This window comes from Thioclava sp. F34-6 (assembly GCF_002213235.1).
Lineage (GTDB): Bacteria > Pseudomonadota > Alphaproteobacteria > Rhodobacterales > Rhodobacteraceae > Thioclava > Thioclava nitratireducens.
The window spans coordinates 278,443-332,002 of sequence record NZ_NBOA01000006.1 but is presented as its reverse complement, the minus strand read 5'-3'; the positions used below and the strand labels follow the sequence as shown (position 1 = coordinate 332,002).

Below are 53,560 nucleotides of genomic sequence, written 5' to 3'. Positions count from 1 at the left end.
CGCCGCGCGTGTGGCAGATCTGAGGAAATACGATGAACCTGACACCGAGGGAAAAGGACAAGCTGCTGATCAGCGTTGCCGCGATGGTCGCGCGCAACCGGCTGGAACGCGGCGTGAAGCTCAATCACCCGGAAGCTATTGCAATCATTTCGGATTTCGTCGTCGAGGGAGCCCGCGAGGGCCGCTCCGTCGCCGATCTGATGGAGGCGGGGGCAGGGGTGATCTCGGCCGATCAATGCATGGAGGGCATCCCCGAGATGATCCATTCCATTCAGGTCGAAGCGACCTTCCCGGACGGGACGAAGCTCGTCACCGTCCATCATCCGATCCGCTGAGATAAGTTCAGCTTATACAGACCGATCCAAAATAAGTTCTGCTAATGAAAGGCCGTCCGATGAAATTTGTAGCTGCACTCGCCGTCCTCGCCCCCACAGCCGCACTGGCCCATCCCGGCCACGGCGCGGGAAGCACATGGTTTTTCCACGACGGTCCGCTGATCGGGCTGCTTGCGCTCGCAGTGGTCGCCTATGTCGGACCGGAATTGGCGCGCGCGCTGCGCCGCAACAAGGAGTGAGCCGATGATCCCCGGAGAAACCCTGCCCGCTGTGGGCGAGATCACGCTGAATGAGGGCTGCGAGGCGATCACGCTGATGGTCGCCAATACCGGCGACCGCCCGGTGCAGGTTGGCTCGCATTACCATTTCGCGGAGACCAATCCGGGGTTGGAGTTCGACCGGGACGCCGCACGCGGTTACCGGCTGGACATCGCGGCCGGAACGGCGGTGCGGTTCGAGCCGGGCCAGAGCCGCGAAGTGCGGCTGGTGCCCTATCGCGGGTCGCGCGAAGTCTATGGATTCAATCAGAAAGTTATGGGGGCGCTCTGATGCCGGCTTCGATCTCGCGTAGCACCTATGCCGATATGTTCGGCCCCACCACCGGCGACCGGGTGCGGCTCGCCGACACCGATCTGATCATCGAGGTCGAGCGCGACCTGACCACCTATGGCGAGGAGGTCAAGTTCGGCGGCGGCAAGGTGATCCGCGACGGCATGGGGCAGAGCCAGGTCTCCCGCGCGGGCGGCGCGGTCGATACGGTGATCACCAATGCGCTGATCGTGGATCATTCGGGGATCTTCAAAGCGGATGTCGGCCTGAAGGATGGGGAGATCGCGGCGATCGGCAAGGCTGGCAATCCGGATACCCAGCCGAATGTCGACATCATCATCGGGCCGGGCACGGAAGTCATTGCCGGGGAAGGAAAAATCCTGACTGCGGGCGGGTTCGACGCTCATATTCACTTCATTTGCCCGCAGCAGATCGAGGATGCGCTGGCCGCCGGAATCACGACGATGCTGGGCGGTGGCACGGGGCCTGCGCATGGCACACTGGCCACGACCTGCACGCCGGGGCCGTGGCATATCGCGCGGATGTTGCAGGCCTTTGATGCGCTGCCGGTCAACCTCGCGCTGTCAGGCAAAGGTAATGCCTCGCGCCCCGAGGCGCTGGTCGAGATGGTCGAGGGCGGTGCTGCGGCGCTGAAGCTGCACGAGGATTGGGGCACGACGCCGGGCGCGATTGACTGCTGCCTGTCGGTGGCCGACGACATGGACGTGCAGGTGATGATCCACACCGACACGCTCAACGAGAGCGGCTTCGTCGAGAATACGCTGGCCGCGATCAAGGGCCGGACGATCCACGCCTTCCACACCGAAGGGGCAGGGGGCGGTCATGCGCCGGACATCCTGAAGGTGGTGAGCGCGCCGAACGTGATCCCGTCGTCGACGAACCCGACGCGGCCCTATACGGGCAACACGATCGAAGAGCACCTCGATATGCTGATGGTGTGCCACCACCTCGACAACAAGGTGCCGGAGGATGTGGCCTTCGCGGAAAGCCGTATCCGGAAAGAGACGATCGCGGCCGAAGACATCCTTCATGACATGGGCGCGATGTCGATCATCAGCTCGGACAGTCAGGCGATGGGCCGCGTGGGCGAGGTGATCATCCGCTGCTGGCAGACCGCCGACAAGATGCGCAAGCAGCGCGGGCGTCTGCCGGAAGAGCAGGGCGACAATGACAACGTGCGGGTGAAGCGGTTCATCGCGAAATACACGATCAACCCGGCGATTACCCACGGGATGAGCCAGCATATCGGCTCGGTCGAGGTCGGCAAGCGCGCCGATCTGGTGCTGTGGAACCCGGCCTTCTTCGGCGCGAAGCCCGACATGGTGCTGATTGGCGGCTCGATCGTCTCGGCGCAGATGGGCGACCCGAACGGCTCGATCCCGGCGCAACCTTTCTACACGCGCAACATGTTCGGGGCGCTTGGCGGGGCGCGGCACGCAAGCTCGGTCACTTTCATCAGTCAGGCGGCGCAAGCCAACGGGCTGGCTGCGAGACTTGGGCTCCAGAAACAGACGCTGGCCGTCGAGGGCACGCGCGGCATCGGCAAGGCGCAGATGATCCACAACGCTGCGACGCCCGAGATCGACGTCCATCCCGAGACTTACGAAGTGCGTGCGGATGGCGAATTGCTGACCTGCGAACCGGCGGAGGTTCTGCCGCTGGCGCAGCGGTATTTCCTGTTCTGAGGATGGGGTCAGCGGCTGGATACGAGGCGCAGCCCGGCGTCGGCAGGCGTTTCCGCGACGAGTTCCGGGAGCAGGCAACTCGCCGGTTCGTGCGGCGACGTTTGCAATCTGCGGGTGACCTTCTCGCGCTGAAAGGCCGTATCGTTGCGGATTTCGGGGGGCAGGAGGCGCGGTTCGAACACTTTGCGGCGGCTGGTGACGATCTCGACCTTCGTCCAGCGGCCGAGGCAGGGCATGTCGGGCCGGGTGAGGTAAGCCTCCCGCAGTTCGGCCTCGCGGCGTCGCAATCGCGCGATCTGGGCGCGGATCTGGGCCAGCTCGTCCGCGGGGGCGCGTGGGTCGAAGCAATGATGGAACATCGAAATCTCCTTCGCTGCGAGCATGCTGGGGCGGGAGGTTTGAGAAATCGTTAAAGGGTGCAAGACAATGAGCGATTATCCCAAGGCTGAAAAAGTGGCGCCCAAGGGTGCGTGGCAGGCGGCGGTGGACCATGTGGCGCTGGATTACGAGGGGCGTTTCCTGCGCCGCAAGCGGCTGGTCGCAGGCTCGGGCGCGGGGTTCCTGGTGGACCTGCCGGAGGTGACGAACCTCACGGGCGGCGAGGCCTTCGTGCTCGAAGACGGGCGGTTCATCGAGGTGCGCCCGGCGCTGGAGCCGGTGCTGGTGGTGACGGGCGATCTGACGCGGCTGGCCTGGCATATCGGCAACCGTCACACGCCGTGCCAGATCGAGGCGGACCGGCTGGTGATCCGCGCCGATCACGTGCTGGAGGCGATGCTGAAGCAGTTGGGGGCCGAGGTCGCGTCCGCGGTCGAGACCTTCCAGCCAGAGGGGGGCGCCTACGGGATGGGGCGCACGATGGGGCATGAACACGGGCATTCGCATGGCCATGGACATTCCCATTCGCATGACCACGACCATTCGCACGGCCACGACCATCATCACGACCATGCCTGATCCGACCGCGCCCCTGTCGCTGATGCAATGGCTCTCCCCGGCCTTTCCGACCGGGGCGTTCGCCTATTCTCATGGGCTTGAGCAGGCAGTGGCCGCGGGCGAGATCGGGGATGCGGCGGCGTTCGCGATTTGGCTGGGCGATGTGCTGGAGCATGGCGCGGGCTGGTCGGATGCGGTGCTGCTGGCCTGCGGGCTGCGCGGCGGCGATCTTGACGAGCTGGATGCGCTGGGACGTGCGATGGCGGGCTCGGCCGAGCGGCTGCGCGAGACGGCGGAGCAGGGCGCCGCCTTCACGCTGGCGCAGGCGGGGTTGCGGGGCCTCAAACTGCCGCCGCGAGTGCTGCCGGTCGCCGTGGCCGAGGCGGCGCGCGATCTGGACCTTCCCGCGGAGCAGGTGATTTCACTTTTCCAACATTCTTTCGCGTCGAACCTGGTCTCCGCAGCAGTCAGACTTGTCCCTTTGGGACAAATCGCCGGGCAGACGGTCTTGAGCGACCTGCACGGAAAAATTGCCGAGATCGCGGCACGCGCGGCGCAGGCGGAACTGACGGACCTGAGCTTCAGCGCCTTTCGCGCCGAGGTTTCGGCCATGAAACACGAGACGCTCGATGTGCGTCTCTTCAAGACTTGAGGTGAAGATATGGGCAACGGACCTTTGCGCGTGGGAATTGGCGGACCGGTGGGCGTGGGCAAGACCACGCTGACCGAGCAACTGGCGCGGGCCTTGGCCGCGCGCGTGTCGATGGCGGTGGTGACGAACGATATTTATACGCGCGAGGATGCGGAGGCACTGATGCGCGCGCAGGTGCTGCCGGGCGAGCGTATTCGCGGCGTCGAGACGGGCGGCTGCCCGCATACGGCGATCCGCGAGGATGCGTCGATCAACCTCGCGGCCATCGCCGATCTGACCGCGAAGCTCCCCGATCTGGAACTGGTGCTGATTGAAAGCGGCGGCGACAATCTGGCCGCGACCTTCTCGCCGGAACTGGCCGATCTGACGATCTACGTGATCGACACGGCGGCGGGGCAGGATATCCCGCGCAAACGCGGACCGGGGCTGACCAAGTCCGATCTTCTGGTGGTGAACAAGGTGGACCTCGCGCCGCATGTGGGCGTCGATCTGGCGCAGCTCGAGGCGGATACGCAGGCCGCGCGGGGAAGCAAACCCTATGTGATGGCGCGGCTGCGCCAAGGCGCGGGCATCGACGAGGTCGTCGCGTTTCTCGAGCGTGAGGGCGGATTGGCGTTGAAGCCGATTCCAGCCTGACCGCGAAACATTCGCCCATCTATTGGGCGAAAAGTCAGAATTTGAGCGAAAACTTCGGCAGACCCGCCCAACCGGCGGGTTTTTTGCTGCGCGGTGCCGGAATTTTTTGCCGCGCTGCAGCGTGAGGGTTTGGATGTCGGAGGCGCCTTGATGTGTGGCGCGGGGTCGATGGGATGTCCCGAGACCGGTGGCAATAGTGGAGGTTCGGCACCCGCAGAATGAGCCCTTGAAGGGCCGCGCGGGGCTGACGTGAACGAGGGAAATGAAATGATCAATCGGCGTAAACTGATGATGTCCGCGGCGCTGGCCGGGGCCATCTCGATGAGCGGGGGCCTCGCCTTCGCGCAGGAAGACGACAAGATCAAGGTGGGCGTCCTGCACTCGCTATCGGGCACGATGGCGATCTCGGAAACCACGCTCAAGGACACGGTCCTGATGCTGGTCGAGGAGCAGAACAAGAAAGGCGGCATCAACGGCAAGATGCTCGAGGCGGTCGTGGTCGACCCGGCCTCGGACTGGCCGCTGTTCGCGGAAAAAGCGCGCGAGCTGATCACCGTGGACAAGGTCGACGTGATCTTCGGCTGCTGGACGTCCGTGTCGCGGAAATCGGTGCTGCCGGTCCTTGAGGAACTCAACGGCCTGCTGTTCTACCCGGTGCAATACGAGGGCGAGGAAAGCTCGCGCAACGTGTTCTATACCGGCGCTGCCCCGAACCAGCAGGCGATCCCGGCGGTGGATTACTTCCTCGAAGAGCTTGGCGTCGAGAAATTCGCGCTGCTGGGCACGGACTATGTCTATCCGCGCACCACGAACAACATTCTCGAAGCCTACCTGCAGGACAAGGGCATCGCGAAGGAAGATATCTTCGTGAACTACACCCCCTTCGGTCAGTCGGACTGGTCGAAGATCGTCTCCGACGTGAAGGCGCTCGGCGCGGACGGCAAGAAGGTCGGCGTGATCTCGACGATCAACGGCGACGCGAATATCGGCTTCTACAAGGAACTCGCAGCCTCCGGCATCACCGCCGAGGATATCCCCGTCGTGGCCTTCTCGGTCGGCGAAGAGGAGCTGTCCGGTCTCGGCGACGCCGATCTCAAGAACCTTGTCGGTCAGCTGGCCGCCTGGAACTACTTCGAGAGCGCCGATACGCCCGAGAATGCGGCCTTCATCAAGCAGTGGCACGAATTCACCGGCGACGACAGCCGCGTGACCAACGACCCGATGGAAGCCACCTATATCGGCTTCAACATGTGGGTGCAGGCAGTCGAGCAGGTCGGCTCCACCGATGTCGACAAGGTCATCGCTGCGATGCCGGGACAGGAGTTCCCCAACCTCACCGGCTCCACCGCGAAGATGCTGCCGAACCACCACCTGACCAAGCCGGTACTGATCGGCGAAATTCAGGAAGACGGTCAGTTCGACATCATCAGCCAGACCGATCCGGTGCCGGGCGACGCGTGGACCGACTTCCTGCCGGAATCGGCGGTACTCAAGTCTGATTGGCCGGGGCTCGATTGCGGCATGTACAACACCGAGACCGAAACCTGCGTTCAGAAGAAATCGAACTACTGATCGTATCTTGGCCGGGAGGGCTGCGCCTCTCCCGGCCGTTTCATCCTAAGGGGACGGGATGCGCAAGTTTTTGATCGCGCTCGGGATTGTTCTGGCACTGGCCGTGCCCGGGCTGGCGCAGGACGCGGGCAGCGCGCCGCAGGCGGAGGCCACGCAAAGCGAGACGTTCGGGCTGCGCGCCGTTCTTCAGGACTATGCCAAGCAGGTCGCCAAGCCGTCGCGCCGCACCATCGGCCCGGTGATCGAGGCAATCGCTGCTTCGGGCGAGGGGGCCTCGCGCTTCCTGCAGGCCTGGGCCGACAAGCGCGTCGGGCTGCGCGAAAGCGACGGCGCCTTCTTCATCGTGAAGAAATCCGGCAGCGAATACCAACTGAGCGATCCGGTCACCGGAGAGCCTGCGGGCACCGCGCCGAAATCCGATATCGACGAGGTGAAGCCCAATTCCGGCGTGCGCGCCGAGATCGGCGTGGCGCTGGTGCGGTTCCTGCTCAGCGATCCCGATCCGAAGAAACGCCGCGAGGCGCTGACCGCGATCGACCGCAACGGCGAGGCGTCGCATCTGGAGCCCCTGCGCGCCTCGATCCCCGACGAGCCCGACCCTTCGATCAAGGCGGAGAAGCAGCGTCTGGAGCGTTTGCTGACGATCCGCTTCGGCAAGGATGCCGAGGAGCGCGTCGCCGCGATCGACAGTTTCGGGGCCGATCTGGGGCTGGATTTCCGTGCCACGCTGAACCCTCTGGTGGCGACGACCCGCAAGGTCTTTGAAGGCGCGCCCGAGGGCAATGTCGCCAAGACGCTCAAGCCGGGCCGCGATATTTCCGAAGACGAGGCCTATGCGATGCTGGTCTCGGCCGATATGGCGCCGGCGCGGATTTCGGCCTCCGAGATGCAGCAGGCTCTGGCCGCGCATGTGAAGGATGGTCAGGTGGGCGGGCTGCCGCTTGCCGCGATGGCCGATCCGGCCAAGCGTGAAGAAGCCTATGCGACGCTGGCCGCCGCCGGAGAGGTGCCGCAGCGCCTGACCGATGCCGAGGCCGAGGCACTGGTCGCCGATCACCAATTCGCCGATATCTATGCCGAGCCTGACCCGGAAGTGACCGCCGCCGCCGAGGCCGCGCTGACCCGCGTGAGCCGCACGGTGGCTGGGATGCAGACGGTCGATCTCGGTCTCGATGCGCTATCGCTCGCCTCGATCTATTTCCTCGCCGCCATCGGGTTGGCGATCACCTTCGGGGTGATGGGCGTGATCAACATGGCGCATGGCGAGTTCATCACGATGGGGGCTTATACCGGCTATGTCGTGCAGCTCTTCGTGCCCGACTGTACGCTATCGATCCTGATCGCGCTGCCGCTGGCCTTCGCCATCACCTTCGGCGCGGGCGTCGCGATGGAGCGGCTGGTGATCCGTTATCTTTACAAACGCCCGCTGGAGACGCTGCTGGCCACCTTCGGCATCTCCATCGCGCTGCAGCAGCTGTTCAAGAATATCTTCGGGACGCAGGCCCGTCCTCTGACTTCGCCGCCGTGGCTGGAGGGGGCGTGGACACTCAACGATGTCGTCTCGATCAGCTATATCCGGATCGCGATCTTCGTGCTCGCGCTGGTGTTCCTCGCCCTCTATCTCTGGGTGATGCGCAAGACGCGCCTCGGGCTGGAGGTTCGCGCGGTCACGCAGAACCCCTCGATGGCGGCTTCGATGGGGATAAACCCGGACCGGATCAACATGCTGGCTTTCGGGTTTGGGTCAGGTATTGCCGGGATTGCGGGCGTGGCCATCGGGCTTTTCGCGAAAGTCACCTCCGAGATGGGGCAGGACTATATCGTTCAGAGCTTCATGACGGTCGTGGTCGGCGGCGTCGGCTCGATCTTCGGCACGCTCGCGGGCGCGACCCTGATCGGCGTGCTGCAGAAGGGCATCGAATGGCTGAACCCGTCGAATACGCTCGCGGCCCAGACCTACATGATCCTCTTCATCATCATCTTCATCCAGTTCCGCCCGCGCGGCATCATCGCGCTCAAGGGCCGGGCCGCGGGGGATTGAGCATGAGACAGACCGCTTTCCCTTCCTCTTGGTCCAAATATCCCGCGGGAGCGCGGGGGTGCGAAACCCCCGCCGCAACATCGGAGGTTCGAGCATGAAATCCGGATTTCTCGCCAAGAACCCCTCCGTCTTGTGGTTCCTGCTGATCCTCGCGGTCTTCACGCTGGGCGTCACCTTCCTCTCACATGCCTACGGGCCGGGCGCGATCTCGACCTCGATGGTCAAGACGCTGGGCAAGACGCTCTGCCTGTGCCTGATCGCCATCGCGATGGATCTGGTCTGGGGTTATACAGGCATTCTGTCGCTGGGCCATTTCGCCTTCTTCGGACTGGGCGGCTACATGATCGGCATGTGGCTGATGTACGAGCGCACCCGCGACATCGTCCTGAAATCGGCGGGCGAGTTCCCGATGACACCGCAGGAGGTGAATGACGCGATCGGCACGCAGATCTTCGGCGTGGTGGGCGGGTCCGATCTACCCGCGATCTGGACCTTCGCGGGCAACCTGCCGATGCAGCTTTTGTTCGTGGTGCTGGTGCCGGGGCTCTTGGCGCTGATCTTCGGCTGGCTCGCGTTTCGCTCACGTGTGACGGGCGTGTATCTGTCGATCCTGACGCAGGCGATGACGCTTGCGCTGTCGCTTTACCTCTTCCAGAACGAGAGCGGGCTGCGCGGCAATAACGGGCTTTCGGGGTTGCAGAACATTCCCGGCGTGAGCGCGGGGCAGGATCATCTGTCGATCTGGTTCCTCTGGGCGTCGGCGATTGCGCTCGCGCTTGGCTATATCGCGGCGTCGCTGATCGTCTCGGGCAAGTTCGGCTCGGTCATTCGGGGCATTCGCGACGACGAGGCGCGGGTGCGCTTTCTTGGTTATTCGGTCGAAGGCTACAAGCTGTTCGTCTTCACCCTGACGGCGGTGATCGCGGCCATTGCGGGCGCGCTCTATTACCCGCAGGCGGGGATCATCAACCCGGGCGAGATGGCACCCATCGCGTCGATCTACCTCGCGGTCTGGGTCGCGATTGGCGGGCGCGGGCGGCTTTATGGTGCGGTAATGGGGGCGGCCTTCGTCTCCATCGTCTCGAGCTGGTTCACCGGCGGCCGCGTCCCCGATCTGCCGCTGGGCTTCTACACTATCGACTGGGTCGATTGGTGGCAGGTGCTGTTGGGGCTCGCCTTCGTGCTGGTGACCTTGTTCGCACCGAAAGGGCTGTCGGGACTGATCGATCTCTTCGAAGGCATCCGCCGCCCGAACCGCCATGGCGCGCCGCTTGGCCCCGACAAGGGCTCGTTCCGGGAAGAGGAGGCGCAGGAATGAATGTCGCGGTCAAACCGGGGGCGGGAGCGCAGACCCTGCTGGAGGTCTCGGGCATCTCCGTCAGCTTCGACGGGTTCAAGGCGATCAACAACCTGAGCTTCAATATAGGCCCGTCCGAGTTGCGCGCGGTGATCGGGCCGAACGGGGCAGGCAAGACGACATTCATGGATATCGTGACCGGCAAGACGCGGCCCGACGAGGGCTCGGTGCTGTGGGGCGAAAGTTCGACCAATCTGCTGCGGCTCAATGAGGCGAAGATCGCGCGGATCGGGATCGGGCGGAAGTTTCAGAAGCCCACCGTCTTCGAGGATCAGACCGTTACCGAGAACCTGATGATGGCGCTCAAGGCCAATCGCAGCCCTTTCGCGGTGCTGGGCTGGAAGGCGGGGGCTGCCGATCGGGCGCGCGTCGAAGAGATCGCAGCGCAGGTGGGCCTCGCCGATCAGCTGCCGCGCAAGTCGGGCGAGCTGAGCCACGGGCAGAAGCAATGGTTGGAGATCGGGATGCTCCTGGCGCAGGAGCCGAAGCTGCTGCTGGTCGACGAGCCCGCCGCCGGGATGACCTTGGCCGAGCGCGAGCAGACGACCGCGCTTCTGGTCGATCTGGCGCGCGATCATGCGGTGGTCGTGGTCGAGCATGACATGGAATTCGTGCGCCGTCTGAACTGCAAGGTGACGGTGCTGCATGAGGGGTCGGTTCTGGCGGAAGGCTCGCTCGACCATGTGACCGCCGACAAACGCGTGATCGAGGTGTATCTTGGCCGCTGATCTGACAAAACCCGCGATGCTGAAGACCGAGGGGCTGACGCTTCATTACGGCGGCAGCCAGATCCTGCACGGGATCGACATGGTGGCGCGTGCGGGTGAGGTGACCTGCATCATGGGTACCAACGGGGTGGGCAAGACCTCGCTGCTGAAGGCGATCTCCGGGACGCATCTGCGCTCGGGCGGGTCTGTTACGCTGGATGGCGCGGAGATGGGGCGCGTGCCGCCACAGGCGATGGCGAAGGCGGGTCTGGGTTACGTGCCGCAGGGCCGGATGATCTTCCCGCTGTTGACGGTGCGCGAGAATATGGAGACGGCTTTCGCCTGTCTGCCGAAATCCGAGCATGTCATTCCCGACGAGATTTACGAGCTGTTCCCGATCCTGAAGGACTTCCTCAATCGCCGGGGCGGGGATCTCTCGGGCGGGCAGCAGCAGCAGCTCGCCATAGCCCGCGCGATGCTGATGAAGCCGAAGCTACTGCTGCTGGACGAGCCGACCGAGGGCATCCAGCCCAACATCATCCAGCAGATCGGGCGGGTGATTTCCTACCTGCGCGAAAAGGGGGATATGGCGATCGTGCTGGTCGAGCAGTATTTCGACTTCGCGCATGATCTGGGCGATAGTTTCTACGTGCTCAAACGCGGCGCGGTCGCAATGGAGGGCACGAAGGAGACGCTCACCCGCGAGGCGCTGCGCGAGGTAGTGAGCGTCTGAGGCGGCGGGCGGCGTCCGAGCGTCGGATAGGCGTTTTGACAGCTTCGCAGCTTGCTGCTTTCGCTTTGATGCCTGCATTTTGGTCATGCTCGCGCGGCATCTAAATCGCGCGCTCCCGTGGGGAGGATGGGCGCGACCCCGGGGCAGTCGATGCCAGGTCGCCATGGCGGCGCTGAAGGGGGGTGTCATTTCATCGCTTGCCCGACTCGCCCCTCCGGGCGCATCCTTTCCCTTAGGTCAGGTGGCTTTCGCAAAAAGCCCCGACCACAGGGGGAAACGATCCGGGAGAGGGTCGTCTGTCAAAAGGGAGAGGGGGAATACCCATGAAACGCGTCATTACTCTGGCCGCGCTCGCCGCGCTGGCCGGGTCTTCGGCAGGGCTCGCGCAGGAGGTCTCGGTCGAACGAGGCAGGCTGGTCTCGATCACTTCGGGATGTCACGACTGCCACACGGCCGGTTACAACGAATCCGGCGGCAAGATCGATCCGGAGGCGGCGCTCAAGGGCGTACCGCTCGGCTGGCAGGGTCCGTGGGGCACGACCTATGCGGTCAATTTGCGCGACGAGATCAAGGATATGGACGAGGACGGTTTCGTGGAATTCGCGAAGACCTTCGACGCGAAGCCGCCGATGCCGTTCTACAACGTGCATGCCATGCCCGAGAGCGATCTGCGCTCGCTCTACCAGTATATCAAGTCGCTCGGCGAGCCGGGGGATCCGATGCCAGAGGCCTTGCCGCCGGGGGAGGCGCCCAAGACACCCTATATCGTGATGGCACCGCCGATGATGCCGAACTAGGGGCCGGCTCGAACGATCCGGCCCAATGACCGGCGTCATTTCCGAGGGCATCCGGCGCCTGCTATCCTGTGCTCAGAGGAGGCGGGATGATCCGAGCCATCGTCATAGGGCTTGCTCTGGTATGTCCGGCAGCGGTCGGGGCCTGTCCCGCGCCGCTGCCGATCGCTGTGCCAAAGGCGGTGATGGCGCCGCTCACCGCGTGGATCGCAGAGCATAGCGGCTACGCCGCGCCGGAGGGCGCGCCTGCGATTTTCCTTTGCCAGAGCGGAGAGGTCATCACCTATGAAGGGCGAGATCTCCTCGTCGATGCCGATCTGCGCGCGGCCTACGATTTTGTCGAGGACCGGATCTTCCTTGTCGCGCCTTGGTCGGAGGACGATCCGATGCTGCTTTCCTCGCTTTTGCATGAGCTCATTCATCGCGCTCAGTTTCGAGCCAAGGACTGGCCCTGTCCTGCGGCGGCCGAGCCGGAAGCCTATCGCCTGCAGGAGGCATGGCTCGCCGAACGGGGGATCGATCCGGGCTTCGCGTGGGCCGAGATTTACCTGCGGGCGCGTTGTTCCTCGGACCATCGGCGCTGAAGTCGCGCCGCGCGAGGCTCGAAAAAGTTCCCTACATTACATTTCTGTAAGCGGATATTCGCCAACCCGCTGATCTGCGCCGAATTTCTTCTTCGGTCAAAGCCTGATTCAGGGCTATGCAACGAGGTAACGAAGACGCAACAATTCGACATCGACAGTGATCGCCCATGCTCTCCATCTCTGACCTTGCGGGCCGTGCAGCCCCTCTCTCGCTTGTTCTGATCGCAGCGCTGACCGTCTCGGCCTGTACCCCGACCACCGGCGACAGGATGGGCTTCGCAAGCGCACGGGATGAGGCGGGCGCCGTCAATCTCGAACGCCGTGCATACGCGGTCGAGGTGGCCAAGCAGATGCGCGCCAAGCGCCAGCGGGTCTGGTGCGTGCCGTTCGCGCGCAATGCCTCCGGTATCGACATTCGCGGCAATGCCAAGACGTGGTGGTCGCAGGCGAAGGGGCTCTATGCGCGCGGTCACCAGCCGAAGGTCGGCGCGGTGATGGCCTTCTCTGCGACCCGTCGCAATCCGCTGGGCCATATCGCGGTCGTCTCGGGCGTCGACTCGCCGCGTCAGATCCGGGTCGATCACGCGAACTGGGAGCGTAACAAAGTGTCGCTCGACATGGTCGTGGTGGATGTCTCCGAGAAGAATGACTGGAGCGCCGTGCGCGTCATGAGCAACCCCGGCGCGCTGGGCCGCGTCTATCCGATCACCGGGTTCATCTCGAAAGGCTGAGGTCGATGGGCCCGAGCCGCAGGGCTCAGCCCTCGCTCGTCAGCCGCTCGGCCTTCTTTCTCACCAGAACGCTGCGCAGGTCGTGCATCGTCAGCAACAGCGTATCCGTGATCTCTTCGAGCTGAGCATCGGTCGCCTTCGACTGCGCCCATTGCGCGACGAGATTGAGGTGATCGACCGCGCGCAGGATGTCGTCGACATCGCGCTGGGCGAGCACCTCGCGGCGATGCGTCATCCATGCCTCGATCTCGGCACGGTCTTCCTCGGTCAGAACCCGGTCGCCCTGCGGTTTGATCTCGCCGTTGCGGATATTGATATTGGCGATCGGGTCCATCTCGATCCGGCGCTGACGGTTCTCGGTATCGACGCGAAACACCGTCGCGCCATTCTCCTTCACCCGGAAAAAATACTCGGGCAAGTCAGTCATTCGCCAATCTCCCTTGGATAGTCCGCCTTATGTCAGCCCTTCGCAGAAGGCCTTGATGCGGGCGCAGGCCTCGGTCAGGGCCGCGTCCGATGTAGCGTAGCTGATGCGGAAATTCGGTGAAAGCCCGAAGGCCGCGCCGAAGACCACGGCGACGTCGTTTTCCTCCAGCAACGCGTTGGCGAAATCCTCGTCGCTCTCGATCTTGCACCCGCCTGCGGAGGTCTTGCCGATGCAATCCTTGATCGAGGGGTAGACGTAGAACGCGCCCTCGGGCGTCGGGCAGGAGATGCCGGGGCAGGCGTTGAGCCCGGCCACCACCAGATCGCGCCGCCGCTTGAAGGCGGCGCGGAACGTGTCGATGAAATCCTGTGGTCCGTTGAGCGCCTCGACTGCCGCCCATTGCGAGATCGTGCAGGGGTTCGAGGTCGATTGGCTCTGCACCTTGCGCATCGCCGCGATCAGCTCTTTCGGGCCGGCCGCATAGCCGATCCGCCAGCCGGTCATCGCATAAGCTTTCGAGACGCCGTTGACCGTCAGAGTACGGTCATAGAGCGCGGGTTCGACCTGCGCGGGCGTGGTGAACTCGAACCCGTCGAAGGTGAGATGCTCATACATGTCGTCGGTCATCACCCAGACATGGGGGTGGCGCAGCAGCACGTCGGTCAGCGCCTTCAGCTCGTCGCGCGAATAGGCAGCCCCCGAGGGGTTCGACGGCGAGTTGAACAGGAACCACTTGGTGTTCGGCGTGATCGCGGCGTCCAGCGCCTCGGGGCTGATCTTGTAGCCCATCGCGGGATCACCTTGCACGAAGACGGGGGTGCCGCCGCCGATCAGCACCATATCCGGGTAGCTGACCCAGTAGGGCGTCGGGATCACCACCTCGTCGCCGGGGTTGAGCGTCGCCATCAGCGCGTTGAACAGCACCTGTTTGCCGCCCGAGGAGACCGAGACCTGCTCGGGCGTGTAGCGAAGCCCGTTCTCGCGGGCGAACTTGGCGCAGATCGCCTGTTTCAGCTCGGCGATGCCATCCACTGCCGTGTATTTCGTCTTGCCCGCCGCGATCGCGGCTTTCGCGGCATCCTTGATCGACTCGGGCGTGTCGAAGTCGGGTTCGCCGGCGGACAAACCGATCACGTCGCGGCCCGCAGCGCGCAGTTCAGCCACCTTCCCGGTCATCGCGACTGTCGGAGAGGGTTTCACCCGCGCAAGCGTGTCGGAAAGGAATGCCATCGGGTCGCCCTTGATTTGTAACTCGTTCGGCAAACTTCTAGGCTTGGGGCCAAGAGCGTTCAAGTGAAAGCGGGAGAGAGATCATGGTCGACGATTGGTATGGCGAGGCGAGCGCAACATTCGGCGACCGGCTCGCGGGGGCGCGCGAAGCGGCCGGGTTGAGCCAGGAGGACCTGGCGACGCAGCTCGGCGTCCGGCTCGAGACGTTGCAGGCTTGGGAAGAGGATGTGCTCGAGCCGCGCGCGAACCGGCTGCAGATGCTGTCGGGCATGCTCAACGTCACGCTGATGTGGCTGCTCACCGGGTCGGGCGAAGGGCTTGACGGCCCGCCCGAACAGGGAGAAGACGCAAAGGCGGAACGCGCCCTTGTGCGCGAGATCCGGGAAGTGCGGTCCGGCCTCGAGGAGCTCGACGTTCGGCTGGCACGGCTGGAGAAGCGTTTGGTGGCAGGAGAGAGTTGATGGCAGAGACGCGAGAGGCGCGGCTGAAACGGATGAAGATGCGCAGCTGGCGGCGCGGGATCAAGGAAATGGACCTGATCCTCGGGCCTTATGCGGATGCGCGGCTGCCCGAGCTGGATGCCGACACTCTCGAACTCTACGATCAGCTGCTCGAAGAGAACGATCAGGACCTCTACCCGTGGGTGTCCGGCGCGCAGCCTTGCCCGCCGCAATATCTCGATCTGCTCTCCGAAATCGGCCAATTCGCGCGCGAGCGCCACATTACCAAAAGCTGAAGACCGCGCGGAAACCCCGGATTTCATCGGGTTTTCCGCGAATTTTCAGAGATTTCGGCCCGATTAACGGTATCTTTTCCATTTCCCGCCACTGTCCTGCCTGAGGGGCGGCGCAACTGGCGGAGAGTGCTATGACCGTGCAGAAATCTGCAAGCGACATGACGTCCGTCCCGGCGAGCCCGGGGCTGATGGCGGGATATCTGGACAGCCTATCGCTGCTGGAGCGGCTGCACCGCTTGCTGCTCGATGTGATCAAGGACGAGTTCGAGCGGCTGGGCATCCTCGAGATCAACCCGGTGCAGGCGCTGTTGCTGTTCAACGTGGGCGAAAACGAGGTGACCGCGGGGGAGTTGAAGACCCGAGGCTATTACCAGGGCTCGAACGTCTCCTACAATCTCAAGAAACTGGTGGAGGCGGGCTATATGCACCATCAGCGCAGCGAGATCGATCGCCGCTCGGTCCGGGTGCGCCTGACGCCGAAAGGACGGGGCTTGCGCGACAATGTCGCGGACCTGTTCGAGCGGCATGCCTGCGGGATGGAGACGCGCGGCGTCATCACCTTCGAAGCGATGGAAGAAATGAACCACACGCTGCGCCGGATGGAGCGCTACTGGACCGACCAGATCCGCTATATCTACTGACCCTTGGGCAGGTCGCGTTTGCGCGATGACGCCCGGTTCTCCTTGCCGCGGCGGCGTGCTGCGTGCTTGCTTGCCGTTACGACATGGGGTGAGGGGACGTGCGATGAAACAGCTTGGACAAAAGACGATGCGCGGAGCGATCCGTGTCGGCATGGCGGCGGCGCTGCCGATTGCGGGGCTCGCTTGGTGGAAGCGCGACGAGATCGCGCGGCTGCGCGCGGTGAACCGGCTGTTCGAGCCCGACCGGATCGTCGGCAATTTCTCCAACATGCCCGCGCTGTTTCATTCGCGTGAGATCGCGCGTGGCGACGGGCCGGTGTCGGACCTGCCCCGCGGAGCGGAGGATGCGCTGCCCGCTGGTGTCGACGACTGGATCGAGCGGCGCGGGATCACCGCGCTGGTGACGCTGCGCCATGGCCAGATCACGCATGAGCGCTATTTCCGCGGCACTGCGCCAGAGGATCTGCGGATCTCATGGTCGATGGCGAAAAGCTTCCTCTCGGCCACGCTGGGGATCCTGCACCATCAGGGTGTCATCCCCGATCTCGACGCGCCGCTCACCCGCTTTGCACCGCAGCTGAAGGGGTCGGGCTATGATGGCGTCACGATTCGAGATGCGCTGGTGATGGCCTCGGGCGTGGCGTTCAACGAGGACTATCTGGATTTCCATTCGGATATCAACAAGATGGGTCGTGTGCTGGCGATGGGGCGGTCGATGGACGCCTTCGCAGCCTCGCTCAAGATCCGCGAGGCGGAGCCGGGGGCGCGGATGCTCTATGTCTCGATCGACACGCATGTTCTGGGCATGGTCATTGCGGGCGCGACCGGGGCCGACCCGGCGCAGGTGATGGGCGAATTGCTGATCGTGCCGATGGGGCTGGAGGCCGCGCCCGTGATGCTGACCGACGGGCTGGGCGTCAGCTTCGTCCTTGGCGGGCTGAACCTGCGGACGCGGGACTATGCGCGTTTCGGCCAGATGTTCCTGCAAAAGGGATTCTGGAACGGGCGCCAGATCGTCCCCGAGGACTGGGTTACGCAGTCCACCGCGCTGCAGGCGCCGAAGGGCGAGGGCTACGGCTATCAATGGTGGGTGCCCGTCGACACGGCGGATCACGGCGGCGACTATTTCGCGCGCGGCATCTATGGCCAGCATATCTATGTCAGCCCCGCGACCGACGCGGTGATCGCGATTAACGCCGCCGACTGGCGTTTCAAGGAGGAGGGCGTCGAAGAGGAAAACCTTGCCATGTTGCGCCGCATCGCCGAGGTTTCCTGAAAGGGGAGGGCCGCGCGATGCAGATGTATGAGGCGATCAACGTTCTGGGCGGCCCCTTGCAACCCTGTTCGCTCGAGCCCCGGACCGGATTTTTCCGTGATGGCAGCTGCAACACCTGCTGGGAGGATAGCGGCTCGCATACGGTCTGCGCGGTGATGACGTCGGAGTTCCTCGCCTTCTCGAAATATCTCGGCAACGACCTGAGCACGCCGCGCCCCGAATACGACTTTCCGGGGCTCAAGCCGGGCGACCGCTGGTGCCTGTGCGCGTCGCGCTTTTTGCAGGCGGTGCAGGAGGGCTGCGCGCCCGAGGTGATGCTGGCCTCGACCCATCGCGATGCGCTGCGGGTGGTGCCGTTCAAGGTGCTGGCCGATCATGCGGCCGAGAAGAAGGGCGGGAAGGGCTGAGGCTCAACCCGTCGCGCCGCCCACCGGAACCCAGAGCACATCCTCGATCTTCGGCGCGCCGCTCGCGAGCATCACCAGCCGGTCGAAGCCGAGCGCGATGCCCGACGCTTCGGGCATGATCTCGAGCGCTGCGAGGAAGTCTTCGTCGATCGGGTAACGTTCGCCGTAGAGCTGTTCCTTCAGGTCCATATCGGCCTCGAAGCGGCGGCGCTGCTCGGCCGGGTCGGTCAGCTCGCCGAAGCCGTTGGCGAGTTCTATCCCGCAGACGTAAAGCTCGAACCGTTCGGCCACGCGGGCGTCATCCAGGGCAGGGCGGGCCAGCGCGGCCTCGGCCAGTGGATAGCGGTCCAGAATCGTCGCGCGGCCATGGCCCAGATGCGGTTCGACCTTCGCGACCAGCAGTTTCGAGACGATGTCGGACCAGCTATCCGCATCGGCAACCGCAAAGCCGATCGCCTCGCATTGCCCGCGCAGGGCCGCCACGTCCGTTTCCGCTCCGTCGCAGGTGCCGAGCAGGTCGATCCCGGCATGGCGTTCGAAGGCGTCGGCCACCGACAACCGCTCAGGTTCGGCGAAGGGATCGCACTCGGCGGTGCCATAGCGCAGCACGGGCGATCCCGCTGCCTCCGCGGCCAGCCGCAGCATCGCCGCGCAATCCGCCATCAGCGCGGAGTAGTCTTCGCCCGCGCGATACCATTCGAGCATGGTGAATTCGGGCGAATGGCGCTTGCCCGCCTCGCGGTTGCGCCAGACATGGGCGAAGGCGGCGATGCGCGGCTCGCCCGCCGCCAGCAGTTTCTTCATCGCGAATTCGGGCGAGGTGTGCAGATACATCCGCCGCGCCGCGCCGTCATTGCCGATCATGTCGGTGGCGAAGGCGTGCAGATGCGCCTCGTTGCCGGGCGAGACCTGCAGAGCGCAGGGATCGACTTCGACGAAATCCTCTGCCGCCAGCCAGCCGCGGATCGCGGCCTGAATGCGGTTGCGCGCGAGCAGGGCAGGGCGGCGGTCGGCGTGGCGCTCAGGCGTCCAGAACGGGGGCATGGAAGGCCTTTCAGGCTGGAAATCGGGGCGCAAATGGTTTAGGCGCTCTGCAATCCGGGCGCCAGAGCCTGTTTTATCCGAATTCAAAGGGGTCCTTTCATGGCGAAAGTCATCGCTTCCTCTGTCCGCAAGGGCAACGTGCTAGAAATCGACGACAAGCTTTACGTCGTGATCACCGCGCAGAACATCCATCCCGGCAAGGGCACGCCCGTGACGCAGGTCGACATGCGCCGCATCTCGGACGGCACCAAGGTGTCGGAGCGTTGGCGCACGACCGAGCAGGTCGAGCGCGCCCATGTCGAAGAGCGTGAATACGATTTCCTCTATGAGGATGGCGAAGGCTACCACTTTATGGACCCCGAGACCTACGAGCAGCTCGCGGTTCAGGAAGACGTGATCGGCGATGCGAAAGTATTCCTGCGCGACGGGATCCGCGTTCATCTTAAGACCTTCCAGGAAAACGCGATCGCGATCGACCTGCCGCAGAAAGTCACTGTCGAGGTCGAAGAGACCGAGCCGGTCGTGAAGGGTCAGACCGCCTCGTCGAGCTACAAGCCCTCGATCTGCACCGGCGGGATCCGCGTGATGGTGCCGCCGCATATCGGAGTCGGTACGCGCATCGTGATCAACACCGAAGACACCACCTATGTGGAGCGCGCGAAGGACTGATCCTCGCAGCGATCTGATAGAAAAGGCGCCCTTCCGGGCGCCTTTTTTATTTACGGATGGGAAGTGTAGGTCAGGCGGGGCGTTGCGCGGGGCGGGCGGGCCAGACTTCCAGCAGACCGGCTGCGAGTACGAGCGCGCCGCCTGCGATCTCCATAGCGGAGAGCAGCTCTCCTGCGATCAGCGCGGCGGAGACCGCGCCGACCAGGACCTCGCTCATCAGCAAGATTCCGATCCGCGCCGGTTCGAGCCGGACGGTGGCCCACATCAGAGCTGCCGTCGCAGCGCCCCACCAGAACACCCCGGCGGAGATGGTCAGCCCGAGTGCGGCGGCCCAATCGACCCCGCTCGCGGGAAGGGGCGCGAGGAACGGCGCGAGGCAGAGCGCGGTGAGGGCCGCGCCAGCCGCGAAGGTGAAGGTGGCCGGGCCGGGCGAGAGCGTCGATCTGGTGCGCATCCCGGTGGTCGCGACCGACCAGATCACGCCGCCGACGAGGGTCATCCATTCGCCGAGGCTGCTCGGCAGGGGCAGGCCGCCGCCCGCGCCCAGCATCAGACCGAGCCCGGAGAGGCCCACGACGATCGCAGCCATCCGCAGCCGCGAGACCGGCCAGCCCATCACGAACCGTCCGATCAGCACCGACCAGACCGGGGTGAGAAACCACAGCAGGATCACCAGCGCGACGCGGCCATAGAGGAAACCGATCGAATAGAGCGCGAAGGCCGCACCGCCGAGCGCGACCGAGGCCAGCGCTGCGGGCGTCGCAGTGGCAAGCTCGGCACGTTTGGCCCATGCGACCGGCGCCATTGCCGCGCAGGCGACCACGGTGATCGCGACCGTGCCCCAGGCGCCCGCCAGACCATGGCCGTCCAGCGCGCGCACCGGCAGCCAGTAAAGCCCCCAAAGCGCGCCCGTGATCAGCGTGATCGCGCTGGCGATGAGGGTGACGCGGGCCTCGCTCACCCTTTGATCCGCTCGATCCACGCTTCCAGCGCGGCCAGCGCCTCGGGTTCGTCGAGGAAGGGGATATGGGCGCGGTCGGCGACGCGGGCATAGATCATGTCCGGGCGGCGGCGCTGCATCTCTTCGACGGTGGCGTCGCTCAGCAGATCGGAATTCGCGCCGTGGATCAGGACGAGCGGCAGCCCCTCGGTCGCCTCGAAGAGCGGCCAGGCGGGCTCCACGCCGCCCTTGAAGGCGCCGAGGAAAGCCTCGCGCAGGGCGGGGTCGTAATTGATTTTCAGCCCCGTCTCGGTCTCGACGTAATGGTGACGGACCTCCATCGCCCAGCGGTTGGGTGGGACGTCGGCGAAGCCGGTCATCGCCTCGGGCAGCTTCTCGGCCATTTCCGCGTAGCTCTTCGCCGCCGGGTTGCGCCCGATATAGTCGAAGATCTTGTTCAGCCCCGTCTCGTCGAGAACGGGGCCCACGTCGTTCAGCGCAAGCCCGGTCATCCGCTCTTTCGCGGTCAGCGCGAGATACATGCCTACGAGCCCACCGCGCGAAGTGCCGAGGATCGCGGCCTTCTCGATCCCGAGATGATCGAGAAGCTGGAGCGCATCCGCCGCTTCGCGCGGCACGGTGTAGGTTTCCTGTCCGGTCCAGTCGCTCTCGCCGCGGCCGCGATAATCCATGCAGATCAGCCGCACGTCCTTCAGATGCGGGGCGACGTAGTCGAAATCTCGGGTGTTCCGCGTCAGACCGGACAAAGCCAGGATCGGCACGCCGCTGCCGCTGTCGCGATACGCGATCTTCGCACCATCATCCGCGGTAAAGAAATCCATTACGCCGCTCCTCTCTGGATTGCTGACCTGTCCGCGATCATAGTGCGTCAGAGGGAGATCGCCATGGCTGACACGCTGGAAAGATTACACGAAAGACTGAGCGCGCTCGAAGACGAGATCGAAGCGGAATGGGACCGTCGCCGCGAGGCGATGGCATTCCGGCTCGATCATAACCGGGTGGTGTTCGAGGCGGGCGTGCGCGATGCGCACCGGCAGGCGCGTGTGGGCCTGCTGCGCTTTCTGTCCTACGCGCGCCCGATGGTCATTTTGACGGCTCCGGTGATCTATTCGCTGATCGTGCCCTTCGTGCTGCTCGATCTTTTCGTGAGCCTCTATCAGGCAATCTGTTTTCCGATCTACCGTATCGCCAAGGTGAAGCGCTCCGATCATATCGTGGTCGACCGTCAGCATCTGGCCTATCTCAACGCGCTGCAGAAGCTGAACTGCGTCTATTGCGGCTATTGCAACGGGCTTCTGAGCTATGTGCGCGAGATCGCCGGCCGGACCGAGCAGTACTGGTGCCCGATCAAGCACGCGCACCGGGTGAAGGGGCCGCATCTGCGCTACCGCGATTTCGTGGAATACACGGATGCCGAAGGGTTTCAGGCGCAGACGATGCGCCTGCGGCGCGCGCTGCGCGAGATGGAGGAGTGAGCGCGGCTCAAAGGTGGTCGGGCACCGCGCGCAGGTCCGTCAGGATCGCAGCGGGTTTATAGGGCAGCCGTTCGACCGGAGCGTTTGCGCGGTTGACCCACAGCACCCGGAAGCCCGCCTTCGCCGCCCCCGCCGCGTCCCAGCCATTCGACGAGATGAAACAGGTATTCTCCGGTTCGACGCCCATTTTCTGCGCGATCATGTCGTAGACGGCGGCGCGCGGTTTGTAATGGCCGATCTCGTGGATCGAGAGCACCTCGTCGAGCAGATGCCCCACGCCCGCCGCATGAACCGCAGCCCCCAGCATGTCGGGCGCGCCATTCGACAGGATCGCACGCCCGACACCGCGATGGTGCAGCGCATCGAGCATCTCGGGCACTTCCGGGAAAGCGGGCAATTCGCGGTAAAGTGCCATCAGCCGCTCGGCCAGATCGGGATCGTCGAGATCCTGCGCCGCCATCGCCCAATCGAGCCCGTCGCGGGTCAGTTGCCAGAAATCGACGTAATCGCCCATCACCTCCCGCAGCCAGCTATATTCGAGCTGCTTGCGACGCCAGTCTGCTGCAAGGCGCGGCCAGATCTCGGTCAGGCGCGGTTCCTCGGCGGCCAGATTGCGCGCGGCGGCGTCGACGTCGAAGAGCGTGCCGTAGGCGTCGAAGACGCAAAGCTGAATGGACATGATGTTTCCTCCCGAGCTTCACCCTAGCGTCGGTGGGGTCGGGTGCAAGGGTCAGTAGATGTCGCGCGAGGCTTGCGTCGCGGCGACGAGCCCTTCGGCGAGACGCTCGGCAAAGCCATTGTCGCGCAGCGTGGTCAGGCCCTTGGCGGTCGTGCCCGCGTAGTCGATCATCTCCTGCACATGGGCCTGAGGGGGCGGACCCTCGGCCATTATCTCTCCGGCCGAGAGAAATAGCTGGCGCACCGCGCGGTCAGCGATCTCGGGCGGGACGCCCTGATCTTTGGCATGACGCGCCATCGCAGCCGCGCAGGCGGCGACGAATCCCGGCACCGGGCCGGTCATCGCGGTAAAGAAGTCGATCTGTGCCTCGTCGTGCAGTTCGTCCGTCTGCCCGCAGGCCTGGAAGAGGGCGCGGGTGCGGGTGCGGTCTTCCTCGGTCACGGCGTCGCTCGCGAACCACGGCGAATAGGCGAGGCCCTTTGCGGCGGCGGGGCTCGACATGGCGCGGATCACGCGGGGGCTGGCGCTGATGCGGGTGAGGTCGGCCAAAGGCACGCCCGCCATGACGGAGATCACCAGCTTGTCTTTCGCATCGATCCTGAGGTCTCGGGCGGCGGCGGGCGGCACGCAGAGGATCACCACGTCGCAAGCCTCTGCCAGTGCCTGCGGGTCGGTCAGCACGTTCTGGGGTGGGAAGCCGTCAATGCCAGGCACGGTGCCGGAGCGGTTGGCCATCAGAAGCGACCTGGGTTCCGCGCGCCAGAGCGCCTCCGCGATTGCCGCGCCGAGCATGCCCGAACCGATGATGCCGATGGAGAAATCGAGTGCCATGCGCGCCTCCCTGCGTGTTCGCGGCAGCCTAGCGCGGGGCAGGGGATGGGGGAAGGGAGGGAGGTCCGCTTCAAACACGAGACTGCGCCCGGAACGCGGCGAAGCCGCAGGGCGCGCGCCGGCCCGTCCCCGCGGGCTGGCGCCTTGGCCAACCGCGTGAAACGCAGCCATGTTCAAGGTATGTGGCTTGGATAAAGCGCTGCCGCACAGAGCGTGAGCCGCGCCACCCCACGGGCCGGCGCGCGCCCTGCTTGCGATTGGCTGAGTTTACAGGTTCTCTGCCGCGGGCATGCCCATGACGTGATAGCCGCTATCGACCGAGATGATCTCCCCGGAGGTGCAGGCACCATAATCCGAGAGCAGATAGACAGCCGTACCGCCGATCGCTTCCAGAGTCGCGTTGTGGCGCAGGGGCGAATTGTGCTCGGTATGGCGGAAGGTCTTGCGCGCGCCGCCGATTGCGGCCCCGGCCAGCGTCTTCATCGGGCCGGGCGAGATCGCGTTCACGCGGATGCCGTCGGGGCCCAGATCGGCTGCCAGATAGCGCACCGCCGATTCCAGCGCCGCCTTCGCCACGCCCATCACGTTGTAATAGGGGGTCACGCGCTGCGAGCCCATATAGGTCAGCGTGATCATCGAGCCGCCCTCGTTCATCAGTTCCGAGGCACGCTTGGCCACGTCGATGAAACTGTAGCAGGAGATCGTCAGCGAATTCTTGAAGTTCTCGCGGGTAGTGTTGATGAACCGGCCCGCGAGTTCGGACTTGTCGGAATAGGCGATGGCGTGAACGACGAAATCGATCGAGCCCCATTCCTCTTTCAGCTTGGCGAAGGCGGCGTCCATCGAGGCGTCGTCATTCACGTCCACATCCAGCAGGAATTTCGAGCCCACGCTCTCGGCCAGCGGTTCGACCCGTTTGCCGAAAGCCTCTCCTTGGTAGGAGAACGCGAGTTCCGCGCCTTGCTCGGCCAGTGCCTTCGCGATCCCCCAAGCGATCGAACGCTCGTTGGCGACCCCCATCACGAGGCCGCGCTTACCCTTCATCAGTTCCGCCATTCCCGTCCCTGCCGCCGTTATAAATTCGTTAGTCCAAATATTTGCTCATCACGAGCGACGCGTTGGTGCCGCCGAAACCGAAGCTGTTCGACAGGACCGAGTCGAACTCGACATTGTCGATCCGCTCCATCGCGATCTCTTCGGCTTTGATCGCCGGGTCGAGTTCGGTGATGTTGGCCGAGGCCGCGATGAAGTTGTTTTCCATCATCAGCAGCGAATAGATCGCCTCATGCACGCCGGTCGCGCCGAGCGAGTGCCCGGTGAGCGATTTGGTCGAGGAAATCTTCGGCACGTTTTCCTCGCCGAAGACGCGGCGCACGGCCTGCACTTCGGTCACGTCGCCTGCGGGCGTCGAGGTGCCGTGGGCGTTGATATAGGAAATCTTGCGGCCTTCGGGCAGGGTGCCGACCGCGAGCTTCATCGAGCGTTCGCCGCCTTCGCCCGAGGGGGCCACCATGTCGTGGCCGTCCGAAGTCGCTCCGTAGCCGGTGACTTCCGCGTAGATCTTCGCGCCGCGCGCCTTGGCGTGCTCGAGTTCTTCGAGCACGACGACGCCGCCGCCACCCGCGATGACGAAGCCGTCACGGGTCGCGTCGAAGGCGCGCGAGGCCAGCTCGGGCGTGTCGTTATATTTCGACGACATCGCACCCATCGCGTCGAACAGACAGCTCAGCGTCCAGTCCAACTCCTCGCCGCCGCCGGCGAAGACGATGTCCTGCTTGCCCATCTGGATCAGCTCGGTGCCGTTGCCGATGCAATGCGCCGAGGTCGAGCAGGCCGAGGTGATCGAGTAGTTCACGCCCTTGATCTTGAACGGCGTGGCCAGACAGGCGGAGTTCGTGGAGCTCATGCAGCGGGTCACCATGAACGGCCCCATCCGCTTGGGCGAGCCCTTCTCCATTACGATGCGATGCGCCTCGAAGAAGTTCGAGGTGGACGGACCGCCCGAGCCCATGATCAGGCCGCTGCGCGGATTCGAGATGTCGCTCTCTTCCAGACCGCTATCGGCCAGAGCCTGCTCCATCGCGATGAAGTTGTAGGCCGCGCCCGGACCCATGAAGCGCAGGTTGCGCTTGTCGATATGGTCCTCGAGCGTAATCTTCGGCTGGCCTTTGACCTGGCTGCGGAAGCCACGCTCGGCATAATCCTCGGCGAATACGATGCCGGATTTGCCGGCCTTCAGGCTGGCGGTGACTTCTTCGGCATTGTTGCCGATGGGCGAGACGATGCCCAAACCGGTGATGACGACGCGGCGCATGCGGGCCTCCTGTCTTATCTGTCTATGGGGGTCAGCTCTCGGAGAGCGCGACCTTCATGTCCTTGACCTCGTAGATCACATCGCCATCGGCCTCGACGATCCCGTCGGCGACACCCATGGTCAGGCGACGGGTCTGAATGGCCTTGGTGAAGTCGACCTTGTAGGTCAGCATTTTACGATCCGGGCGGACCATGCCGGTGAGCTTGACCTCGCCCACGCCCAGAGCATAGCCGCGACCCTGCCAGCCACGCCACCCCAGGTTGAAACCGGTGAGCTGCCAAAGGCCATCGAGACCGAGACAACCGGGCATGATCGGATTTCCGGGGAAGTGGCATTCGAAGAACCACAGATCCGGGGTGATGTCGAACTCGGCGACAACGTGACCCTTGCCGTGCTTGCCGCCATCGCCCGAGATATCGGTGATGCGATCCATCATCAGCATCGGCGGCGCCGGTAGCTGCGCATTGCCGGGGCCGAACAGCTCCCCGCGTGCACATTTCAGAAGATCTTCTTTCCCGAAGCTCGTCGGAAACCCAGCCATCGGCGCTCCTTCCCGGTTTTGGCGTGCTTTTGCATCCCTCTATCACCGCGTGGCCGCGCGGCGCAAGGGCGACGGTCGTCGGTCGCGCGCTCGGGCCCGCGCTCGCGCGGTTGCATTGAAACCTGAGTGGAAAAGTCTCATATAGGTAGCGAGGAGACATGACATGGCTGTGACGAATTCGACCGAACAGCGCCGCGGACAGGAATGGCTGACCCGTGGCGGGCTGCGTCCCACCCGTCAGCGACTGGCGCTGGCCACATTGCTCGTGGGCGATGGGGAAAATCGTCACGTCACCGCCGAAAGCCTCTACGCGGCCGCGTGCGACGCTGGCGAAAAGGTCTCGCTCGCGACCGTCTACAACACGCTCAAGGCGTTTTGCGACGCCGGGCTGATGCATGAGATCACTGTCGATGGCGCACGCAGCTATTTCGATACGCGCATGGACGATCACCCGCATTTCTTCTGGGAAGACGACAATCGCCTGTCGGATGCGCCGGCCGAGGAACTGAAACTCGCCTCGATCCCGCAAGCCCCGGAGGGCGCCGAGATTACCCGCGTCGACGTCGTGATCCGCGTCCGCAAGGCCTGATTGCCGCTTCTTCTTGGCGAAAATATCCCGGGGTGAATGGCCGTAGGCCAGAGGGGCAGAGCCCCTGTATTGCGTCGCCCTAAATCTCACGGCAGGATCGCGAGCCATCCCCAGATCGTCAGGATCGACAATGCCGTCGCGATCAGCACGGCCGAGGCCGCGACTCTGCGCGCTACCCCATAGATATTCGCGAAGAGATAGGCGTTCACACCGGGTGCCATCGCCGCTGTCAGCGTGGCCGAGCGAAGCGACGCGGTGTCGACGCCGAAGCCGAAATGCGCAAGGCCGTAGGTGATCGCCGGATGCAGACCCAGCGACAGGCCGGTGATCATCGCGATGGCTTTCGCGTCGCCTTCTGGGCGGTAGCGATAGAGCACGCCGCCCAGCCCGAACAAGGCCGCTGGCAGGGCCGCGCGGGCCATCATGTTCATCGCCTCCATCAGAGGATGGGGCAGGGGCTGACCGGTCAATGTGGTGAGTATCTTGATCACGAAGCCCGTCAGGATGCCGATCACCAGCGGCGTCCGGATCACCCCGATCAGCGCGTTGAGGCCGACGCGCCCGAGCGACGTGCCGGTGCCGGACGAGCGCACCATCTCCATGGCGAGGATGCCGATCGTGTAGAGGAAGGGCGAATGGACCGAGATGATCGCGAAGTTGCCCGACAGCGCATCGGTACCATAGGCGCGCTCGGTGATCGGGACGCCCAGCAGCAGAGAATTCGAGAACAGGCAGGCGAAGCCGATGGCGACGCTTTCGGGGCCGTTGCGGCCCATCGCGCGCGCGCCGGTGATGCCGATCGCGAAAGAGATCAGCGCCCCCGCGTAGAAGGCGGCCATCATCGACCAGTTATAGCTCTGCGTCAGGTCCAGATTCGCGATCGAGCGCGCCAGAAGCACGGGCACCGCGAAATTCTGCGCGAAACGCATCAGCCCGTCGACCGCGCCCTCGGAAAACAGCCCGCGCAAGGCCACGACATAGCCGAAGCCGATCACGAGGAAGACCGGCAGGATGACGTTGATCAGGACGCTCATTAGAGACCGAAATCCAGAACCATTCCGTCATGGGCAGGGCGGATGTGATCGGGCGTCTCGTTGGCGACCGCATCGTGGTCGAGGTCGATATGCATGTTGGTGAGCACCGCGCTTGCGGGTTGGGCGCGTTCGATCCATTCCAGCGCGCGGGCCAGATGGGCGTGCGTCGGATGCGGCTTGCGGCGCAGCGCGTCGAGCACCCAGCAATCCAGACCGTCGAGATGTTTCCACGTCTCTTCGGGGATGTTCGAGACGTCGGGCAGATAGGCCAGCCCGCCGATCCGGAAGCCGAGCGCGTCGATATTGCCATGCTCGACCCGGAAGGGCTGAAATTCGATCGAGCCGCCCGCGCCGGTGACTTGGAAAGGCCGCTCGCGATGGATCGATTTCAACTCGCAGATCGGTTTGTAATTGCTGTCCGAGGGCTGAACGAAGGCATAGGCGAAGCGGTCCAGAAGCGCGGTCTCGGTATCGGAATCGGCCCAGACGGGCAGGCGGGTGCGCATGTTGAAGACGATCTGGCGCAGATCGTCGAGCCCGTGGACGTGATCGGCATGGCTATGGGTGTAGACCACCGCGTCCAGCTCGCCCACGCCCGCGGTCAGAAGCTGCTGGCGCATGTCGGGCGTGGTGTCGATCAGAACCCGTGTCGTGCCCGATTGCGACACGCGCTCCACCAGCATCGAACAGCGCAGCCGGTGGTTCTTCGGGTTCGCCGGGTCGCACTCGCCCCAGTTGTTGCCAAGGCGCGGCACGCCCCCCGAGGAGCCACAGCCGAGGATCGTGAAGCGCATCCGGCTCATGCAGCGACGCTCCCGCGTTCGCCATGTTCGGCGGCTTTCCAGAACAAACGGTCGAAATTGGCCTGCGTCGCGGCGGCGAATTCCTCCAGCGGCAGGCCGAATACATCGGCGCCGACCTTGGCGGTGTGGGCGGTATAGGCGGGCTCGTTGCGCTTGCCGCGATAGGGCGGCGGCGCGAGATAGGGGCTATCGGTTTCCACGAGGATCCGGTCGAGCGGCGCGGCGGCGAAGATGTCTCGCACTTCCTGGCTTTTCGGGAAAGTCGCGATGCCGGACATCGACAGGTAAAAGCCCAGATCGACAGAGACCTGCGCGAGGCGCGGCCCCGACGAATAGCAATGCATGACACAGGAATAGGGCTTGGCCTTCATCCCCTCGGTCAGGATCGCTTCCATGTCCTCATCGGCGTCGCGCGAATGGATGATCAGCGGCAGGCCTGTTTCCTGCGCGGCTTCGATATGCAGGCGCAGGGAGGTTTTCTGCACCTCGGCACTCTCGGCGGTGTAGTGATAGTCGAGCCCGGTCTCGCCGATACCCACGAATTTCGGGTGCTTCGCCAGCGCCACCAACTCGTTCACGGTTGCCATCGGTTCTTCGGCCACGCTCATCGGGTGGGTGCCCGCGGCGTAGAAGACGCCCTTATGCGCCTCGGCGATGGAGCGCACGGAGGGCTCGTTCTTCAGCTTGGTGCAGATCGTCACCATCCGGGTCACGCCGGCGGCGTTCGCGCGGGCGATGATGTCATCGCGCTCACCGTCGAAATCGGGGAAATCGAGATGGCAATGGCTGTCTGTGATCTCGGGCGGGAGGGTCAAAATCGGCTCCTTTCGCGCCGCATCAGGAGGCGGCGGCTGTGATCTCCAAGACGATATCCATCACGAGCGCGGCAGGGTCAAGGTTGACCGCCCGGCCGTGGGCGGCGCGTGCGCCCATGCTCTGATGAAGGGCGGCCCATTTCATCGCTGCCTGATCGTCGGGCGACAATCGTGCGAGAAGCTGTGCCTCGCCGGGGGCGGCCTCGGGGTGGGGCGGTCCCATCACGCCCGCGCGCGCGGCACGCGAGAGAAAGAGGTCGATCAGGTTGAGCACGAGGATGAAGCGGTTCTCGTTCGCCTTGCCCACGCAGCTTTCGGCCAGCGCCAGCGCGCCCAGACGGTCGAGCCGGGGAAGGGTGCCCATCAGGTCGACGAGCTTGGCATAGGTCGTCATGCCGTCCTGATTGATCAGCCGGATCGCGGCGCCGACGGAGCCGCCCGAGAGCGCGGCCAGCGCGTGGTGGTCGAGGTCCGGCGGCTCGCCATCTTCCTCGGCGGCGGCAATCGCGGCTTCCATCTGGTCGGCCGAGAGCGTGCCCAGTCGCAATTCGCGACAGCGGGAGCGGATCGTTGGCAGCAGCCGCGCCGGCTGATGCGCGATCAACAGGAAGGTCACCCGCGGCGGCGGCTCTTCGAGTAGTTTCAGGAGCGCGTTAGCGGCCTGCGTGTTCATCTCGTCGGCAGCATCGACGATCACCACGCGTCGCCCGCCCTCGGCGGCAGACAGATGCAGGAAGGAGCGCAGCTTGCGCACCTCGTCGACACGGATGTCCTGCGACAGCGCGGATTCGGTGGCGTTGGGCCCGCGTTTGAGCACAAAGATACCGGGCTCCGATCCGGCGTGGATACGACTGAGCGCCGGGTGGTTCGGATCGGGCTCGAGGCTGGTGGGGCGTTCCGGTTCGCCGAACAGGCCCGGCCCATCCTCTTCGGGTTGGGTCATCAGAAAACGGGTGATCCGCCATGCCAGCGTCGCCTTGCCCACGCCACGCGGTCCGGTCAGCAGCCAGCCGTGATGCAGCCGTCCCATGTTGTACGCGTCGAGAAAGCCCTCTTCGGCCCGCGCCTGACCCACCAGACGCAGCGTGTCGCGCGGGTGTCGCGCACCGGGCGCAAGGGTCGGATCGGGGAGATCGGCGAGGCTCATGGCGGCACTCTAAATGCGCGCGCGGGCGGTTTCCAGCGGGGTTTTCGCGTAAGGCTCGGGGGCTCGGCTATCGGCGCGGGGCGAGCAGCCCCGGGTCGCACCCTCTCGGCCCCTAGTTGTGCAGTTCCGCCTGCACGGCGCTCAGCACATCGGCGGCAATTTCATCCGCCTCTCGCGCACCGTCGATCACGCGGAAGCGGTCCGCGAATTCCTCGGCCAGAGACAGGAACCCCGCGCGCATCTTTTTCTGCAAGCCGACGCCGAAATCCTCGAACCGTTCTTCGGTGCCCTGGCGCCCCTTGGCGCGGGCGAGGCCGGTGGCGGGGTCAATGTCGATCAGCACGGTCAGGTCCGGCTCGCGCCCGATCATCAGGGCGTGCAGCTGATCGACGACCGCGCGCAGATCCCCGCGCGAGAGGCCCTGATACATCCGGGTCGAATCTGCGAAGCGGTCGCAGATCACGACCTTTCCGGCGGTCAGTGCCGGTTCGATCACGCGCTCCAGATGGTCGCGGCGCGCGGCAGTGAACAGAAGGATCTCGGTCTCGGCCGACCAGCGGTCGGGATCGCCTTCGAGAACCAGCCGACGGATTTCCTCGGCCCCCGGGGAGCCGCCGGGTTCGCGGGTCAGAACGACTTCGCGCCCCGCAGCCCGCAGGGTTTCGGCCAGCATCCGCGCCTGTGTGGATTTACCCGATCCGTCGATCCCCTCGAAGCTGATGAACATGCGCGTTTAGCTGTTCACCCGTTCCATCGCCGCTTCGAACGCCTTGCCCGAGAGCCGCGCCAGAGCCGCTTTCACGCGCACGACGAAGCCGCCCTTCTTGACGTCCTCGGTGGCGACCAGCGGGATTTCGTTGGCATTGTCGAGGCCGGGCACGGTGATCACCAGCTTGCCGACCTCCTGACCCTGCTTGATCGGCGCCTGCAGCGGGCCTTTGAACACGGCCTCGGCGCTGACCTTGTCCTTCGCGCCGGCGGGGATCAGCAGCGACAGATCGGTTTTCGGCGCGAGACCGACGGTCGACTTCCCGCCCAGCCATACCGGCGCTTCTGCGAGCTTGGTGCCCGCTTTGGCAACGTCCTTCATCACGAACTGACGGAAGGCCCAGTTCGCGACCGCTTCGCCTTCCGAGCGACGCGCCTGTTCGGAATCCATGCCCGCGAGGACGAAGACGATGCGACGCTCGCCCATCACGGCGGAGCCCACGAGGCCGTAGCCCGCTTCCTGCGTGTGACCGGTCTTCATGCCGTCGGCCTTCCAGTCGGCGGCGCGGATGTCCAGAAGCGGATTGCGGTTCTCGGCATTGGCCGGGGCGCGATCCTTGTAGTTGAAATGGGTCTCGCTGAAGAAGTGATAATATTGCGGGAAATGGGTGATGATCCGGCTTGCGACGATCCCGAGATCGTGGACCGACATGCGCTGACCGGGGTCGGGCCAGCCATTCGAGTTGGCGAACATCGAGTTTTTCATGCCCAGTTCATGCGCGCGCTTGGTCATCAGATCGGCGAAGGAGGACTCCGAGCCCGCCAGCCCCTCGGCCACCACGACGCAGGCGTCGTTGCCCGAGTTGATGATGATGCCCTGGATCAGGTCGCGCACGGTGGGGCGATCGGTCGTGTTGAGGAACATCGTCGAGCCGCCCATCGACTGCGCATGCTCGGACACCGGGAAGGTTGTGTCCATCGTCACCCGACCGTCTTCCAGCGCCTCGAACAGCAGATCGAGCGTCATCAGTTTCGACATCGAGGCCGGCGGCAGCGGGATATCCGCGTTCTTCGCCATCAAGACGGTCTTGGTCGAGAGGTCATAGACCCAAGCGGCATGAGCCTTGGTGTCGAAAGCGGCGGCGGGCAGGGCGAACAGGCAGGCTGCAAGTGTGGCGGCGATCAGGCGAATGAAGGTCATATCTTCTGCGTAGTCCTATTTCGAGACGGGATAGGCGTCGGGGTAGCCCAGCCCGTGAATTTTGGTCTTGAGCGCGTCGAGGTCGGATTTCGTGGGCGCAGGGCCCGCGATCACGCGCCAGAAGGTCTTGGAATGGCTTTGTTCCTTTACGATCTCGGCGATCACGCCGGCCTTCGCCATCTGGCTCTGGGCGCGTTTCGCATTCGCCTCGGCGGAAAAGATACCGATCTGGATATAACCAGCGCCAGTGCTCATCTTCGGCGTGCTGGGTTGTGGAGCCGCTGCGGCCACCGGTGCTGCCGGGGCGGGTGCCGGGGCAGGCGGCGCGCCGATCGCGGGTTTGACCGGCTTGGCCGTGGGCTTCGGCGTGCCCTGCGCCTTGGCGATCCCGGCCGCGGCAGTCGAGGTTACCTCGTCGAGCGACTTCTGTTCCACCGCCTCGGGGGCCGCGATCACCGGCTTGTCGACGAGCGGCGCGGGGTTGTCTTGCTTGACCGGAACCGTCTCTCGGCGCAGCGCCACCACGGACAGCTCGGTCGGCGCGCCCGCCAGAAGTCCCAGCGCATTGGCCGCGTCGGAACTGACCTGCAGTTTCGGTCCCGGATTGTCGTTTTCGCGCTTGAACAGGGCCCCGATCACGAATTTGCCGTTCGACGGGTTGCGGATGATCACCCGCTCGGGATCCTTCACGTTCGGATGCGCGACCCAGACTCCGCCGAGCGAGGGACGCCCGTCCCACAGGCCCTTCTCGTCGACCGAGAAGACCTGCGGCGCTTCGACATCTCGCTCGATCATCTTCTGGCCGTTCTCGGTGACGGCCTCGGCCGCACCGGGCGCCGCGGTCTCATCGGTCGGCTTCTTCTTGAAAAGCCCGAACGGGGAGCCGCCGCTCTCCTGACAGCCCGCCAGCGCGATCCCCGCGCCCAGCATAAGGGCAAAGCCCGTTACACGCTTGCGCGTCATTCCCGTCTGCTCACTCATCCTGTGCCCCTTCTCGCGCGGTTCGCCCGCCTCTTGCCTGCGCGTATGCACCGCTTGCGCCATGCCTTGCGCGCGATCCTAGCGATTTGCAGAGCCCGTGAAAAGCGGCCCCAACGCCCACGCGCGGAAATCGGCGCGCGAGACTTTCAGAATCGCGTGAAGCGGTCTAAGCGAGACCCGTCGGAGGAGTGGCAGAGTGGTTTAATGCACCGGTCTTGAAAACCGACGTAGGTGAAAGCCTACCGTGGGTTCGAATCCCACCTCCTCCGCCAAAACAAGAAGATCTGCTTAAGGCATTGTTTTTGTGAAATTTTTTGAGGGGGCGGTTTGAGGCTTCCACACACAAATTCCACACACGCTGGAGCAGCAGGTAGGCCTCACCACCTCTCAACCCTTCGAGAGTGTGGACACCAGCTTTCCGAGCTTCTCTTGGAGAGCGCTGAGCAAGTTGATTTGTACAAGCGTGAATACGGTCGGGTCGGCCGCCTCGGGAGATGGGACGCCTGCGTACTGTTCAAATGTTGAGCCGTGTTTTTTGCGCTTCTTCCCCGCATGCTTGCCGTGGTCGACATCATGCTGAAGCATAGTGCGCAAATCGTTCACATCCGCGAATGCAGCCTTTTCTTCCGCATCAAGGCGTTGACCAGTGCTTTCCCAGAAGAGGAAGTAGAGCGCTTCGATAAATTCTTTGTAGTCAGCGAGTGAACCGATCTTTTTTCGAATCGAGGCCTGAGCGCTCGCTGTCTTAGCCGTAGCCTTAAAAAGGTCTCGTCCCTCTTGGGCCGCGTAAATCTCGTTAGCACGATAGATCAGCTTGGGGATGCTGTCCGCTAGCTGCTCTCTGCTCGCGTCAACGCCTTTCGTAATCTGATCAGAGTTCGCAAGAGGCGAGTAAAATTCAGGGTAGCGCAGGAAAAGCTGGCGCAGAAGGATCACTTGTCGCGTACGAGCGCCGCTACGAACATTCGCATTCACCGTACGTTGAAATGCTAGGAAGTCCTCGTTGGTCGCATCCCTCCCCAGCTCGACTTGGCGCCGCAGTTCGGTGAAAAAATGCACAATGAACTCAGCAAGCTTCTTCTCTTGGTCTTTGCTGATCGCGTCAACTTCAAGATGACAAACGAGCGTGAGTATGGACTGGACGATGGTGCGGTTGCGCATCAGCGAGCATGGACGCGGCATCAAGCGATGGAGGTAGTCGAGCGCTTGATTGATGCGATGCGCTACAGCCGACGCTGACGAGAACTTTGCATTCCGCTCGAACACGGGCTTAACATCGTCAAAACGCAATCCTGCTTCGAGGCCTTCAACTTCCAAGGTTGCGACCTTTGCCATAACATCGAAATAACCGTACCTCTTGTTTGCGATGGCGGTCGTTTCTTCGAAGAACTTGTGTTCGGCAGCTGCAGCGCAGTAGTCGCGAAGACCGCTATGAACGGAGTTCAATCGCTCGCTACCAGTCAGTGGAAGCCCTTCCTGTAGTCTCTGGAAAAACTCCTTAACGTCTTCGTCACGGCCTTCAGTGATTTCGTCATACTCGATCTCGTAATCGTCGAAGGCGTCCCCGAGTGCGTCTGGAAGCTCGGCGTACGAGCGCCCACCGAATGTCTCGCCTGCTTCAGCCGAGAGCTGGAGGTCTCCATCCATGAATTCCCAAATTGCAGTTAGCCGCTGCTGGCCATCAACAACATCAAATTCTGCAGGGTCGCTTTGCGTCTTGAGGAAGTAGAACTTCGGAAGCTTCCACCCGCGGAGGATCGTGTCGATCAACTTCCGCTTCTTCTCCTGTGACCAGACTTCTTGGCGTTGCCAGTCGGGGATTTCATAGCGGTCTCTGCGTTTGTAGATTTTATCTAGCGCCCGTTTTTCCGCCCGCATCTTCATCGAATTGCCGCCCTCTTCCCGTTCCGAATGTAAGCAAGAGACATCAGTTCGAGACGCCTTGTCCAGAGGCGTGAATTCTAAGGCTGATTCGACCGCCAGTGCCTTTGATCGAACCCGGCAGCGCGACGCTGCGGCGATTGCCAATCTGTGATGCTACGTGAAGCGCCCAATCAATTGCGGCCCACCATCGGAGAAAGGCGATTCGTGTGGTGGTTGCTGTCCCGACGGGGACGCGTGAGGCCACCCATGTCTGCCCCTCCAACTGGTCCTTGGCTTCTGCCTCGGGGTCTCTTCGCCGGGGCATGGTGCCGCTGGCGAGGGCCTGAGGCAGAGCTTTCGCCATAGCGAAGGTATGCAGCTACTGACTGTGCATTTTGCATAGGCTGGGACCAGCGACTTGGACCCGTTAAATCGAAGAGATCACCAGAATGAACAAGGAAAAACAGGGGCATAGCCGCCCCAAGCAAATGCGCTTGCCTCTTGGTAAGCTCAAGGTCGAGCCGGAGACCTTCCAGTTCCGCGAATTTGAGACCACCGAAGATCACGTCCGCAACCTGACCGCCGCCATTGTGGCAGGAAATGAGATGGACCCGATGACCGTCTGGAAGAGGGGAGAGTGTGATTTCGTTGTGGTCGATGGCCACCACCGCCACGCCGCCTACGAGGATGCGGGCTACGCGAAGTCCGTTCCCGTTGTGGTCCATGAGTGCGGCGAGGCTGACGCTATGCTGTTGGCGCTGAACGAGAACACGAAGACCAAGCTCCCCATGACCAAGACCGAGCGCGACAACGCAGCATGGCGTCTCGTCTGCTCAGAGCATCAGCTGTCCAAGGCGCAGACCGTAAAGGCGACGGGCGTGAGCGACGGTACGGTCGCCAAGATGCGCAGAACCCGCAATACACTCGATGAGCAGGAACTAGGTCTGCCTGAGACGTGGTGGATGGCCATGCGGGCTGTGAAGGGAATCGAGCAACAGGAGTGGGATGAGGACATGCAGGCACAAGTGATCGAAGCAAGGGCGAACGCGCTGGATGACGCGATTGGCAAGGAGCTGGGTCGTATGGGGCGGCGTCAGTGGGAGGCTGTCGCGCTGGTTCTTGAACGCCGCCTCAATAGGCAAGTGCTATCTTATCTCGTGGACGAGCTGCGCAACGACGACGACGAGGAGGAGGACAATCCCATTTTCTGAGAGCACGGCCTATTTTGGTCGCAGAAATCTGAGCGACTTACCCTATACTCGGCGAAACGCTCTTCTCCCCCGTGGGGTGGCGCTGCATGTTTGGGTGCAGGGGAGTTGTTTAGGGGTACGCGCCACCCACTCGATGTTCCTCCCTGACGCGCTCAGCGCCGCGCTGGGCGCCGCTCAGCAGCAACGACACGAGCAGGGACTAGGTAGACCCGCAAGCTGCCTAGGCTGAGCAGGTATTCATTCCCATTGGCGCTGCTCAGGACCTCCCAAGCGTACTGCCGCAGAGTGATCGTGTCGCGCTGGGCGTAGATGCGACCGAGGAAGGGGAGAGTGATGTAGATGAGGTCTGTCATGTTTGCGTGTCCCTACTGCTTGTGACAACGCAAGGCGCTGGAATCTATGACACATTGCATAGGTCGCCTTGCCCCAGCGTGTAGCAAGGAAGTGGGGCGAAGCCAAGCGCTGAAACCCTTCGACTTCAACGGCTCCAACATCCGCGTGATCGACATGGACGGCGAGCCGTGGTTCCCCGCCAAAGACGTGTGCGACGTGCTGGGCTACACCAACTCGCGCCGCGCTGTTTCGGCACACGTTGACCACCGCGATACGCAGCTCATCAAGCGCTCCAATGTAACAGGGCGTTACGTTGAGACCTTCCCGACGCGCGGCATGACATGCGTGAACGAGAGCGGCCTCTACACGTTGATCCTCGGCAGCAAGCTGGCTTCTGCCCGTGACTTCAAGCGCTGGGTTACCTCGGTTGTCCTCCCCGCGATCCGCAAGGAGTGTGGCTACGTCATGGACGAAAAGAAGGTGACCTCGGGCGAGATGTCCGAAAACGAGCTACCCGCTCAACGCAGAGATTGAGCTAAGTTCAACTTAGGTCTGCACTGTCTTGGCGACCCAGCCAGTACGCCCCGTGTGCCGACACAGTATATAGCTCTTGATCACTCCCTAATGCACCAGCGCAGCCCGCTTTTACGGGAAATCATGCTTACCGTTTTGTCCGTAAGGGTATACTGCAGCGGACACCCCGGTGGCGCAGCGTAAGGCAGTCCGTAAGGGTTGACTTCAATCAACGGACATGAAACCCAGCGGACAGCACCCTAACGAACAGGAGGCAGGCATGTCGCAAACCATCCTCTACGCTCGCGTCAGCACCGCAGACCAGACCATCGAACATCAACGGACCCAAGCCGAAGCAGCAGGCTTCAAGGTGGATGAGGTCGTGGCCGATCATGGCGTGTCGGGGGTCAGCACCAAGCTCTCGGAGCGACCCGAGGGCAACAGGCTCTACGACAAGCTGCGGGGTGGGGACACCCTCGTCGTGCGCTGGGTGGACCGCCTCGGACGCAACTACCAAGACGTGACCGACACCATCCGTGAGTTCATGCGCAGAGGCGTTGTGATCCGCACTGTGATCAACAACATGACCTTTGACGGCTCCACCACCGACCCGACCCAGATGGCCGTGAGAGACGCTCTCATTGGCTTCATGGCTGCTACGGCACAAGCGCAAGCTGAGGCGACTAAGGAAGCCCAGAAGGCAGGCATCGAGGCCGCAAAGAGCGACCCACGACGCTACCGGGGCAAGAAGCCGAGCTACGACCGCGCTGGGCTGGAGCTGGTGCGCTCGATGCTCGCGGAGGGGGCAGGGACTACTGCTGTTTCCAACGCGACCGGGCTGTCGCGGCAGACGGTGTTGCGCATCAAAGGTGATCCCATCGGCGCAGAGGAGGCGCTTGAGCGCTGGGAGGCTTGAAGGGGCGCTAGGGGTTGCCTAGCTGCTCCCACAGGGCGGTGTGACTATCTCCCTCAAGGGGGTAGCTTAGCGCCTCCAGCGCATCACGCTTTTTCTCGAAAGGGATGCCGCCTGAGTAGAGGCCATAGGTCATGGTCTTGAGGTCGTGTCCGACGATCCTTGCGCTGACCGCCTCGGAAACGCCTGCTGCATCAAGCTGTGTCGCAACGGTCTTCCGCAGGGAGTGGTAAACGTAGGTCTTGTCGAACCCGAGAGCGGTTTTGAGGCGACCGAAGCGTTTCCCAACAGCGTTCGATCTGTCTTGGTATTTGTTGAACGTGAGACCGGAGAAGACATACCCATCCTTGCTTGTCGCACACATGCGTTGGAGTGCAGGACGTAGCTGCGAGTGAATGGGGACTTCTCGGAGACCAGCCTCTGACTTGGCGTCCGTCAGCACGAAGCGGTCCTCCTGAACGTCTTCGACCCGCAAGGCACAGAGTTCCTCGATCCGGCACCCGGTCCACATCCCAGCCCAGATGAGACGTCCTAGCTCATGGTCGCCTTTGTCTTGCGCGGCTTGAAGCAGCGAGACAACAGCTTCAGGGGAGAACGTCCTGCGCTTCTCTTGGAACGTGGCTTTCGAGTTCTTCTTCTGCTTGGGAACGGCATCACGGAATGGATCGCGGTCGTCAGAGACCAGTTCCTTGCGCTGCAGGTAGTCCCAGTACCCACGACACGCTGAGATGATACGCCGAATGGTAGATAGCTTGAGGCCATCCTTGGTTTGGAGGTCGAGAACCCATTTCTGGACCTTCCTCTTCTCCACCTTGTGGCTCACGTTGAAGCGCTTGGCGAAGCGGTGGAGGTCGGACCGCTTCATGTCGATGCTCTTGGGTTCGTTGTCGAGGGTGGAGAGCCACTCTTCGATCTTCTCGCCTGTCTCGATCCACTGACGCGTGGCCAGCTTGAAAGCCTCTAGTCCCGCACCGGGATTGCGAGCATCAATCTCTTCCGCCTTGTCCTGAAGGATCATCTCGTAGGTATCGACTGCATCTTGGTCGGGGGCGGCGTCGAGCATCTCGCGCCAGCTTTGAGCGGTCTCGCGGAGTTCGTCGGTGTGCGCTGGCTCTCCAGTGCGAACTGCATGGATTTCGGCTTTCCATCGGGCCACCAGCACGGGCGCACGTCTTTCCGCGACCGTGATGCTTTCCGTCTTCAGGCTCTGCACAAACCTCGCTTTCCCCTTGTAGGCGGGCCGAACGTCCTTTGGGATGTCGAGGGTGGCGTACCAGCGACGACGACGCTGCTCTAGATGCTTGGGCAAGGGCTTCTCCACACACGTTTTCCACACACGTCTCACATGCGAAACTCATGATTTTCAATCGTTTTATGGGGTTACGTCGCGGAGGTATCGTATCCCACCTCCTCCGCCAGTTGCATGCAAACCCGCAATCTGACCGGGCAGCGGGGCCGTTCCGGAGGGAGAGTGACTGCGATCTCCCGATCTGCGAGTGGCCCTTTCCGGCCTTGCCTGACGAAGATCAAGGCGGAAGTCGCAAAATCGTGTTTCTCTCCATCTGCGCAGCGGGAAGCGGTCACCTGTGATCGCGCTGTCCCATCAACCTGTGGCAAGCGCGCTGCTACAATCGCCTCTATGTTACCCCTTGAAGAGGAACAGTTCGATGGAAGACGACAACAAGTCCGACCGTACCGCCTGGGAAGAAATCGAGGTCGCGGGAAGCCAACTCGTCGATCGCGTCAAGGAATTGGCGAAAGAGGGGAGCGTGCGCCAGCTGCGTATCAGCTCCGCCGACGGGGATCCCTTCGTGGAGGCACCCCTCAATCTCAGCCTCGCCGTCAGCGGGGTCGTGGTGCTCGCCGCGCCTTGGCTGGCCGTCCTTGGCGTGATCGCGGGGCTCGTCACCCGGGTCAAGGTGGAGATCGAGCGGGTCAAGGAGCCCGATGAGGACGATCAGAAGAACGCGTAGGGGCCGGACCGGACGGCCCGGCAGAGCATGAGGACGGGGGCAGACCGATGGGCTTGCGCCAGAAAAGACATGAGTTGGTCGGGCTCGTCGGCGCCATCGGCGTCGTGATCGCGCTGGCCGGCTTTGTCGGCGGTTACCTGAGCACCGGCGCCACCATCGTCTTGACCTTCGGAGTGTGGATCGTCGGCACGATGCTGGTGCGGGTGTTCACCGATCCCCCCGATCCCGGCAAGTGACGACCGATACCGGGTAATATCCGCACGGCCGAGTCCGACCCGGGTCTGCGGTTCCGACGCGTTACGGCCCCGGGATCAGCACGATCTTCCCGGCGTGTCGCTTTTGCTGAAACACCTTCTGCGCCTCGGCGATCTGATCGAGCGGGTAGGTGGCCGCCAGCAAGGGGCGGATTTCGGCCTTCTCGACATAGGAGATCAGGTTGCCGAAGACGGGTTCGTCCCATGCGGTACAGCCGATCAGGGTGATGTCCTTGAGATACATGTCGCGCATGTCCAGCTCCACGATTGGTCCGGCAATCGCGCCGGAGGAGGGATAGCGCCCGCCGCGCCGGAGCAGTTTCAGCATCGTCCCGAAACCCGGCCCGGCGACGTTGTCGATCACGACATCCACGCAGCTTTCGCCGATTGCCGCTACGGGATCGTCTTCGCGACAGAGCACCCGATCCGCTCCGATCTTCAGCACCATCTCGCGCTTGGCGGCGCTGGTGACAGCGATCACCTCCGCGCCGCGCCGTTTGAGAAGCTGGATCAGCGCCGAGCCAACGCCGCCCGAGGCGCCTGGCACCAGCACGCGCTCGCCCGCGGTGACGACCGCGCGGTGGATCATGTTCTCGGCGGTGCCGTAGGCGCAGGGCAGGGTGGCGAGTTCGGCGTCGCTCCAGTCGCTGTCGATGGCGAAGACCTCGCCTGCGGGCACTTTGACGTATTGCGCGAAGGCCCCGTCGAAATTGGAGCCGAGCCAGACGGTGTCCATCGAGGAGAAACCGTTTTGGCGCATGCAGGACCGCACCAGTACGCGAGTGCCGATCAGGGCTTCATCGCCACCCTCTCCCACCGCGATGACCCGCCCACAACAATCGGTGCCTTGGATGAGCGGGAAGGGCGTGGCCCCGCTCCAGCCGCCATCGGCATGCTCGGCGTCCTCGCGCGACTCCTGCGTGCCGGATTTGACCTCGGAAGAATACCAGCCCAGTCGGGTGTTGATGTCGGTGTTGTTGATGCCCGCCGCCAGCACCTGCAGCAGCACCTCGCCGGACCCCGGCTCCGGCATCGCAACCTCGCGGTATTCGAGCCGCTCGTAGCCACCCGTGCCGGTCGTGACCACGGCCATCATCGTGCCCTTCGGGATGTCGCTCATGCTGCTTTCCTCTCGAAACCGATCCGTCCGTGAAATGAGTTAGGGCGCGGTCGGGATAAACCGAGCCGCGCCCTTTGTTCGTTCGACCTTAGGCGTGCCGCCTCAGCGCGCCACGCAATCCGCGAAGTAATGCGTCTTGCCGTCCTCGCCGGTCTCCGTCACGAGGCCGTGGATGTCGGTCTCGAAGCCAGGGCATTCATGCGCGAATTCACGATTGAAGCGCAGGTATTCGACGATCTTCGAATTGAAGACCTCGCCTGGGATCAATAGCGGGATGCCCGGCGGGTACGGGGTCACGAGGCTCGTCGTGATCCGGCCTTCCAACTCGTCGATCGAGACACGCTCGGTCTTGCGCCGCGCGATATGCGAGAAGGCCTCCGACGGCGTCATCTCGGGGTGATGGTCGGTCAGGTAGATCTCGGTCGAGAGCCGCGCGACGTCGTATTTCGCGTAAAGCGAATGGACGTGCTGGCTGAGATCTTTCAGCCCCATGCGCTCGTAGCGCGGGAATTTCGCGGAAAACTCCGGCATCACGCGCCACAGCGGCTGGTTCTTGTCGTAATCATCCTTGAACTGCTGCAGCGCCGCCAGGAGCGTGTTCCAGCGGCCCTTGGTGATGCCGATCGTGAACAGGATGAAGAAGCTGTAAAGCCCGGTCTTCTCGACCACGACGCCATGCTCGGCGAGGTATTTCGACACGATCGAGGCCGGGATGCCGCTGTCGTCGAAATGCCCTTCGATGTCGAGGCCGGGGGTGATGATCGTGGCCTTGATCGGGTCGAGCATGTTGAAGCCCGGCGCCATGTCGCCAAAGCCGTGCCAGCTATCCGACCCGGTAGTCTCGACGCCCTCGGCATCGGTCTTCTTGAGAACCCAGTCGCGGGTCTCGGCCATCCCGTCGCCATCCGCGCGGAAATCGGTCGGGCCCCATACCTGAAACCACCAGTCCTCGGGGCCGTATTCCTCTTCGACCTTCACCATGGCGCGGCGGAAATCGAGCGCTTCGACGATGCTTTCCTCCACCAGCGCGGTGCCGCCCGGAGGCTCCATCATCGCCGCCGCCACGTCGCAGCTTGCGATGATCGAATATTGCGGGCTGGTCGAGGTGTGCATCAGGTAGCTCTCGTTGAAGAGATGCCGGTCGAGTTTTTCCTCCTGACTGTCCTGCACCAGCACGTGGCTCGCCTGGGAAATCCCGGCGAGCAGCTTGTGCACCGATTGCGTCGCATAGGTGATCGACTTGGCCGTGCGCTCACGCTTGCGGCCCATCGCGTGATACTGGCCGTAGAACGGGTGGAAGGCGGCATGGGGGATCCACGCCTCGTCGAAATGCAGGTTGTCGACCCAGCCGTCGAGGAGCCCCTTGATCACCTCGGTGTTGTAAAGCACGCCGTCATAGGTCGACTGCGTCAGGGTCATGATCCGCGGCTGCACAGCGTCGATGTCGTAATCGGCCAGAAGCGGGTTCGCGCGCATCTTCGCCTTGATCGCCTCGGGCTCGAATTCCGAGCGCTGGATCGGGCCGATGATGCCCCAGTGGTTCCGCGTGGGTTTCAGGAAGACCGGGATCGCGCCGGTCATGATGATCGCATGCAGGATCGACTTGTGACAGTTGCGGTCGACCACGACCACGTCGCCCGGGGCCACCGTGTGGTGCCAGACCATCTTGTTCGAGGTCGAGGTGCCGTTGGTCACAAAGAAGCAGTGATCGGAGTTGAAGATCCGCGCGGCGTTGCGCTCGGACGCGCCGATCGCGCCGTTATGGTCCAGCAGCTGGCCCAGCTCCTCTACCGCGTTGCAGACATCGGCGCGCAGCATGTTCTCACCGTAGAACTGGTGATACATCTGCCCGATGGGCGATTTCAGGAAGGCCACGCCCCCCGAGTGCCCCGGGCAGTGCCACGAGTAGGAGCCGTCCTCGGCATAGTCGAGAAGCTGCTTGAAGAAAGGCGGCTGGATGCTTTCGAGATAGCTTTTCGCCTCACGGATGATGTGTTTGGCCACGAAATCCGGCGTGTCCTCGAACATGTGGATGAAGCCGTGCAGTTCGCGCAGGATGTCGTTGGGCAGATGGCGCGAGGTCTTCGTCTCGCCATGCAGGAAGATCGGCACATCGGCGTTTTTCCAGCGCACTTCCTCGATGAAGGCGCGCAGCTTCTCGACCGCCGGGTCGAGTTCGGGACCGGCGGAGAATTCCTCGTCGTCGATCGCCAGCACGAAGGCCGAGGCGCGGCTCTGCTGTTGGGCGAATTGCGACAGGTCGCCATAGCTGGTGACGCCCAGCACTTCGAAACCTTCGGCCTCGATGGCCTGTGCGAGTGCCCGGATGCCAAGGCCGGAGGTGTTTTCGGAGCGAAAATCCTCGTCGATGATGACAATCGGGAAGCGGAATTTCATCAGGTGGGTCCTCTCTCGGGCCAAGCTGGGGCAGGCGAATGGGCGGCATGCGCCGCGCCCCGTTCATTTCAGTCGAATATAGGCAAGGTCAAGCCCGCGCGGGAGACCCTCCCGCCGAGTCAGGGGCAGATCAGCTTTGGACGGGCGCGGAGGCCTTGACCGGAACTGATCGGGGCTTCACTCCGGCCTTTCGACGTTGGGTCAACCGAGGATCTCGGTCAGAGCCTACGTCTTTACACGAAAACTTCGTCCACTTCCGGTTGACGGCAGGATTTAGCCGAGTAGAGAGGCCATCGCGATTTTGTGCTGGCAATTGCAGTGCGCGATCCGACACAACAAAGAAAAACAAGGCGGGTGCACCCTGCATCCCCACACCTGAGCAGAAGCGAGTTACCCTCGTGTCCGATTCCCTATCTCAGACCGGGCAGAAGCCTGCGCCGGTCTCGGTTCAGCCTTTTCAGTTCCGCGGTCTTTTCCTGACCGCTATCGCGCTTCGGCTCGAGACCGACGCGCCCGATGGTGCGTTCTATGCCGCGCTCGACGCACAGCTTGCGAAAACGCCGCATCTGTTGGCCGGTGCGCCGATGGTGCTCGATTTCGCGCAGGTGCCGGAGTTTTCGAAACCGGCCGACGTGCGCGACATGATCGACAACCTCTTCGCGCGCGATCTGCAGATCTTCGGGGCGCAGAACGCCACCGACGCGCAGCTAAGCGCCGTGAAAGGTTACGGAATTATCCCGATCAAGGTGGGCCGCGAGACCGCGATGCCCGAGCCGAAGCCGCAAAAGCCGCAGCCCGCGGCGAAGCGGACGGCGCCGCCGGTCGCGCGTAACAAGATCGTGCGCTCGCCTGTGCGGTCTGGCCAGATGATCGTGGCCGAACATGGCGATCTGACGGTGGTCGGCTCTGTCGCCTCGGGCGCGGAACTGGTCGCGGCGGGCAATATCCATGTCTACGGCGCGCTGCGGGGACGGGCGATGGCAGGCGCACATGGCGACGAGAGCGCGCGCATCTTCTGCCGCCAGCTCGACGCCGAACTGCTCGCGATCGCGGGCCTTTACAAAACGAGCGAAACCATTCCCGCGGAGCTTCGTCACAAGTCCGTGCAGGTTTACCTCGACGATGACAAACTTTGTGTGGAGGCGTTCGAATGACGCAACTCAAGGATGATAAGCCGCTCGGCAAGGTGATCGTGATCACCTCGGGCAAGGGGGGCGTGGGCAAGACTACCTCGGCCGCCGCAATCTCTGCCGGTCTCGCCAAGCGCGGCCACAAGACCGTCGTGATCGATTTCGACGTGGGCCTGCGCAACCTCGACATGATCATGGGCTGCGAGCGCCGTGTCGTGTTCGATTTCATCAACGTCATTCAGGGCGATGCACGGCTGAAGCAGGCGTTGATCAAGGACAAGCGGGTCGAGACGCTCTCGATCCTGCCGACCTCGCAGACCCGCGACAAGGACGCGCTGACGCAAGAGGGTGTCGAGAAGGTGCTCGACGAGCTGCGGCAGGAATTCGACTACATCATCTGCGACAGCCCCGCCGGGATCGAGCGCGGTGCGCAGCTGGCGATGTTCTTCGCCGATGAGGCGGTCGTCGTGACCAACCCCGAAGTCTCCTCGGTGCGCGACAGTGACCGGGTGCTTGGCCTTCTGTCGTCGAAGACCCGTCGCGCCGAAACCGACGGCGAGCCGGTCAAGGCGCAGGTGCTGCTGACCCGTCACGATCAGTCGCGCATTGACAAGGGCGAGATGATGACGGTCGAAGACGTGCTGGAGCTTCTGGCAGTCCCGCTGCTGGGCATCGTGCCCGAAAGCACCGCCGTCCTGCGCGCGTCGAACACCGGCATGCCGGTCGTGCTCGACGAGCCGTCGAGCGCCTCCGCCGCCTATGACGACGCTGTCGGCCGGCTTCTTGGCGAGGATATTCCGATGCGCATTCCGGGCGAGAAGCGTCCGGGCTTCATCGGACGGCTCTTCGGGCGGTCCGCATGAGCCTGTTCGGTTTCTCGCTCAAACCCCGCCGCGCGAAATCGGCGCAAACGGCCAAGGACCGTTTGCAGATCCTTCTCGCGCATGAACGCGGCAGCGGATCGGCGCAGGCCGACTATCTGCCCGATCTGCAACGCGACATCCTCGCCGTGATCCGCAAGTACATGGAGATCGAGGAGGACGGCGTCGATATCCGGATGGAGCGCAACGACGATATCTCGAGCCTCGAGATCAATATCGAGATGCCGTCGGATGCGGAAAAAGCCGCCAAATCCGCGAAGCCCGCGAAACCGGCTGCCAAGCCGGCAGCCCGGAAGTAAGCGGTTCAGAGATGCTCCGGCGCGGCTGACTGGCTGCGCCGGAGGACGCTTTGCCGACGATGGCCCGCGTGCCAGAGATAGAGCGCAAGGCTTCCGATCACGATCGCCCCGCCGATCAGCATCGCGCGGCTCGGGGCCTCGCCAGTGCCCCACCAGACCCAGATCGGTCCGAGGATCGTCTCGAGAAGCATCAGCAGGCTCACATTCGAGGCCGAGGTGTAGCGCGAGGCGAACGACAGCGACATGAAGGAGACCGGCAGCACGACGCCGCCTGCCAGCGCGATCGCCCAGACCTGACCGCCGGTCACGGCAGCGCCCCCCGTCCAGATCAGCGCCGCGAGCCCGGCCAGCCCGGCCCCGGAGCCCACGGCGAGCAGGATCGGCAGATGCGGATTGCGCCGGATCGTGACGAAGGTCGTCGACAGGCTCAACGCCACGCCGAGGCCGGCAAGCGCGCCCAGGATCGGATTGCCGCCAACGCTCGGCGGGGCGGGGCCGAAGACCGCAAGCCCGATCCCGCTGAGCACGGCCGCGATGGCGAGCCATGTCGACCAATGCGTCGTCTCGCGCAGGATCAGCCGCGACAGCAGCGCCGCGAATACCGGCACCGTCGAGACGCTGAACAGCACGATAGACACAGGCGCGGCGGCGATCCCCACCGCGAACAGCGTCATGTTCGAGAAATGGCATGCGACCAGCGCCAAGCCTGCGCCGCTGGCAAGCGCCTTCAGGTCGTGTTTCAGGTGACGCCTGCGCACGACGATCGAGATTAGCCACATCGCGCCGCCCATCAGCAGGCCGCGCCACATCACCATCTGCGCGCCGCTCATCTCCGACCAGCGCATCAGCAGCGTGTCGGGCGAAATCGCCAGCGCGCCGAACAGCGCGAGCAAGATGCCGAACATCGGATGTCTGGTCATGATGGGCTCCCTTCGCGCGGATGGCGCGTCAGGTGATCTCTAGCTGGCCGCGCACGGGGTTCCAAGGTCGGGCAGGAAAACACCGGCCCGAGGGAAGCGGGCCGGTGTTCCAGATCGCAAGGATTTGGGAGATCAGTTCGGCAGCGCTCCGCAGAACCCGCCGCTTGCGACCTGACCGGATCCGAAGGCGAAGGCCGGAGGGGCTTGGTAGGGATTGAGCGGTGCGCCCAATAGATCCGCGCAGATCAGTAGGAGCAGTGCCGCCATCGCGGTGAAGGCTGTCGCTTTCCGGGTCATGCGCGCGCCTCCAGTCCAAGGCGAGGCCGCAGCCAGATGCCGAGATAGGCGCCCGCGAAGGCGGCCGCGAACCAGACCCAGCCGTGCAGGCTGCCTGTCGAGATGCCCGAGAAGAAGGCGCCGACGTTGCACCCGAAGGCCAGACGCGAGGAATAGCCAAGCAGGAAACCCGCCACGACGGTCGCGACCCAGGCGCGCGCCGGATAGCTCGGCAGTTTCTGCGACAAGCCGCCCTGACGCCATGCCGCCACACCGAATGCGCCGGCGATCAGGCCGATATCGGTGAGCGAGGTGTAATCCGTCAGCAGGCTCTCGTTCACGCGGGTGATCGAGCCGGGGGCTGCATAGAAGGCCGATTGCGTCAGATCGAAGCCCATCCCGTTCACGCCTTTCGCGACCCAGAGACCCAGCCCGTAGACGACGCCCCAAGGCTGCCCGGCGACCAGCAGGTTCGCGATGGCGAGCGCTGCGAGGACGAGCGCTGCGATGACATAGCGCCGCGGCAGGCTCCGCGAGCCGCGCTTGCCGAGGAAGAAGACCGTGGCGGCTACCAGCGCCAGCAGGATCAGCGTCACCGCGAGCCCGCTCGTGCCGCGCAGGGTCAGGATCGGCAGCGCGCCGAGATTGGTCCACCAGATCAGGCCGTAAGCGCCGAAGAAGCTGCCGATCGCGAAGAACGGGAGCGCGAGCAGCCCGATCGGGTTGCCAGAGCCCGCATTGACCAACGTGCCCGAGCCGCAACCCATCACAACCTGCATCGCCGCGCCGAAGACGAAGGCGCCGCCGACCATCGCGAAGCCGATCGGGGCCTGCGCGCCGGTCAGCTCGCCCGGATGGCTGGTGATCGCGGGGATCGCGACGATGGAGACGAGACCGATCGCCAGAAGCTGCGCGAGGATGCCCGCCGGTTCGCGGCGCACGATCATCGCCCGCCAAGGGCCCGCGAAGCCGAAGCGCAGCCCCTCCAGCGCGATGCCGAAGCCGAGGCCGATCGCCAGCATGAAGCCGTAGCGCGCGCCGCCGAACAGCGCGAGCGCGCCGATGGCCACGAGAGCGGCGAGGATCAAAGCACTGCGCCGGGCGATCCCGCCCGACGCTGCCTGTTTCTCAAGAATGGCCGTGGACACTCTTAGCCTCCGGTGAGTTGGTTCAGCAAGTTCTGCAACAGGCCGGGCGTGTTCGCCATCTTACCGTCGGTCTGGGAATATTCCACCATCGAACCGGGATAGAGCTTGACGTTGTCGATGCCCGCCAGCTCGGACATGGCGAACCAGTCGGTCGCCGCCCAGTGCCCGGTATTGCAGAAGGACACGACCTCTTCGCCGTCCTTGATGCCCAGCTTCTCCTTCAGTGCGGCCGCATCGGCTTTCGCGTCGATCACCGTCGCGCCGGAGCGGAAGAACTTGGTATAGGGCAGGTTTTCGGCGCCGGGCAGGGTGCCGGGACGCGCGGCGGCGGAGTGCGCTTTCTTGCCTTCGAAGAAGGCCGGCGGGCGCGCATCGACGAGCACCGCCTTGCCCTTGCCATTGACGACATCGCTCACGGCCGGGGTTTCCGCCGTCCAGCGGTCATTCCACGTCAGATCGAGATCGGTCGGCATCAGGTTCTCGGTAACGTCCGACATCGGCAGCCCGGCATTGGCCCAGGCGGTCGTGCCGCCATTCAGGATCGACAGCTCGGTGAAGCCGGTGCTTTTCAGCGTCCAGTAGACGCGCGCAGCGGCGCCGAAATCGGTGTCCGTGTCGCCCTGTGCGATAATCACGATCGGACGATCGGGCTCGAGGCCGATCTGCTCGAAGGACGCCTGCAGCTTCGCGATCGGCGGCACCTCGCCGGGGTTGTTGTCCGGGCCACGGAAGAGCGAATAGGGCGCATAGACGGCGCCGTCGATATGGCCTTTCTCATAGCTGCCGGTGCGGATGTCGAGCAGCACCGGATCGAGCGTGTCGATCTCGGCGTTCAGCTCGCTCGGGGTGACGAGCGGGCCGAGATCGCTGGCCATCGCGGCGCTGGCGGCGAACAGGGCAGCGCCGGTGGCGACGGCTGCGGAAATTCGTGCGAGACGGGTCATGGGTAACCTCGCTGGTTAGGGATTTTGTCCCAAATTGTTCAGGATTTTTGTGATGGCAAGCTTTGGCGGTTCGCTGGTTCTATTGCGCGTGGGAACAATGTTCCAAATACGTGATCGTTCGTGAGATATGCGTCCCTTTCCTCGTGGCGGGGTAGACGCGCGGTCCATCGCGACGCTGAACCGCGCGACCGCGTTTTTATTCGCAGCGGAACGCCCTTCGGCCTCGATATCGGGGTTTCGGCGGCGTGACGGCTCTGTGCTGCGAGAATCGTCTGCCCCGGCTCGGGTTGGCAGTCCCCGCCCGATACCGTTAAGGATTGGGCAAGATGCGCGTCTGGGGAGGATCAACGTGAGCAAGCTTTTCGTCGGTGTCGATGTTGGAACCGGTTCGGCGCGTGCCGGGATTTTCGACCCGGAGGGCACGCTTCTCGGTGTCGGCAAGCATCCGTTGGAGATGTGGCAGGACGATCATGGCCATGTCGAACAATCGAGCGCCCAGATCTGGCAGGCGGTCTGCGATGCCGTGACGGGAGCCCTCGCCGCGTCGAGGGCGGACCCGCGCGATGTCGCGGGGATCGGATTCGACGCGACCTGTTCGCTCGCCGTGATCGGCCCGGAGGGCGGGTTGCCCGTGGGCGATCCTGATGCGCCCGAGCGCGATGTCATCGTCTGGATGGATCACCGAGCCCGCGATCAGGCGGTGCGGATCAATGCGGGCGACCACGCGGTGCTGCGCTATGTGGGCGGCCGCATTTCGCCGGAGATGCAGACGCCGAAACTGATGTGGCTGCGCGAGGAGCGCCCCGAGATCTATGCGCAGGCGCTTCATTTCTTCGATCTCGCAGATTTCCTGACATGGAAGGCGAGCGGCGCGCTGGAGCGCTCCGCCTGCACGGTCACCTGCAAATGGACTTATCTCGCCCATGAGAACCGCTGGGACCCGGAGTATTTCCATGCGATCGGCCTTGGTGATCTGGCCGAGGGCGGCTTCGAACGGATCGGCGCGCAGATTGTCGACCCGGGCACGCCGCTTGGGGCGGGGCTGATCGAGGAAGCCGCTGCGCAGATGGGCCTGGCGCCCGGAACGCCGGTCGCCGCCGGGTTGATCGACGCCCATGCCGGCGGGATTGGCACAGTCGCGGCGCAGGGCGGGTCGGGCGATCCGGCGCAATGTCTGGGCTATGTGTTCGGCACGTCCTCCTGCACCATGACCTCGACGCGCGAGCCTGCCTTCGTGCCCGGCGTCTGGGGGCCGTATTTCTCGGCAATGATCCCGGGGATGTGGCTCAATGAGGGCGGCCAATCCGGCGCGGGCGCTGCGATTGCGCAACTGGTGCAACTGCATCCGGCCGCCCAGGAGGCACGAGAGCGGGCGCAGGTCGCGGGCAAATCCGTGCCCGAATTCCTCGCTGATCTCGCGCTCGAGAAGGTGGGGTCACCCTCGGAGGTCGCGACGCTTGCCGAGGCGCTGCACGTGGTGCCGGAATTCCTGGGCAACCGCGCGCCCTTCGCCGATCCGGACGCACGGGCGGTGATCGTGGGGCAGGGGATGGAGACCGGGCTGGACTCGCTCGTGGCGCTCTATGTCGCGGGGGTCTGCGGGCTGGCCTATGGCCTGCGCCAGATCATCGAGGTGCAGGCCGAACACGGCGCGCCGATCTCGGAGATTTCGATCTCGGGCGGGGCGGGTGCGCATCCCGTCATCCGTCAGATCATCGCCGATGCAACGGGGCGCGATGTCGTGGTCACGCGCTGCGAAGAACCGGTGCTGCTGGGCGCCGCGATGCTTGGCGCGGTCGCGGCGAACGGGTTCGATGACCTGCAAGCCGCGATGGGGGCGATGTCGCAGGTTGCGACCCGGTTCGCGCCCGCAGGCGGTGTGATAGAACGTCTGCACGCGGCGCGGTTCGACGCCTTCCTGACGCTGCAATCAACCGCCCGATCGGTGCGCGAGAGCATGGCCAATGCGGTCGGGTGACGCGACTGGCTGACGAGGCGTGACGCAGCGGCGCAGCGCGGTCTGGAACGCAGGTCTTGCTTTCGTGGGGCCGGATACGGACACTCTGCGGATTATGGAACGCGTTTCGAAATCCTGATCTTGAAAGCCAAATCGTGACCAGACCCAGCCGCCAGCAAGAGCGGATCGACCAGATAACCGCCTTGCTAGATGTCTCGCCCGCCCTGCGTTTGCGGGATTTGTCCGAGCAGATGGGCGTAACAGAGATGACGCTGCGACGCGACGCGGCCCAGCCCGAGGCGGGGTTTGCCTGCCGGGGTGGCTATATCGTCACCACCCGCACGACCGAGCATTACGACTTCGACGCGCAGATGAACCGCGCCATCGACGCCAAGCGCGCGGCGGCGGGCCATGCGCTCGACCTGGTGCCCGAAGGCGCGGTCGTGTTCCTCGATACCGGCACCACGTTGCCCCATCTCGCGCGGCTCCTGGCGCAGGGCAAAGCGCGGCGAATCATCACCCATTGTCTGACCACGGCGGAGATCCTTCAGGGGCGCAGCAGCGTCCCGGTCGAGTTTCTCGGCGGGGAGATCAAGTCGAGCACACGCTCCTGTCATGCCGGAAATCCGCAGGAGAGATTGGCGCCACTCGGAATCGACGTGGCGTTCCTCTCGGCTGGTGGCGTCGGTTCTGACGGTGCGCTCAGCTGTTCGCACGAGTACGAAGTCCCGTTGAAACGCGCGGCGATCGAGATTTCGAAACAGTGTTTTGTGGTGGTGGACGCCAGCAAGATCGGCCAGCGCAAGCCGATCGTTTTTGCGACGCTCGACGAGATTTCGGGCGTCGTGACCGAGGCCGGCCTTCTCGCCGGGATGAGCTTCACGTTGTAGTTGACACTCGCTGCGTCGCGCGAGAAGGTCCGAGTTATGTTGCGATCGTAACATTATCGGGCGGAGCCGCGAGAATTTTCGAACTGACGGAGAAAGAGAATGCCTGAGAAGATTGCCGTCGTCGGCTCGAACATGATGGATTTGGTGACCTATATCGACCGGATGCCGGGTCGCGGCGAAACCTTGGAGGCCCCCGATTTCGTGATGGGCTTCGGGGGCAAGGGCGCGAACCAGGCGGTGGCCGCCGCGCGGCTGGGCTCGGAGGTGGCGATGGTCACTTGCGTTGGCGATGACGGCTTCGGCCCGCAGGTCCGTGCCAATTTGGAAGCGAACGGGATCGACACGACCCATGTGCGGACGGTGGAAGGGGCAGCCTCGGGAGTGGCGCCGATCTTCGTCGAGCGCGATGGCGAGAACGCGATCCTCATCGTGAAAGGTGCCAACGCGGCGCTCGCCCCGGCTGATGTGGATGCGGCAGCCGAGACGCTGCGCGCCGCCTCCGCGATCCTGATGCAGCTCGAGGTCGATCTGGAGACGGTCTATCACACCGTGGCCTTCGGGGCGCGCGAAGGCGTGACGACGATCCTCAATCCGGCGCCCGCGCATCCCGACCTGGATATCGCGCGGCTCGACGGGCTCGACTGGTTCTGTCCGAACGAGAGCGAGCTGGCAATGCTCTCGGGGCTGCCGACAGGC

At 63.9% G+C, this 53,560-nt stretch carries 61 protein-coding genes and 1 tRNA gene (2 of these 62 running past the window's edge); 36 read left to right on the top strand and 26 right to left on the bottom strand.

Translation table 11 applies throughout. The features are described 5' to 3' along the window. The 5 genes in view from B6V72_RS14855 to ureC are tightly spaced (at most 59 nt apart) and all read left to right on the top strand, a layout consistent with a single transcriptional unit that may run on beyond the window. Positions 1-23: the 3' end of an urease accessory protein UreD gene (locus B6V72_RS14855; RefSeq protein WP_240497736.1), read on the top strand. The gene continues 763 nt to the left of window position 1, outside the view; only the last 23 of its 786 coding nucleotides appear in the window; its start codon lies beyond the left edge, outside the window; it ends in the stop codon at positions 21-23. Between the two features lie 9 nt (positions 24-32). Beyond that, positions 33-335: an urease subunit gamma gene (locus B6V72_RS14850; protein WP_075776945.1), complete on the top strand. Its 303-nt coding sequence runs from the start codon at positions 33-35 to the stop codon at positions 333-335. A 59-nt stretch (positions 336-394) separates the two neighbouring features. Further along, positions 395-574 carry a hypothetical protein gene (locus B6V72_RS14845; RefSeq protein WP_075776944.1) on the top strand — a complete coding sequence of 60 codons (180 nt, stop codon included), beginning with the start codon at positions 395-397 and terminating at the stop codon, positions 572-574. A gap of 4 nt (positions 575-578) precedes the next feature. Then, complete coding sequence (locus B6V72_RS14840) at positions 579-884, top strand: urease subunit beta (RefSeq protein WP_088735894.1); 306 nt, start codon at positions 579-581, stop codon at positions 882-884. Continuing rightward, positions 884-2,590 carry an urease subunit alpha gene (ureC, locus tag B6V72_RS14835; protein WP_088735893.1) on the top strand — a complete coding sequence of 569 codons (1,707 nt, stop codon included), beginning with the start codon at positions 884-886 and terminating at the stop codon, positions 2,588-2,590. Before B6V72_RS14840 ends, ureC begins: the two co-directional genes overlap by 1 nt. An 8-nt stretch (positions 2,591-2,598) precedes the next feature. Here the strand turns inward: ureC and B6V72_RS14830 are convergent, their stop codons facing one another. Beyond that, positions 2,599-2,949 (bottom strand): hypothetical protein, encoded by a 351-nt coding sequence (locus B6V72_RS14830; RefSeq protein ID WP_088728081.1) that lies wholly within the window; start codon positions 2,947-2,949, stop codon positions 2,599-2,601. A 67-nt stretch (positions 2,950-3,016) separates the two neighbouring features. On the opposite strand from B6V72_RS14830, the gene B6V72_RS14825 reads away from it, so the two are divergent. The 11 genes from B6V72_RS14825 (at position 3,017) to B6V72_RS14775 (ending at position 13,333) form a co-directional block, all read left to right on the top strand. Continuing rightward, a complete protein-coding gene (locus B6V72_RS14825; RefSeq protein ID WP_075776940.1) occupies positions 3,017-3,547 on the top strand; it encodes an urease accessory protein UreE in 531 nt (176 codons plus the stop codon). After that, positions 3,540-4,178: an urease accessory UreF family protein gene (locus B6V72_RS14820; protein ID WP_088735907.1), complete on the top strand. Its 639-nt coding sequence runs from the start codon at positions 3,540-3,542 to the stop codon at positions 4,176-4,178. The genes B6V72_RS14825 and B6V72_RS14820 overlap by 8 nt, the downstream gene beginning before the upstream one ends. 9 nt (positions 4,179-4,187) lie before the next feature. Then, positions 4,188-4,814, top strand: a complete 627-nt coding sequence (ureG, locus tag B6V72_RS14815) for an urease accessory protein UreG (protein WP_088722503.1) — start codon at positions 4,188-4,190, stop codon at positions 4,812-4,814. Positions 4,815-5,105: 291 nt separating this feature from the next. Then, complete coding sequence (gene urtA / locus B6V72_RS14810; protein ID WP_168173055.1) at positions 5,106-6,386, top strand: urea ABC transporter substrate-binding protein; 1,281 nt, start codon at positions 5,106-5,108, stop codon at positions 6,384-6,386. Positions 6,387-6,444: 58 nt separating this feature from the next. Next, a complete protein-coding gene (gene urtB, locus B6V72_RS14805; RefSeq protein ID WP_088735892.1) occupies positions 6,445-8,427 on the top strand; it encodes an urea ABC transporter permease subunit UrtB in 1,983 nt (660 codons plus the stop codon). Between the two features lie 94 nt (positions 8,428-8,521). Continuing rightward, positions 8,522-9,745, top strand: a complete 1,224-nt coding sequence (gene urtC / locus B6V72_RS14800) for an urea ABC transporter permease subunit UrtC (protein ID WP_088735891.1) — start codon at positions 8,522-8,524, stop codon at positions 9,743-9,745. Next, positions 9,742-10,512, top strand: a complete 771-nt coding sequence (gene urtD, locus B6V72_RS14795; RefSeq protein ID WP_088735890.1) for an urea ABC transporter ATP-binding protein UrtD — start codon at positions 9,742-9,744, stop codon at positions 10,510-10,512. Before urtC ends, urtD begins: the two co-directional genes overlap by 4 nt. A 16-nt stretch (positions 10,513-10,528) precedes the next feature. After that, positions 10,529-11,224, top strand: a complete 696-nt coding sequence (gene urtE, locus B6V72_RS14790) for an urea ABC transporter ATP-binding subunit UrtE (RefSeq protein WP_075776995.1) — start codon at positions 10,529-10,531, stop codon at positions 11,222-11,224. A gap of 323 nt (positions 11,225-11,547) precedes the next feature. Then, positions 11,548-12,021, top strand: a complete 474-nt coding sequence (locus tag B6V72_RS14785; RefSeq protein ID WP_088720106.1) for a cytochrome C — start codon at positions 11,548-11,550, stop codon at positions 12,019-12,021. Positions 12,022-12,107: 86 nt separating this feature from the next. Next, positions 12,108-12,602, top strand: a complete 495-nt coding sequence (locus B6V72_RS14780) for a DUF6647 family protein (RefSeq protein ID WP_088735889.1) — start codon at positions 12,108-12,110, stop codon at positions 12,600-12,602. 167 nt (positions 12,603-12,769) lie between these two features. Continuing rightward, positions 12,770-13,333 (top strand): CHAP domain-containing protein, encoded by a 564-nt coding sequence (locus B6V72_RS14775; protein ID WP_088722507.1) that lies wholly within the window; start codon positions 12,770-12,772, stop codon positions 13,331-13,333. A gap of 25 nt (positions 13,334-13,358) precedes the next feature. Here the strand turns inward: B6V72_RS14775 and B6V72_RS14770 are convergent, their stop codons facing one another. Both B6V72_RS14770 and B6V72_RS14765 read right to left on the bottom strand, forming a co-directional pair. Continuing rightward, positions 13,359-13,760 (bottom strand): hypothetical protein, encoded by a 402-nt coding sequence (locus B6V72_RS14770; RefSeq protein WP_088735888.1) that lies wholly within the window; start codon positions 13,758-13,760, stop codon positions 13,359-13,361. Between the two features lie 27 nt (positions 13,761-13,787). Continuing rightward, positions 13,788-14,990 (bottom strand): pyridoxal phosphate-dependent aminotransferase, encoded by a 1,203-nt coding sequence (locus B6V72_RS14765; RefSeq protein WP_088735887.1) that lies wholly within the window; start codon positions 14,988-14,990, stop codon positions 13,788-13,790. A gap of 83 nt (positions 14,991-15,073) precedes the next feature. Here B6V72_RS14765 and B6V72_RS14760 point away from each other — a divergent pair, with 83 nt between their 5' ends. From B6V72_RS14760 to B6V72_RS14740, 5 genes are all read left to right on the top strand, one after another. After that, positions 15,074-15,451: a helix-turn-helix transcriptional regulator gene (locus B6V72_RS14760; protein ID WP_088720111.1), complete on the top strand. Its 378-nt coding sequence runs from the start codon at positions 15,074-15,076 to the stop codon at positions 15,449-15,451. Next, complete coding sequence (locus tag B6V72_RS14755; protein WP_075776927.1) at positions 15,451-15,726, top strand: succinate dehydrogenase assembly factor 2; 276 nt, start codon at positions 15,451-15,453, stop codon at positions 15,724-15,726. Before B6V72_RS14760 ends, B6V72_RS14755 begins: the two co-directional genes overlap by 1 nt. A 158-nt stretch (positions 15,727-15,884) precedes the next feature. Continuing rightward, positions 15,885-16,367, top strand: coding sequence for a MarR family transcriptional regulator (locus B6V72_RS14750; RefSeq protein WP_088724952.1), 483 nt, complete (start codon positions 15,885-15,887; stop codon positions 16,365-16,367). Positions 16,368-16,470: 103 nt separating this feature from the next. Then, positions 16,471-17,643: a serine hydrolase gene (locus tag B6V72_RS14745; protein WP_088735886.1), complete on the top strand. Its 1,173-nt coding sequence runs from the start codon at positions 16,471-16,473 to the stop codon at positions 17,641-17,643. Positions 17,644-17,660: 17 nt separating this feature from the next. Next, positions 17,661-18,050, top strand: coding sequence for a DUF2237 domain-containing protein (locus B6V72_RS14740; protein ID WP_075776924.1), 390 nt, complete (start codon positions 17,661-17,663; stop codon positions 18,048-18,050). 3 nt (positions 18,051-18,053) lie between these two features. On the opposite strand, the gene epmA is transcribed toward B6V72_RS14740, so the two are convergent. Next, on the bottom strand, positions 18,054-19,094 hold the full coding sequence (epmA, locus tag B6V72_RS14735) for an EF-P lysine aminoacylase EpmA (protein WP_088735885.1): 1,041 nt from the start codon (positions 19,092-19,094) through the stop codon (positions 18,054-18,056). Between the two features lie 99 nt (positions 19,095-19,193). Here epmA and efp point away from each other — a divergent pair, with 99 nt between their 5' ends. After that, entirely contained in the window at positions 19,194-19,763 is a 570-nt protein-coding gene (gene efp / locus B6V72_RS14730; RefSeq protein WP_075776922.1) for an elongation factor P, read from the top strand. Between the two features lie 70 nt (positions 19,764-19,833). On the opposite strand, the gene B6V72_RS14725 is transcribed toward efp, so the two are convergent. Then, a complete protein-coding gene (locus tag B6V72_RS14725; protein ID WP_075776921.1) occupies positions 19,834-20,724 on the bottom strand; it encodes a DMT family transporter in 891 nt (296 codons plus the stop codon). Then, positions 20,721-21,545, bottom strand: a complete 825-nt coding sequence (locus tag B6V72_RS14720; RefSeq protein ID WP_075776920.1) for an alpha/beta hydrolase — start codon at positions 21,543-21,545, stop codon at positions 20,721-20,723. The genes B6V72_RS14725 and B6V72_RS14720 overlap by 4 nt, the downstream gene beginning before the upstream one ends. Before the next feature lie 63 nt (positions 21,546-21,608). Between B6V72_RS14720 and B6V72_RS14715 the strand changes: the two genes are divergently transcribed. Continuing rightward, positions 21,609-22,199, top strand: a complete 591-nt coding sequence (locus B6V72_RS14715) for a hypothetical protein (RefSeq protein WP_075776919.1) — start codon at positions 21,609-21,611, stop codon at positions 22,197-22,199. A 7-nt stretch (positions 22,200-22,206) separates the two neighbouring features. On the opposite strand, the gene B6V72_RS14710 is transcribed toward B6V72_RS14715, so the two are convergent. The 5 genes from B6V72_RS14710 to fabA form a co-directional block, all read right to left on the bottom strand. Continuing rightward, positions 22,207-22,878: a haloacid dehalogenase type II gene (locus tag B6V72_RS14710; protein WP_075776918.1), complete on the bottom strand. Its 672-nt coding sequence runs from the start codon at positions 22,876-22,878 to the stop codon at positions 22,207-22,209. Positions 22,879-22,929: 51 nt separating this feature from the next. Further along, complete coding sequence (locus B6V72_RS14705; protein WP_088735884.1) at positions 22,930-23,709, bottom strand: pyrroline-5-carboxylate reductase dimerization domain-containing protein; 780 nt, start codon at positions 23,707-23,709, stop codon at positions 22,930-22,932. Between the two features lie 267 nt (positions 23,710-23,976). Next, positions 23,977-24,765 (bottom strand): SDR family oxidoreductase, encoded by a 789-nt coding sequence (locus tag B6V72_RS14700; protein WP_075776916.1) that lies wholly within the window; start codon positions 24,763-24,765, stop codon positions 23,977-23,979. Positions 24,766-24,793: 28 nt separating this feature from the next. Then, entirely contained in the window at positions 24,794-26,023 is a 1,230-nt protein-coding gene (gene fabB / locus B6V72_RS14695; RefSeq protein WP_075776915.1) for a beta-ketoacyl-ACP synthase I, read from the bottom strand. Positions 26,024-26,054: 31 nt separating this feature from the next. After that, positions 26,055-26,564 carry a bifunctional 3-hydroxydecanoyl-ACP dehydratase/trans-2-decenoyl-ACP isomerase gene (gene fabA, locus B6V72_RS14690; RefSeq protein WP_078520236.1) on the bottom strand — a complete coding sequence of 170 codons (510 nt, stop codon included), beginning with the start codon at positions 26,562-26,564 and terminating at the stop codon, positions 26,055-26,057. A gap of 163 nt (positions 26,565-26,727) precedes the next feature. Between fabA and irrA the strand changes: the two genes are divergently transcribed. After that, positions 26,728-27,153, top strand: a complete 426-nt coding sequence (gene irrA / locus B6V72_RS14685) for an iron response transcriptional regulator IrrA (RefSeq protein ID WP_075776913.1) — start codon at positions 26,728-26,730, stop codon at positions 27,151-27,153. An 86-nt stretch (positions 27,154-27,239) separates the two neighbouring features. Here irrA and B6V72_RS14680 read toward each other — a convergent pair whose 3' ends face one another. From B6V72_RS14680 to B6V72_RS14650, 7 genes are all read right to left on the bottom strand, one after another. Further along, entirely contained in the window at positions 27,240-28,187 is a 948-nt protein-coding gene (locus B6V72_RS14680; protein WP_088720121.1) for an AEC family transporter, read from the bottom strand. Beyond that, positions 28,187-28,990 carry an MBL fold metallo-hydrolase gene (locus B6V72_RS14675; RefSeq protein WP_088735883.1) on the bottom strand — a complete coding sequence of 268 codons (804 nt, stop codon included), beginning with the start codon at positions 28,988-28,990 and terminating at the stop codon, positions 28,187-28,189. Before B6V72_RS14675 ends, B6V72_RS14680 begins: the two co-directional genes overlap by 1 nt. Then, positions 28,987-29,805 carry a TatD family hydrolase gene (locus B6V72_RS14670; RefSeq protein WP_075776910.1) on the bottom strand — a complete coding sequence of 273 codons (819 nt, stop codon included), beginning with the start codon at positions 29,803-29,805 and terminating at the stop codon, positions 28,987-28,989. The genes B6V72_RS14675 and B6V72_RS14670 overlap by 4 nt, the downstream gene beginning before the upstream one ends. Before the next feature lie 22 nt (positions 29,806-29,827). Continuing rightward, complete coding sequence (locus B6V72_RS14665) at positions 29,828-30,952, bottom strand: DNA polymerase III subunit delta' (protein WP_088735882.1); 1,125 nt, start codon at positions 30,950-30,952, stop codon at positions 29,828-29,830. A gap of 112 nt (positions 30,953-31,064) precedes the next feature. Beyond that, positions 31,065-31,679 carry a dTMP kinase gene (tmk, locus tag B6V72_RS14660; protein WP_088722519.1) on the bottom strand — a complete coding sequence of 205 codons (615 nt, stop codon included), beginning with the start codon at positions 31,677-31,679 and terminating at the stop codon, positions 31,065-31,067. A gap of 6 nt (positions 31,680-31,685) precedes the next feature. After that, positions 31,686-32,861, bottom strand: coding sequence for a D-alanyl-D-alanine carboxypeptidase family protein (locus tag B6V72_RS14655; protein ID WP_077701284.1), 1,176 nt, complete (start codon positions 32,859-32,861; stop codon positions 31,686-31,688). Positions 32,862-32,876: 15 nt separating this feature from the next. Then, positions 32,877-33,842: an SPOR domain-containing protein gene (locus B6V72_RS14650; protein WP_233243154.1), complete on the bottom strand. Its 966-nt coding sequence runs from the start codon at positions 33,840-33,842 to the stop codon at positions 32,877-32,879. A 182-nt stretch (positions 33,843-34,024) separates the two neighbouring features. On the opposite strand from B6V72_RS14650, the gene B6V72_RS14645 reads away from it, so the two are divergent. Continuing rightward, positions 34,025-34,114 (top strand) — tRNA-Ser (locus B6V72_RS14645). A gap of 115 nt (positions 34,115-34,229) precedes the next feature. Here the strand turns inward: B6V72_RS14645 and B6V72_RS14640 are convergent. Further along, the gene (locus B6V72_RS14640; RefSeq protein ID WP_146696207.1) at positions 34,230-35,870 is read right to left on the bottom strand and encodes a DUF262 domain-containing protein; all 1,641 of its coding nucleotides are present in this window, start codon (positions 35,868-35,870) and stop codon (positions 34,230-34,232) included. 284 nt (positions 35,871-36,154) lie between these two features. Here B6V72_RS14640 and B6V72_RS14635 point away from each other — a divergent pair, with 284 nt between their 5' ends. The 3 genes from B6V72_RS14635 (at position 36,155) to B6V72_RS14620 (ending at position 38,678) form a co-directional block, all read left to right on the top strand. After that, positions 36,155-36,916, top strand: a complete 762-nt coding sequence (locus B6V72_RS14635; protein ID WP_088735880.1) for a ParB/RepB/Spo0J family partition protein — start codon at positions 36,155-36,157, stop codon at positions 36,914-36,916. 399 nt (positions 36,917-37,315) lie between these two features. After that, the gene (locus tag B6V72_RS14625) at positions 37,316-37,783 is read left to right on the top strand and encodes a Bro-N domain-containing protein (protein ID WP_088735878.1); all 468 of its coding nucleotides are present in this window, start codon (positions 37,316-37,318) and stop codon (positions 37,781-37,783) included. Between the two features lie 259 nt (positions 37,784-38,042). Next, on the top strand, positions 38,043-38,678 hold the full coding sequence (locus tag B6V72_RS14620) for a recombinase family protein (RefSeq protein ID WP_088735877.1): 636 nt from the start codon (positions 38,043-38,045) through the stop codon (positions 38,676-38,678). A gap of 7 nt (positions 38,679-38,685) precedes the next feature. On the opposite strand, the gene B6V72_RS14615 is transcribed toward B6V72_RS14620, so the two are convergent. After that, positions 38,686-39,984 carry a tyrosine-type recombinase/integrase gene (locus B6V72_RS14615; protein ID WP_146696206.1) on the bottom strand — a complete coding sequence of 433 codons (1,299 nt, stop codon included), beginning with the start codon at positions 39,982-39,984 and terminating at the stop codon, positions 38,686-38,688. A 358-nt stretch (positions 39,985-40,342) separates the two neighbouring features. Between B6V72_RS14615 and B6V72_RS14610 the strand changes: the two genes are divergently transcribed. Then, positions 40,343-40,648 (top strand): DUF4342 domain-containing protein, encoded by a 306-nt coding sequence (locus tag B6V72_RS14610; RefSeq protein ID WP_088735875.1) that lies wholly within the window; start codon positions 40,343-40,345, stop codon positions 40,646-40,648. A 47-nt stretch (positions 40,649-40,695) separates the two neighbouring features. Next, the gene (locus B6V72_RS14605) at positions 40,696-40,884 is read left to right on the top strand and encodes a hypothetical protein (RefSeq protein WP_088722520.1); all 189 of its coding nucleotides are present in this window, start codon (positions 40,696-40,698) and stop codon (positions 40,882-40,884) included. Positions 40,885-40,945: 61 nt separating this feature from the next. On the opposite strand, the gene B6V72_RS14600 is transcribed toward B6V72_RS14605, so the two are convergent. After that, positions 40,946-42,022, bottom strand: a complete 1,077-nt coding sequence (locus tag B6V72_RS14600; RefSeq protein WP_240497735.1) for an alcohol dehydrogenase family protein — start codon at positions 42,020-42,022, stop codon at positions 40,946-40,948. 102 nt (positions 42,023-42,124) lie between these two features. Beyond that, positions 42,125-44,419: an arginine/lysine/ornithine decarboxylase gene (locus tag B6V72_RS14595; protein ID WP_075776905.1), complete on the bottom strand. Its 2,295-nt coding sequence runs from the start codon at positions 44,417-44,419 to the stop codon at positions 42,125-42,127. A 398-nt stretch (positions 44,420-44,817) separates the two neighbouring features. On the opposite strand from B6V72_RS14595, the gene minC reads away from it, so the two are divergent. Genes minC through minE form a run of 3 tightly spaced genes read left to right on the top strand, consistent with a single transcriptional unit; the run spans position 44,818 to position 46,729 of the window. Further along, positions 44,818-45,573, top strand: coding sequence for a septum site-determining protein MinC (minC, locus tag B6V72_RS14590; protein ID WP_075776904.1), 756 nt, complete (start codon positions 44,818-44,820; stop codon positions 45,571-45,573). Beyond that, complete coding sequence (gene minD, locus B6V72_RS14585; RefSeq protein ID WP_075776903.1) at positions 45,570-46,412, top strand: septum site-determining protein MinD; 843 nt, start codon at positions 45,570-45,572, stop codon at positions 46,410-46,412. Before minC ends, minD begins: the two co-directional genes overlap by 4 nt. Further along, positions 46,409-46,729 (top strand): cell division topological specificity factor MinE, encoded by a 321-nt coding sequence (gene minE, locus B6V72_RS14580; protein WP_075776902.1) that lies wholly within the window; start codon positions 46,409-46,411, stop codon positions 46,727-46,729. The genes minD and minE overlap by 4 nt, the downstream gene beginning before the upstream one ends. Before the next feature lie 5 nt (positions 46,730-46,734). Here minE and B6V72_RS14575 read toward each other — a convergent pair whose 3' ends face one another. The 4 genes from B6V72_RS14575 to B6V72_RS14565 all read right to left on the bottom strand — a co-directional run bounded on the left by B6V72_RS14575 (position 46,735) and on the right by B6V72_RS14565 (position 50,017). Continuing rightward, on the bottom strand, positions 46,735-47,649 hold the full coding sequence (locus tag B6V72_RS14575) for a DMT family transporter (RefSeq protein WP_088722522.1): 915 nt from the start codon (positions 47,647-47,649) through the stop codon (positions 46,735-46,737). 132 nt (positions 47,650-47,781) lie between these two features. Next, a complete protein-coding gene (locus B6V72_RS19220) occupies positions 47,782-47,946 on the bottom strand; it encodes a hypothetical protein (RefSeq protein WP_157771600.1) in 165 nt (54 codons plus the stop codon). Then, complete coding sequence (locus B6V72_RS14570; protein WP_233243159.1) at positions 47,943-49,073, bottom strand: YeeE/YedE family protein; 1,131 nt, start codon at positions 49,071-49,073, stop codon at positions 47,943-47,945. Before B6V72_RS14570 ends, B6V72_RS19220 begins: the two co-directional genes overlap by 4 nt. 2 nt (positions 49,074-49,075) lie before the next feature. Next, positions 49,076-50,017 carry a rhodanese-like domain-containing protein gene (locus B6V72_RS14565; protein ID WP_088735874.1) on the bottom strand — a complete coding sequence of 314 codons (942 nt, stop codon included), beginning with the start codon at positions 50,015-50,017 and terminating at the stop codon, positions 49,076-49,078. A 349-nt stretch (positions 50,018-50,366) separates the two neighbouring features. Here B6V72_RS14565 and B6V72_RS14560 point away from each other — a divergent pair, with 349 nt between their 5' ends. The 3 genes from B6V72_RS14560 to rbsK all read left to right on the top strand — a co-directional run. Next, on the top strand, positions 50,367-51,995 hold the full coding sequence (locus B6V72_RS14560) for an FGGY-family carbohydrate kinase (protein ID WP_088735873.1): 1,629 nt from the start codon (positions 50,367-50,369) through the stop codon (positions 51,993-51,995). Between the two features lie 134 nt (positions 51,996-52,129). Continuing rightward, the gene (locus B6V72_RS14555; RefSeq protein WP_168173054.1) at positions 52,130-52,864 is read left to right on the top strand and encodes a DeoR/GlpR family DNA-binding transcription regulator; all 735 of its coding nucleotides are present in this window, start codon (positions 52,130-52,132) and stop codon (positions 52,862-52,864) included. 99 nt (positions 52,865-52,963) lie between these two features. Beyond that, positions 52,964-53,560 carry the 5' portion of a ribokinase gene (gene rbsK, locus B6V72_RS14550; RefSeq protein WP_088735871.1) on the top strand. It continues 336 nt past the right edge of the window, so 597 of the gene's 933 nt are visible here — the first part of the coding sequence; the start codon lies at positions 52,964-52,966; its stop codon lies off the right edge, out of view.

Excerpts from the sequence above, each read along its gene's own strand:
- B6V72_RS14850 (WP_075776945.1), top strand. The coding sequence starts at position 33 with ATGAACCTGACACCGAGGGAAAAGGACAAGCTGCTGATCAGCGTTGCC.
- B6V72_RS14845 (WP_075776944.1), top strand. The coding sequence starts at position 395 with ATGAAATTTGTAGCTGCACTCGCCGTCCTCGCCCCCACAGCCGCACTG.
- B6V72_RS14840 (WP_088735894.1), top strand. The coding sequence starts at position 579 with ATGATCCCCGGAGAAACCCTGCCCGCTGTGGGCGAGATCACGCTGAAT.
- ureC (WP_088735893.1), top strand. The coding sequence starts at position 884 with ATGCCGGCTTCGATCTCGCGTAGCACCTATGCCGATATGTTCGGCCCC.
- B6V72_RS14830 (WP_088728081.1), bottom strand. The coding sequence starts at position 2,949 with ATGTTCCATCATTGCTTCGACCCACGCGCCCCCGCGGACGAGCTGGCC.
- B6V72_RS14825 (WP_075776940.1), top strand. The coding sequence starts at position 3,017 with ATGAGCGATTATCCCAAGGCTGAAAAAGTGGCGCCCAAGGGTGCGTGG.
- B6V72_RS14820 (WP_088735907.1), top strand. The coding sequence starts at position 3,540 with ATGCCTGATCCGACCGCGCCCCTGTCGCTGATGCAATGGCTCTCCCCG.
- ureG (WP_088722503.1), top strand. The coding sequence starts at position 4,188 with ATGGGCAACGGACCTTTGCGCGTGGGAATTGGCGGACCGGTGGGCGTG.
- urtA (WP_168173055.1), top strand. The coding sequence starts at position 5,106 with ATGTCCGCGGCGCTGGCCGGGGCCATCTCGATGAGCGGGGGCCTCGCC.
- urtB (WP_088735892.1), top strand. The coding sequence starts at position 6,445 with ATGCGCAAGTTTTTGATCGCGCTCGGGATTGTTCTGGCACTGGCCGTG.
- urtC (WP_088735891.1), top strand. The coding sequence starts at position 8,522 with ATGAAATCCGGATTTCTCGCCAAGAACCCCTCCGTCTTGTGGTTCCTG.
- urtD (WP_088735890.1), top strand. The coding sequence starts at position 9,742 with ATGAATGTCGCGGTCAAACCGGGGGCGGGAGCGCAGACCCTGCTGGAG.
- urtE (WP_075776995.1), top strand. The coding sequence starts at position 10,529 with ATGCTGAAGACCGAGGGGCTGACGCTTCATTACGGCGGCAGCCAGATC.
- B6V72_RS14785 (WP_088720106.1), top strand. The coding sequence starts at position 11,548 with ATGAAACGCGTCATTACTCTGGCCGCGCTCGCCGCGCTGGCCGGGTCT.
- B6V72_RS14780 (WP_088735889.1), top strand. The coding sequence starts at position 12,108 with ATGATCCGAGCCATCGTCATAGGGCTTGCTCTGGTATGTCCGGCAGCG.
- B6V72_RS14775 (WP_088722507.1), top strand. The coding sequence starts at position 12,770 with ATGCTCTCCATCTCTGACCTTGCGGGCCGTGCAGCCCCTCTCTCGCTT.
- B6V72_RS14770 (WP_088735888.1), bottom strand. The coding sequence starts at position 13,760 with ATGACTGACTTGCCCGAGTATTTTTTCCGGGTGAAGGAGAATGGCGCG.
- B6V72_RS14765 (WP_088735887.1), bottom strand. The coding sequence starts at position 14,990 with ATGGCATTCCTTTCCGACACGCTTGCGCGGGTGAAACCCTCTCCGACA.
- B6V72_RS14760 (WP_088720111.1), top strand. The coding sequence starts at position 15,074 with ATGGTCGACGATTGGTATGGCGAGGCGAGCGCAACATTCGGCGACCGG.
- B6V72_RS14755 (WP_075776927.1), top strand. The coding sequence starts at position 15,451 with ATGGCAGAGACGCGAGAGGCGCGGCTGAAACGGATGAAGATGCGCAGC.
- B6V72_RS14750 (WP_088724952.1), top strand. The coding sequence starts at position 15,885 with ATGACGTCCGTCCCGGCGAGCCCGGGGCTGATGGCGGGATATCTGGAC.
- B6V72_RS14745 (WP_088735886.1), top strand. The coding sequence starts at position 16,471 with ATGAAACAGCTTGGACAAAAGACGATGCGCGGAGCGATCCGTGTCGGC.
- B6V72_RS14740 (WP_075776924.1), top strand. The coding sequence starts at position 17,661 with ATGCAGATGTATGAGGCGATCAACGTTCTGGGCGGCCCCTTGCAACCC.
- epmA (WP_088735885.1), bottom strand. The coding sequence starts at position 19,094 with ATGCCCCCGTTCTGGACGCCTGAGCGCCACGCCGACCGCCGCCCTGCC.
- efp (WP_075776922.1), top strand. The coding sequence starts at position 19,194 with ATGGCGAAAGTCATCGCTTCCTCTGTCCGCAAGGGCAACGTGCTAGAA.
- B6V72_RS14720 (WP_075776920.1), bottom strand. The coding sequence starts at position 21,545 with ATGGATTTCTTTACCGCGGATGATGGTGCGAAGATCGCGTATCGCGAC.
- B6V72_RS14715 (WP_075776919.1), top strand. The coding sequence starts at position 21,609 with ATGGCTGACACGCTGGAAAGATTACACGAAAGACTGAGCGCGCTCGAA.
- B6V72_RS14710 (WP_075776918.1), bottom strand. The coding sequence starts at position 22,878 with ATGTCCATTCAGCTTTGCGTCTTCGACGCCTACGGCACGCTCTTCGAC.
- B6V72_RS14705 (WP_088735884.1), bottom strand. The coding sequence starts at position 23,709 with ATGGCACTCGATTTCTCCATCGGCATCATCGGTTCGGGCATGCTCGGC.
- B6V72_RS14700 (WP_075776916.1), bottom strand. The coding sequence starts at position 24,765 with ATGGCGGAACTGATGAAGGGTAAGCGCGGCCTCGTGATGGGGGTCGCC.
- fabB (WP_075776915.1), bottom strand. The coding sequence starts at position 26,023 with ATGCGCCGCGTCGTCATCACCGGTTTGGGCATCGTCTCGCCCATCGGC.
- fabA (WP_078520236.1), bottom strand. The coding sequence starts at position 26,564 with ATGGCTGGGTTTCCGACGAGCTTCGGGAAAGAAGATCTTCTGAAATGT.
- irrA (WP_075776913.1), top strand. The coding sequence starts at position 26,728 with ATGGCTGTGACGAATTCGACCGAACAGCGCCGCGGACAGGAATGGCTG.
- B6V72_RS14680 (WP_088720121.1), bottom strand. The coding sequence starts at position 28,187 with ATGAGCGTCCTGATCAACGTCATCCTGCCGGTCTTCCTCGTGATCGGC.
- B6V72_RS14675 (WP_088735883.1), bottom strand. The coding sequence starts at position 28,990 with ATGAGCCGGATGCGCTTCACGATCCTCGGCTGTGGCTCCTCGGGGGGC.
- B6V72_RS14665 (WP_088735882.1), bottom strand. The coding sequence starts at position 30,952 with ATGAGCCTCGCCGATCTCCCCGATCCGACCCTTGCGCCCGGTGCGCGA.
- tmk (WP_088722519.1), bottom strand. The coding sequence starts at position 31,679 with ATGTTCATCAGCTTCGAGGGGATCGACGGATCGGGTAAATCCACACAG.
- B6V72_RS14655 (WP_077701284.1), bottom strand. The coding sequence starts at position 32,861 with ATGACCTTCATTCGCCTGATCGCCGCCACACTTGCAGCCTGCCTGTTC.
- B6V72_RS14650 (WP_233243154.1), bottom strand. The coding sequence starts at position 33,842 with ATGAGTGAGCAGACGGGAATGACGCGCAAGCGTGTAACGGGCTTTGCC.
- B6V72_RS14635 (WP_088735880.1), top strand. The coding sequence starts at position 36,155 with ATGAACAAGGAAAAACAGGGGCATAGCCGCCCCAAGCAAATGCGCTTG.
- B6V72_RS14625 (WP_088735878.1), top strand. The coding sequence starts at position 37,316 with ATGACACATTGCATAGGTCGCCTTGCCCCAGCGTGTAGCAAGGAAGTG.
- B6V72_RS14620 (WP_088735877.1), top strand. The coding sequence starts at position 38,043 with ATGTCGCAAACCATCCTCTACGCTCGCGTCAGCACCGCAGACCAGACC.
- B6V72_RS14610 (WP_088735875.1), top strand. The coding sequence starts at position 40,343 with ATGGAAGACGACAACAAGTCCGACCGTACCGCCTGGGAAGAAATCGAG.
- B6V72_RS14605 (WP_088722520.1), top strand. The coding sequence starts at position 40,696 with ATGGGCTTGCGCCAGAAAAGACATGAGTTGGTCGGGCTCGTCGGCGCC.
- B6V72_RS14600 (WP_240497735.1), bottom strand. The coding sequence starts at position 42,022 with ATGAGCGACATCCCGAAGGGCACGATGATGGCCGTGGTCACGACCGGC.
- B6V72_RS14595 (WP_075776905.1), bottom strand. The coding sequence starts at position 44,419 with ATGAAATTCCGCTTCCCGATTGTCATCATCGACGAGGATTTTCGCTCC.
- minD (WP_075776903.1), top strand. The coding sequence starts at position 45,570 with ATGACGCAACTCAAGGATGATAAGCCGCTCGGCAAGGTGATCGTGATC.
- minE (WP_075776902.1), top strand. The coding sequence starts at position 46,409 with ATGAGCCTGTTCGGTTTCTCGCTCAAACCCCGCCGCGCGAAATCGGCG.
- B6V72_RS14575 (WP_088722522.1), bottom strand. The coding sequence starts at position 47,649 with ATGACCAGACATCCGATGTTCGGCATCTTGCTCGCGCTGTTCGGCGCG.
- B6V72_RS19220 (WP_157771600.1), bottom strand. The coding sequence starts at position 47,946 with ATGACCCGGAAAGCGACAGCCTTCACCGCGATGGCGGCACTGCTCCTA.
- B6V72_RS14565 (WP_088735874.1), bottom strand. The coding sequence starts at position 50,017 with ATGACCCGTCTCGCACGAATTTCCGCAGCCGTCGCCACCGGCGCTGCC.